The organism is Klebsiella sp. TF21-TM (genome assembly GCF_019753495.1).
Taxonomy (GTDB): domain Bacteria; phylum Pseudomonadota; class Gammaproteobacteria; order Enterobacterales; family Enterobacteriaceae; genus Klebsiella; species Klebsiella quasipneumoniae.
Genome location: NZ_JAIJYL010000021.1, coordinates 1 through 56,521, shown reverse-complemented (window position 1 = coordinate 56,521; position 56,521 = coordinate 1). Strand labels below are relative to the sequence as shown.

The window sequence follows — 56,521 nt, the reverse complement described above, 5'->3', positions numbered from 1 at the left end:
GGCGTCCATAATGCGCTGGCGATAGGCGATAGCCGCCGCGACGGTGGTGACAGGCGGCACCAGATTCGGCATCACGATCGCCCGGCCATAAAACTCACTGGTATAAGGCACGACGGTTTTCAGCATATCGTCATCACGCAGATGGATATGCCAGTCGTCTGGGCGGCGGATTTTCAATACCTGGGATTGTGCTGTCATGGAAGGCTCCGGCTAATAGGTTCAGTCATCAGGGCTGTTTTTTGCCGGGCACTAAGGATAAGCGTAAACGTTTTCCTTTGCACTCATTTCCGTAAAAAATTGAGGGCGCCGCGGCGCCCTGGAGATTAATTGGTAAAGGGGATGACAATCTCGCCCGGCTTCACCTCTATGCCTTTGGCGTATTTCTTCGCCAGCGCTTCACCGGTGCTGGCGTCCTCACGCAGGACATAGGCAGGCTGCTGGCTGAAGTAACTGCGCAGCGACTGATTCAGATAGGGGAGCAGGGCCTGAATGACCGACTGCAGTTTCTCGGGCGCCACTTTGGCATCCACCACCTCCATTTCCTGCAGGAAGATGGCGCCTTTCTCTCTGTCAAAGGTTGGCAGCGCTTTGAGCTTCAGATCGATCGTCGCTTTCTGCGTGCCGAACAGGGAGTTCAGGTCGACGTTAGCGATCCCGGTCAGCGTGACTTTGCCCGGCTCCTCGCGCCCGATGGCGCTGGTGAGGTTCTGCAGTTCGATATGGGCGTCGGCAACGCCTTTCAGACCAATATCTTTGGCAAAATGGTTTCGCTTCTGCAGGGCCTGGTTAATCTCCTGCTCGCTTACTGTGTATTGGGTCAGCTGATTACAGCCGCTCAGCAGGCCGCTGACAATCAGCGCGGCGGCGATCAAAATCTTTTTCATGGGGGTCCTCTGGCTCATATCTTCATTCATCCTGACACAAAGCATCATGACCTGTCAGCACCCTCGATACCAGCAGAATAGGCTGAAAGCAGGAGAAACCGCCGCCGCGCGCATCAGGTCCGCGGCTCCAGCATGCCGGAGGCAGAGCGTTTCGGACTAAACTGCCACCACAGCGCCAGGAAGGTGATAACCCCGATGGCCCCGAGCATCAGCCACGGCAGCTCGGGCTGGCCCGCGGCCTTACCGGCATCGAACAGCCAGCCGCCGCCCGCATATCCCAGCGCGCCGCCAAAGGCGAGCCCCAGGCGGCTGAAGCCCATATAGCTGCCGCGCGCCCGGGCGTCCGCCAGCGAGGCGCCCAGCGTCTCACGGGCGGGTTCGGCAATGATGGATCCGATGTAAAACAGGCAGATCAGGGTAAACAGCTGTTGCAAACTGCTGGTCATGCCGATGGGGAGCATGGCCAGAGTCATCACCAGCAGACCGGCCATCAGCCGGTGCTCAAGGCGAAAACGTTTTTCGCTCCAGCGGGCAATGGGATAGAGCAGGGTCAGCGAAATGGTGGCTTCGATGGCGTACATCCACTTCACGGCGGCCGGCGAGCCGGCGATGTCATTCACCATGATCGGCAGCATCAGCATCACCTGCACCGCCAGCATGTAATAGCCCGTCAGCGTCAGGACATAGGTGACGAAGCGCTTGTCCCGCAGCACCCGGCCCAGACCCTCGCGGATCGGCGTTTTCACCGTCGAGAGCTTCCATGCCGGCAGATACCAGGCGTTAAATGCCGCGCAGGCGATAAACAGCGCGGCGCCGGCGCTGCACACCAGGCGGAAATCATACTGCAGCAGCCAGCTGCCCAGCAGCGCGCCAATCACCGCGCCGGCGCTATCCTGCATCATCAGGATGGAGAAAAAGCGGCCGCGCTGATGCGGGCGCACCAGCTTAACCACCAGCGCCGCCCGCGGCGGATCGAACAGCGTGCCGCCGAGCCCGGAAAGTATGCACGAGAACCACAGCACCCACGGCTCATGGGCGACGGCCATCGCCGCGAAGCCGCCTGCGCGCATCAGCATACCGGTGACGATCATCGGTTTGGCGCCGAAGCGGTCGGCGATAGCGCCGCCAAAGATACCTAATCCCTGCTGCACCAACTGGCGCAGGCCGAGCGCGATGCCGACCATCAGCGCCGCCCAGCCCATCTGATCGACAAAGCGGATGGAAATCAGCGGGAAGACGACAAAAAAGCCCAACACGACCAGCATGTTATCGACTAACAGGAAATATTTACCCAGGCTCCTTGCCTGCGAGACGCGGGACATTTCCCCTCCAGGGAAAAATAGAGATAAGCGTGGATATTCTGCGGGCAATCTGCTGCTTTTCCCAGCGCCCTTGCGACAATATTTTTTTATCAAAATGCAAGTTCGATTGAGGCTATTCATCGAAAAGAGGAGATGGCGCAGAAAATGGTATGTTGCTGTTTTCACACCGTCGCGCAGGACAGGTATAGTGAAGGCAGCAAGAATGAAGTCAGGGGGACTGAAAAGGAAATGTTTGGCTATCGCAGTAACGTGCCGAAGGTGCGTTTGACGACGGACCGGCTGGTGGTGCGCCTGGTTCACGATCGTGACGCCTGGCGTCTGGCCGATTATTACGCCGAGAATAAGGCGTTCTTAAAACCCTGGGAGCCGGTTCGTGACGACAGCCACTGCTATCCTTCCGGATGGCAGGCGCGTCTGTCGATGATCGCCGAGTTTCATAAACAGGGGTCTGCTTTTTATTTCGCGCTGCTCGATCCGGAGGAAAAGGAGATCGTCGGCGTGGCGAACTTTTCCAACGTGGTGCGTGGATCATTCCATGCCTGCTATCTCGGCTACTCTATTGGCGAGAAGTGGCAGGGGCAGGGGCTGATGTTTGAAGCGCTGACGTCGGCGATTCGCTATATGCAGCGTACGCAGCATATTCATCGCATTATGGCCAACTATATGCCGCATAATCAGCGCAGCGGCGCGCTGCTGGCGCGGTTGGGGTTTGAAAAAGAGGGTTACGCCAAAGATTACCTGCTGATCGACGGGCAGTGGCGTGACCATGTATTGACGGCGCTAACGACGCCGGACTGGTCAGCGGGACGTTAAGGAGAGAGGATGAAATATCAGTTAACCGCGCATGAAGCGCGCGTCATTGGCTGTCTGCTGGAAAAGCAGGTCACCACGCCCGAGCAGTATCCGCTGTCGGTGAACGCCGTCGTGACCGCCTGCAATCAGAAAACCAACCGCGAGCCGGTGATGTCGCTGAGCGAAGGCGAGGTCCAGACGCTGCTGGATACCCTGGTGAAACGCCACTATCTGCGCACGGTCAGCGGATTCGGCAATCGGGTAACCAAGTATGAGCAGCGCTTTTGCAACTCCGAATTTGGCGATCTGAAGCTCAGCGCCGGCGAGGTGGCGGTGGTGACGACGCTGCTGCTGCGCGGCGCCCAGACGCCGGGTGAATTACGCAGCCGGGCGCAGCGGATGCATGAGTTCAGCGATATGGCGGAAGTGGAAAGCGTGCTGGAAGGGCTGGCGACCCGCGAAGATGGTCCCTTCGTCGCCCGTCTGCCCCGGGAGCCGGGAAAACGGGAAAGCCGCTATATGCATCTGTTTTGCGACGAGATGGACACGCTGATCACGACGGTGGAAGCACTCGCGCCGCTGGAAGAGGATGACGATCTGCGAGCCAGGGTTGAAGCGCTGGAAGGCGAGGTGGCGGAGCTGAAAGCGCGCCTCGATTCGCTGTTACACCATCTGGGGGACTAAAACGTGGGGACAAGATTGCGCATCGGAGTGGTTGGCTTAGGCGGCATTGCGCAGAAAGCGTGGCTGCCGGTGCTGGGGGCGGCGGAAAGCTGGACGCTGCAGGCGGCCTGGTCGCCGGGAAAAGAGAAGGCGCTGCGGGTCTGCGAAACCTGGCGGATCCCCTACGCTGAATCACTGGATGCTCTGGCGGCGCAGTGCGATGCGGTTTTTGTCCATACGTCGACGGCTTCACATTATGAAGTGGTGAATCATTTGCTGAATGCCGGGGTTCATGTTTGCGTGGACAAACCGCTGGCGGACAAGCTGAGTGAGGCGGAGATGCTGGTCGAGCTGGCGGCGCGGCGGCGTCTGACGCTGATGGTCGGTTTCAATCGACGCTTCGCACCGCTCTATCGGGAGCTGAAGGGACGGCTGGGCGAGGCGGCCTCGCTGCGGATGGATAAGCACCGCAGCGATAGCGTGGGCAACGATCTGCGCTTTACCCTGCTTGATGACTATCTGCACGTGGTGGATACCGCGCTATGGCTGGCCGACGGTCAGGCGCGTCTGCGCGGTGGCGCGCTACAGATCACTCCGCAGGGCGAGATGCTCTATGCCGAACACCAGTTCAGTTCGCCCCGACTGCAGGTCACCACCAGCATGCACCGCCGCGCAGGCAGCCAGCGCGAGTGGGTGCAGGCGGTGACGGATGGCGGGCTATATGCCGTCAGCGAGATGCGCGAATGGCAGGAGGAGTGCGGTCACGGCGTGGTCCAGCGCCCGGTCGCCGGCTGGCAAACCACCCTGGAGCAGCGCGGCTTTGTCGGCTGCGCGCGCCATTTTATCGAATGCGTGCAAAATCAGACCGTTCCTGAAACTGCAGGCGAACAGGCGCTGCTGGCTCAGCGGGTGGTCGACAAACTCTGGCGCGACGCCATCAGCGAATAATCCGTTGTAACAACTGACAGTAGTAATTCATGTTGAACCCGGTAGACTATCGCCACTTTCCAGCGCCCGCATTTGCGGGCGTTTTACTCCAGGGTTTGGAATAACAGCGTAATGAACCTTTTAAAATCACTGGCGGCCGTCAGTTCGATGACCATGTTTTCGCGCGTGCTGGGCTTTGCCCGCGATGCGATTGTGGCGCGCATTTTTGGCGCCGGGATGGCGACCGACGCCTTTTTCGTCGCCTTCAAACTGCCTAATCTGCTGCGGCGTATTTTTGCCGAAGGCGCCTTCTCGCAGGCGTTTGTGCCGATCCTTGCCGAATATAAAAGCAAGCAGGGCGAAGATGCCACCCGGGTGTTTGTCTCGTATGTCTCCGGATTGCTGACCCTGGCCCTGGCGATCGTCACCGTTATCGGGATGCTGGCGGCGCCGTGGGTGATCACCATCACCGCCCCCGGGTTTGCTGATACCGCCGATAAATTTGCGCTGACCACCCAATTGCTGCGCATTACCTTCCCCTATATTTTGCTGATCTCCCTGGCCTCGCTGGTGGGGGCGATCCTCAATACCTGGAACCGCTTCTCGGTGCCGGCCTTTGCGCCGACGTTCCTTAACGTCAGCATGATTGGCTTTGCGCTGTTTGCCGCGCCGTACTTCCATCCGCCGGTGCTGGCGCTGGCCTGGGCCGTCACGGTCGGCGGCGTGCTGCAGCTGGCCTACCAGCTGCCGCACCTGAAGAAGATTGGCATGCTGGTCCTGCCGCGCATCAATCTGAAAGATGCCGGCGCGATGCGGGTGGTGAAGCAGATGGGCCCGGCGATCCTCGGCGTGTCGGTAAGCCAGATCTCCCTTATCATCAATACCATCTTCGCTTCGTTTCTCGTGTCGGGATCGGTGTCGTGGATGTACTATGCCGACCGCCTGATGGAGTTTCCGTCCGGTGTCCTGGGGGTGGCGCTCGGCACTATCCTGCTGCCCTCGCTGTCAAAAAGCTTCGCCAGCGGTAATCATGACGAGTATTGCCGGCTGATGGACTGGGGGCTGCGTCTTTGCTTCCTGCTGGCGCTGCCGAGCGCGGTGGCGCTGGGGATCCTCGCTAAACCGCTGACCGTGGCCCTGTTCCAGTACGGCAAATTTAGCGCCTTTGATGCGGCGATGACCCAGCGCGCGCTGGTGGCTTATTCCGTGGGGCTCATGGGGCTTATCGTGGTGAAGGTGCTGGCGCCGGGTTTCTATTCCCGTCAGGACATCAAGACCCCGGTCAAGATTGCCATTGTCACCCTGATTATGACCCAGGTGATGAACCTGGCGTTTATCGGCCCGCTGAAGCATGCGGGTCTGTCGCTGTCCATCGGCCTGGCGGCCTGCCTGAACGCTGCGCTGCTTTACTGGCAGTTGCGTAAACAGAAAATTTTCACCCCCCAACCGGGCTGGCTGGCCTTCCTGCTGCGTCTGATTGCTGCGGTGCTGGTCATGGCCGCGGCGCTGCTGGGCGTCATGCATCTCATGCCGGAGTGGTCGCTGGGGACGATGCCGTTCCGTCTGATGCGTCTGCTGGTGGTGGTGATCGCCGGAGTGGTGGCTTATTTCGCCACGCTGCTGCTGCTGGGCTTCCGCGTGAAAGAGTTTGCCCGTCGTACAGCGTAAGCGCTTGAATGGGAATTGATGAACCCGCTTCGCCTCAGGCGAAGCGGGTTTTTTTTATGATGCGCGGCGTTCGGCTGCAACGATACGGGCATTCTCCAGCAAGCGGATCGCCAGGGCGATCGCCCCGCTGACCACCGCCAGGGTAACCACCCCGTTCCAGCCGGCCAGTACGTAAAGCTTGCTGCCCAGCACCGACCCCAGCGACATCCCAATGAAGACCACGGTAAACAGCAGAGCGTTCAGGCGGCCGCGGGCCTGTGGCTCAAGGCCATACACCAGGTTCTGATGCGCCACCAGGCTTGACTGCAGGCCAAGGTCGAAGCCAATCGCCGACAGGGCAATCAGCGCCAGCTGGCCATGCAGTGGCAGCAGCGGCAGTATAAACATCAGGGCGAAGGAGACGGTGACCAGCGCCGCCCCCATTTGCGTCACTTTACCGGCGCCAAATTTATCGGCCAGTCCGCCGGCCAGCGGCGCGGCCAGCGCCCCGGCGGCCCCGGCGATACCAAAGCCGCCCGCTACCGCGCTGCCCATGTGATAGTGTTCGGAGAGCATCACCGCCAGCGTCGACCAGAAGGCGCTGAAGGCGACAGAGAGCGCCCCCTGAGCCAGCGCAGCGCGGCGTAGCGCCGGGTAACGCTGCCACAGATGCGCCATCGAGGCCATCAGCTGCGGATAGCTCAGCGTCGAGTGAATGGCGAAGCGCGGCAGCACCCGCCACATCACCAGGCCAATCAGCGCCACGCTGACCGCCGCCGCCTGATACATCACCCGCCAGCCGAACACTGCGCCCACCACGCCGCTGACCGTCCGGGAAAGCAGGATCCCCAGCAGCAGCCCGGTCATCACCGTGCCCACCATTTTTCCCTGCTTGCCCGCCGGGGCGAGGATCGCCGCCGCCGGGACGATATCCTGCGCCATGGTCGCCGCCATACCGATCAGCAAACTGACCACCAGCAGTGAGCTGAGCTGGCCGGTGAGGCTGCACAGCAGCAGCAGGAGCGCCAGCAGCGCGCTTTTCACCAGGATCAGCCGGCGGCGATCGTGGCGGTCGCCGAGCGGAAGCAGGAACAGAATGCCGAGCGCATAACCCGCCTGCGTTAGGGTAGGGACCAGACCCATACCTTCTACCGTCAGGTGGAGATTGGCGCCCATCAACGGCAGCAGCGGCTGCGCGTAGTAGATAGAGGCGACGCTAAAGCCAGCGCCGAGCGCGAGAATGAAGATAATCCAGCCTGCGTCGCGGGCGGAAAGAGAAGTCGGTGTCATGTTCAGTGCCTCGTGTATGCGATGGGGCTATTTTTCCCTGAACGCGGCTGGCGCGGTAGCCGGGCTGGTGGTAAAACGGTTATACGTAGCACGTATAGGCAAAAGAAGAATGAAAAGACAGGAGCGTATAGACCGCATTGAGCTGATGCGCACTTATATCCGCATTGTGGAGACCGGATCGCTCTCCGCCGCGGCGGGGCAGATGGATACCACTCAGGCGACCGTCAGCCGCCGCCTGCAGTCCCTTGAAGGGCTGCTGGGGGTCAAGCTGATCCTGCGTACCACCCATGCGATGAAGCTCACTGACGATGGCGAACGCTGCTACCGTCACGCTCGCCAGCTGGTGGATGCCTGGCTGGCGCTGGAAGATGACCTGCGTATTGCCGACGATCGGCCGGTAGGGGTGCTGCGGGTGAGGGCACCGCACGCTTTTGGCCAGCAGCAGCTGCTGGGGCCGCTGGTCGCCTTTCTCCAGCGTCATCCGCAGCTGTCGGTGGAGTGGATGCTGAATGATAATACTGTCGACTTTCTCAGCGATAATATCGACTGCGCCATCCGCGTGGGGGCGGAGGTGGATCCGGCCACGGTCTCCGTGCTGCTGGCGGAAGTGCCGCGCTGCGTGGTGGCCTCTCCTGAACTGCTGGCGAAGTACCCGCCGTTAACCTCGCTGGAGGCATTATCCGGCCTGCCGTGGATCGCCATTAACACCTTTTATCAGCATGAGGTACGGCTCCGACATCAGGTAAGCGGGCAGATCGTCTCCACGGCGATTACCCCCTGTCTGAGCACCGACAGCCTGTACGTCGCGCGCAATACCGCGCTGGCGGGTCTGGGGGTGGCGATGGTGTCCAGCTGGACGGTGGCGGAGGATCTTGCCGCCGGAAGGTTGACAGAGCTGTTCCCGCAGTGGCGTCCCGCCTCGCTGCCGGTCCATCTGGTCTATCCCTGGGCGCGCTATTATCCGACGCGGCTGCGTAAGTTCCTCGACCTGATGCGGGAGATCATGCCGGACCTCGCCGGCATGCAGCCTCCGCAAAGCGCATAAAAAAAAACGGCCAGGAGGCCGGTTTTTTTTATTTAGCACGCTTACTCGACGGGCTGTGGGCGGGTCGGTTCAGCGGTGGCTTTATGGGTCGCGCTATGACCGCCGGCGGCGCCTTTACCTTCAAAGGCGAATGGCGGCCGCACCCAGGTGCTGTGGCGCGGTGCTTCCGGGACATAGTCCGGCGCTGGCGCACGGGTCATTGGCGCGGTGGCATGGCGATGACTCGCCACCACTACCGGCTTGCTCACCGGTGGCTCGGCCTTGACCGGCTCGACAGGCGCTGCTTCGACAACCGATGCTTCAACCGCGGTTTCCGCCGCCGGGGCGATGGTTTCCACTGGCGCTTCAACGACAGGCGCCGTTTCCACCACTTCAGGTTCTACCACCACCGGCTCGGCGTCGATCGTCACTGGCGCGATAGCCTGAGGCGCTTCGACAGCCGGCGCTTCGGTGACCAGCTCCTGCGGCGCAGGCTCGACGGCTGCTGGCGCGACAACTTCCGCAGCATCAACGACCACCGGCTCGGCGGCCGCGACCGGCTCGACGACCACAGGCTCAGCGGTAACCGGCTCCATGGTTGCCGGCTCGACGGTGACCGGCGCAGCGGTAACGGTTTCAACGACGGCAACCGGGGCCGCGACGGCCGCGACAGTTTCCACGACGTTGTCGTCCTGAACCTGAACCTCTTCCGGCTGCTGGTCCTGCGGACGAACTACCGGGTAGCGGATCCAGACTTTACCGGAAGCCATCTCCGGCGATGCGCAGGCCACGGTCAGCGGCATTGGCGACTGGGTCGGATAGCGTTCGTCACGATAGCGACGACGACGCTGACCGCTGACGCGCAGGTGACGCGGGGAACGACGTGAGCGACGCGGCATACCGTTCGCTTCACGGGATTCGCCATTTTCGTCCTGGTCCGCCACGCTCTCCACGACTGCTGGCAGCTCGGTTTTCACCGGCTCGCTGCGCGGAGCGATAACTTCCGCCACTACGGCTTCTGGCACGATCTCGGCAACCTGCTCAACGACAGCGGACTCGACGCGTACTTTCTGTGCCAGCTGGCGCGGTTTACGACGCGGCAGGGTCTGCACACGCTCTTCCTGCTCCGTCTCCTGCACTACCGGCTCTTCGCGTGTCTGCGCTTTGGCTTCCTGCTGCGCCTGACGTTTGTCGTCATTGCGGCGGCGGGTGCGTTCGCGGCGCGGCTGCTGCTCGTCACGAGATTTCGCTTTTTCCGCGTCGTCACCTGAGGTCTGGCGAACATCACGGGCTTCCACGTTCTGCGACGGCTTCTCGCGACGGTTGCGACGGTTCTCTTCACGCGATTCGCGCGGTTCACGGCCTTCGTTATTCTCGGCACGCGCGTCGCGGTTATCACGGTTGTCGCGATTATCACGATTGTCGCGATTGTCACGACGGTCGTTGCGATCGCGGCGGTTGTTGGCGCGCGGTTTACGGCGCTCCTGCTGACGCTCTGGTTTTTCTTCCGCTTTCTTCTCGACCTGAACTTCAGCCGGTTTGGCCTCTTCGGCGCCAGAGAAGATATTCTTCAGCGCGCTGAAGAAGCGCGAGAGCAGGCCAGGCTGCGCCGGTGCGGCGGCCGCGACCGGGGTCGCTGCGGCGACAGGCGCGGCGGCTGGCTCTTCGAGCATCGGGGCCGGCGGCGCGTCAGGCATGACAAAAGCGGCGAGGGCCGGTTGTTCCGGACGTTTCCGTTCTGCCGGCTCATCGTCGCCCGGCAGCGCCATCTCTTCTTCATGCAGCTTCGGCAGCAGGTAGCTCAGCGTTGAGGTCTCTTCACCTTTGCGCACGCGCAGGACGGAGTAGTGCGGCGTCTGCATTTCGTCGTTTGGCACGATGATCACGCGCACATCGCCCTGACGGGATTCAATAGCGCTCACCGCGGCACGTTTTTCGTTCAGCAGATAGGAGGCGATCGGTACCGGAACGATGGCATGAACTTCTTTGGTGTTCTCTTTCAGCGCTTCTTCTTCAATCAGACGCAGAATAGAGAGCGACAGCGATTCGTTATCACGCACGGTGCCGGTGCCGGAGCAGCGCGGGCAGACGTGGTGGCTGGATTCGCCCAGCGACGGACTCAGGCGCTGGCGGGACATCTCCAGCAGGCCGAAGCGCGAGATATGGCTGATCTGAATGCGCGCCCGGTCCTGACGGACGGCTTCGCGCAGACGGTTCTCCACGGCGCGCTGGTGGCGAACCGGAGTCATATCGATAAAGTCGATAACGATCAGGCCGCCGAGGTCGCGCAGACGCAGCTGGCGGGCAATCTCGTCAGCCGCTTCGAGGTTGGTGTTGAATGCCGTCTCTTCGATATCGCCGCCGCGGGTAGCGCGGGCGGAGTTGATATCGATAGCGGTCAGCGCTTCAGTGCTGTCGATGACGATAGAGCCACCGGACGGCAGACGGACTTCACGCTGGAAGGCGGACTCAATCTGGGATTCGATCTGGTAGTGGCTGAACAGCGGGATTTCACCGGTGTACAGTTTGATTTTGCTGCTGAAATCCGGACGACCCAGCGCGGCGATATGCTGGCGCGCCAGCTCAAGCACTTTCGGGTTATCGATCAGGATTTCGCCGATATCCTGGCGCAGGTAGTCACGGAAGGCGCGGACAATGACGTTGCTTTCCTGGTGGATCAGGAACGGCGCCGGACGGCTTTCCGCGGCTTTCTGAATCGCTTCCCAGTGTTTCAGACGGAAGCTCAGGTCCCACTGCAGGGCTTCGGCGGATTTGCCGACGCCAGCGGTGCGAACGATAAGGCCCATGCCGTCCGGAAGCTCCAGGCTCGCCAGCGCTTCTTTCAGTTCGGTACGGTCGTCGCCCTCGATACGGCGGGAAATTCCCCCCGCGCGCGGGTTGTTCGGCATCAGTACCAGATAGCTGCCCGCCAGGCTGATAAAGGTGGTGAGCGCAGCGCCTTTGTTGCCGCGTTCTTCTTTATCAATCTGCACGATAACTTCCTGACCTTCACACAGTACGTCTTTGATATTAGGACGACCATGCGCATTGTAGTTGGCGGGGAAGTATTCGCGGGCGATTTCTTTGAGGGGGAGGAAACCATGACGCTCGGCGCCGTAATCAACAAACGCGGCTTCAAGGCTGGGTTCAATGCGGGTGATTTTGCCTTTGTAGATGTTCGCTTTTTTCTGTTCGTGCCCGGGGCTTTCGATATCCAGGTCGTACAGGCGCTGCCCATCAACAAGGGCGACGCGCAACTCTTCCTGCTGAGTTGCGTTGATTAACATTCTTTTCATCGTAACTTACTCATTATTCTTACATTGACGACTAAGCTGCGGGCAGAGTAATGCCTTTCCGGGGGAAAACCGATGGCCTCGTGTCTGGTTCACGTCGCCAACCTCACGGTTGTCGCGCGCTTAAGAGGCGCAGAGTGTCGGTCGCCTGTGTTTCAAACGGAAACACAGCGCAATTATTCAGGGGAACAGCCTGGGATGTATCACCAGAGAATATTCCATTTATACTCGTCGTCTTTCGCGTTGCAGGCATGATGGCTTAACCTGCTCACCTCGATCGGCTGATCCAGATGAGCTCCCGGGAGTCCCGGAGTTGACGCCTTCCTGCGACTTGAAATCCATAGAGCCTGTACCGGTAAGGACTGCAACCCGCAGCCCGCTAACTGTCTGAAAGATCACAACGTCTTACGCCATTGCTGCGTGGGCGATCGGTCAGACAAAATTGGTCATTCCGCTAATGTCTTGTTCTAACAAGATGCAATACGGAAAACGGTCTCATTATTCCATTGCTAACCTTGTTATAGCAAGTTGACTTTCACCTTTTATCACCCGGTTACTCACAGTTTTATCACCTGCCCATACAGATTGTTCTAATAACAAACAATATGGCGGTCAGGCAAACCGTGAAAACAGGATAATGATAAATATAAGCATATAAAAATGAGTGGCGCTAATGCGTCCGGCTATTTAGAATCGCGCACCATGAAAACTGAGACCCCAACCGTAAAAATGGTTGCCATTGCTGCTGATGAAGCGGGGCAACGTATCGACAACTTTTTGCGTACGCAATTGAAAGGCGTACCGAAGAGCATGATTTATCGCATCCTGCGTAAAGGCGAGGTGCGGGTGAATAAAAAACGCGTGAAGCCGGAGTATAAGCTGGAAGCGGGCGATGAAGTCCGTATCCCGCCGGTGCGCGTGGCGGAGCGTGAAGAAGAGGCGGTATCGCCGCATCTACAGAAAGTCGCGGCGCTCTCTGAGGTGATCCTCTATGAAGACGATCATATTCTGGTCCTCAATAAGCCTTCCGGCACTGCGGTACATGGCGGCAGCGGCCTGAGCTTCGGGGTGATTGAAGGGTTGCGCGCCCTGCGCCCGGAGGCGCGCTTCCTTGAGCTGGTGCATCGACTCGACCGCGATACTTCAGGCGTGCTGCTGGTGGCGAAAAAGCGCTCGGCGCTGCGTTCGCTGCACGAGCAGCTGCGCGATAAAGGCATGCAGAAAGACTATCTGGCGCTGGTGCGCGGCCAGTGGCAGTCGCATACCAAAGTAGTGCAGGCCCCGCTATTGAAGAACATTCTGCAGAGCGGGGAGCGAATTGTCCGCGTGAGTCAGGAAGGCAAGCCGTCAGAGACGCGCTTTAAAGTGGAAGAGCGTTATGAATTCGCCACGCTGGTGCGCTGCAGTCCGGTCACCGGGCGCACCCATCAGATTCGCGTTCATACCCAGTATGCCGGCCATCCTATCGCCTTTGACGACCGCTATGGCGACCGCGAATTTGATAAGCAACTCTCAGGTACCGGCTTAAACCGCCTGTTCCTCCACGCTGCTGCGCTGAAGTTTACCCACCCGGGGAGCGGGGAGGTGATGCGCGTTGAGGCGCCGCTGGATAACCAGCTGAAGCACTGTTTACAGGTGCTACGGAAGAGCAAATAAGCGCAACGGCGGAATCAGTTCCGCCGTTTTTTTTTGCCTTAGCCTAACAGCGGGTTGTCGTTTTCGCGGCGCAGCATCTGACACAGCGCGATTAAGGGTAACCCGACCAGCGTATTCGGGTCGCGGCCTTCCAGCCGTTCGAACAGCGTAATGCCTAACCCCTCGCTCTTGAAACTCCCGGCGCACTGCAGCGGGTTCTCTTTGCGCACATAGCCTTCGATCTCTTTATCGCTGAGATGGCGGAAGTGGACGTCAAAGGGCTCGCATTCGGTTTGCAGATGACCGCTGGCGGAGTTATACAGCGCCAGGCCGGTATAAAAGGTGACGATTGACCCGCTGGCCTTTCTCAACTGCCTGCGAGCATTTTCCTCGGTGTGCGGTTTACCGGTGATCTCACCGTCCAGTACGCAAACCTGATCGGAGCCTATAATAAGGTGATTGGGGTAGCGCGAGGCCAGGCTCTGCGCTTTGGCCTGCGCCAGCCGGGTGACAAGCTGACGCGCGGATTCTTCAGGACGGGGCGTTTCGTCGACGTCAGGCGCCGCGCATTCAAACGGTAATCCCAGTTTTTCCAGCAGCATGCGCCGCCAGGGAGAGGTTGACGCCAGGATAAGTTCAGACATATTTTTTCATCCACATATAGCGCTTCGCAGAGCATCATCTTAAACTATGCGCCGCAATGTGTGCGAATAAATGGCAAAAGGCAACCTGAGGCTGCCTTTTTCTTTGACTCTATGACATTACAAAGTTAATATGCGCGCCCTATGCAAAAGGTAAAATTACCCCTGACTCTTGATCCGGTACGCACGGCTCAAAAACGCCTTGATTACGAAGGCATCTATGCCCGCGATCAGGTTGAACGTGTAGCCGATTCTGTAGTCAGCGTGGACAGCGATGTGGAATGCAGCATGTCGTTCGCTATCGATAACCAGCGTCTTGCCGTCATTACAGGCGATGCGAAGGTAACGGTAACCCTCGAATGCCAGCGTTGCGGGAAACCGTTCTCCCATCACGTCCACACCACGTATTGTTTTAGCCCCGTCAGAAATGACGAACAGGCCGAAGCACTACCGGAAGCGTATGAGCCGATTGAGGTTAACGAATTCGGTGAAATCGACCTGCAGGCAATGGTCGAGGATGAAATTATCCTCTCCCTGCCCGTAGTTCCGGTGCATGATTCTGAACACTGTGAAGTGTCCGACGCGGACATGGTCTTTGGCGAACTGCCTGAAGAGGCACAAAAACCAAACCCATTTGCCGTATTAGCCAGCTTAAAGCGTAAGTAATTGAGGAGTAAGGTCCATGGCCGTACAACAGAATAAACCAACCCGTTCCAAACGTGGCATGCGTCGTTCCCATGACGCGCTGACCGCAGTCACCAGCCTGTCTGTAGACAAAACTTCTGGTGAGAAACACCTGCGTCACCACATCACTGCCGACGGTTTCTACCGCGGTCGCAAGGTTATCGCTAAGTAATCACGCGATACTCGCAGGATTTCCCGTTGCAGGCCATGGCGGGCGTGTGCGTACCTGGACACTCGGTTAACCCGGTAACCAGAAGCGTCAATGCCCGGATTGTTGCGTCTGCAGCGTGAAAATTCGCGGGTGCCAGCGTGATGAAGCTTAGTGAGGACTCCCCGGGCAACTGGGGAATCACCGAACCGGGCAGCGACGATACCTTGACACGTCTAACCCTGGCGTTAGATGTCATGGGGGGCGATTTCGGCCCATCCGTGACAGTGCCTGCAGCACTGCAGGCACTGAACTCTAATTCGCAACTCACACTTCTTTTAGTCGGCGATCCCGACGCCATCACGCCATTACTCGCCAAAGCTGACTTCGAACAACGTTCGCGTCTGCAGATTATTCCTGCGCAGTCAGTTATTGCCAGTGATGCGCGACCCGCACAGGCTATCCGCAGCAGTCGCGGAAGCTCAATGCGCGTGGCGCTGGAGCTTGTGAAAGAAGGGCGGGCGGAAGCCTGCGTTAGCGCCGGCAACACCGGCGCGCTGATGGGCCTGGCGAAACTGCTGCTCAAACCGATTGAAGGTATTGAGCGGCCGGCGCTGGTGACGGTTCTGCCGCACCAGCAGAAGGGCAAAACCGTGGTGCTGGATCTCGGCGCCAACGTCGACTGCGACAGCACGATGCTGGTGCAGTTCGCGGTGATGGGCGCGGTACTGGCGGAAGAGGTGGTCGGCATTGCCAATCCACGCGTCGCCTTGCTGAACATCGGCGAAGAAGAGATGAAAGGCCTCAGCAGCATCCGCGATGCTGCCGCAGTGCTCAAAACGCTGCCTTCCCTCAACTACATCGGCTATCTTGAAGCCAATGAACTGTTGACCGGAAAAACCGATGTGCTGGTTTGTGACGGATTCACGGGCAACGTCACATTAAAAACCATGGAAGGTGTTGTCAGAATGTTCCTTTCACTGCTGAAATCTCAGGGAGAGGGCAAAAAACGGTCGTGGTGGCTGCTGTTACTAAAACGTTGGTTACAAAAAAGCCTGGCGAGGCGATTCAGTCACCTCAACCCCGACCAGTATAATGGCGCCTGTCTGTTAGGATTGCGCGGTTCCGTGATCAAGAGTCATGGTGCTGCCAATCAGCGCGCCTTTAGCGTCGCGATAGAGCAGGCAGTGCAGGCGGTGCAGCGGCAAATTCCTCAACGGATCGCCGCGCGCCTGGAATCTTTATACCCAGCTGGTTTCGAGCTGCCGGAAAGCGACAGTGACGTGAACGCCCGACAGCAAAGCGGGACGAATGGACACCACTGACGCCGCGGCGGTTGAACGAGGCGGGTATATTACCCAAGAGTGACTGAGCGTACATGTATACGAAGATTATTGGTACCGGCAGCTATCTGCCCGAGCAAGTGCGTACAAACGCCGACCTGGAAAAAATGGTAGAGACCTCTGACGAGTGGATTGTCACCCGCACAGGTATCCGTGAGCGTCGTATTGCCGCAGCGCATGAAACAGTTGCTACGATGGGCTTTGAAGCCGCAAAGCAGGCGCTGGCGATGGCGGGCGTGTCCGCGGAGCAAATTGGTCTGATCATCGTTGCGACCACCTCCGGCACGCACGCGTTTCCGAGTTCGGCTTGCCAGATTCAGTCTATGCTGGGCGTCAAAGGCTGCCCGGCGTTTGACGTCGCGGCCGCCTGCGCCGGTTTCACCTATGCGCTGAGCGTCGCCGATCAGTATGTGAAAAACGGCGCGGTGGATTATGCGCTGGTCGTTGGCGCTGATGTGCTGGCGCGCACCTGCGATCCGGCCGATCGCGGGACGATTATTATTTTCGGCGATGGCGCCGGCGCGGTGGTGCTGGGCGCCTCCGAAGAGCCTGGCATTATCTCGACGCATCTGCATGCTGACGGTAGCTATGGCGAACTGCTGACCCTGCCGAACGCCGATCGCGTCGATCCGGAAAATCCGATCTATCTGACGATGGCCGGTAATGAAGTCTTCAAAGTGGCGGTCACCGAGTTAGCGCATATCGTTGATGAGACGCTGGCCGCGAATAATCTTGAACGTTCAGCGCTGGACTGGCTGGTGCCGCATCAGGCAAACCTGCGGATCATCAGCGCGACGGCGAAGAAACTGGGCATGTCGATGGATAACGTCGTAGTGACCCTCGACCGCCATGGCAACACCTCCGCGGCGTCAGTCCCTTGCGCGCTGGATGAGGCCGTCCGCGATGGCCGCATTCAACGTGGGCAGCTGATTTTGCTGGAAGCCTTTGGTGGCGGTTTCACCTGGGGTTCCGCGCTGGTTCGTTTTTAGTATAAGGATTTAAACATGACGCAATTTGCTTTTGTGTTCCCGGGACAGGGCTCTCAGGCCGTAGGCATGCTGGCCGATATGGCGGCGACCTGGCCGGTCATTGAAGAGACCTTCGGTGAAGCTTCCGCAGCGTTGGGTTACGATCTGTGGGCGCTGACGCAACAGGGCCCGGCAGAAGAACTGAATAAGACCTGGCAGACCCAGCCGGCGCTGCTGACCGCCTCCGTGGCGCTGTACCGCGTCTGGCAGCAGCAGGGCGGCAAAGCGCCGGCGCTGTTGGCAGGCCACAGCCTTGGCGAATACTCCGCGCTGGTTTGCGCGGGCGTTATCGCTTTCGCTGACGCCGTTCGCCTGGTTGAACTGCGCGGCAAATTTATGCAGGAAGCCGTACCGGAAGGTACCGGCGCCATGTCAGCGATTATCGGTCTGGACGACGCGGCTATCGCCAAAGCCTGTGAAGAGTCGGCCGAAGGGCAGGTCGTCTCTCCGGTGAACTACAATTCCCCGGGACAGGTGGTTATCGCCGGTCACAAAGAGGCCGTCGAACGCGCAGGCGCCGCCTGTAAAGCCGCGGGCGCTAAACGCGCGCTGCCGCTGCCGGTGAGCGTGCCCTCCCACTGTGCGCTGATGAAGCCCGCTGCGGAAAAACTGGCGCTTGAGCTGCAGAACATCACCTTCAACGCGCCGACGATTCCGGTGGTAAATAACGTCGACGTGAAGTGCGAAACCGCGCCGGACGCCATTCGCGACGCGCTGGTACGCCAGCTGTATAGCCCGGTTCAGTGGACCAAAACCGTTGAGTTTATGGCTGCTCAGGGCGTCACGCATCTGTATGAGGTTGGCCCGGGTAAAGTCCTCACCGGCCTGACCAAACGTATTGTTGACACCCTGACCGCTTCCGCGCTTAACGAGCCGGCGGCGATGTCTGCGGCGCTTGAGCAATAAAAGAGGAAAACCATGAGTTTTGAAGGAAAAATCGCGCTGGTTACCGGTGCAAGCCGCGGTATTGGCCGCGCCATCGCTGAAACGCTCGTCGCCCGCGGCGCGAAAGTTATCGGTACTGCGACCAGCGAAAGCGGCGCGCAGGCGATCAGCGACTATTTAGGCGCCAACGGTAAAGGTCTGATGTTGAATGTGACCGACCCGGCATCTATTGAATCTGTTCTGGAAAATGTGCGCGCAGAGTTTGGCGAAGTGGATATCCTGGTGAATAATGCCGGGATCACTCGCGACAACCTGTTAATGCGCATGAAAGATGACGAGTGGAACGATATTATCGAAACCAACCTGTCATCGGTTTTCCGTCTGTCAAAAGCGGTAATGCGCGCTATGATGAAAAAGCGTCATGGACGTATTATCACTATCGGTTCTGTGGTTGGTACCATGGGAAATGCGGGTCAGGCCAACTACGCTGCGGCGAAAGCGGGTCTGATCGGCTTCAGTAAATCACTGGCGCGTGAAGTTGCGTCACGCGGTATTACTGTAAACGTTGTTGCTCCGGGCTTTATTGAAACGGACATGACGCGTGCGCTGACCGATGAGCAGCGTGCGGGTACGCTGGCGGCAGTTCCTGCGGGGCGCCTTGGCACCCCAAATGAAATCGCCAGCGCGGTGGCATTTTTAGCCTCTGACGAAGCAAGTTACATCACTGGTGAAACCCTGCACGTCAACGGCGGAATGTACATGGTCTGACCGAGATTTGTGCAAAACGTTCAGGAACCGCGCACTTCGCACGGTTCTGTGTGCGGTTTTGTGCGAAAAGATTTGCGTTCTTAGGGCAAACGGCCTCAAAATAGCGCAAAATCGTGGTAAGACCTGCCGGGATTTAGTTGCAAATTTTTCAACATTTTATACACTACGAAAACCATCGCGAAAGCGAGTTTTGATAGGAAATTTAAGAGTATGAGCACTATCGAAGAACGCGTTAAGAAAATTATCGGCGAGCAGCTGGGCGTTAAGCAGGAAGAAGTTACCAACAATGCTTCCTTCGTTGAAGACCTGGGCGCTGATTCTCTTGACACCGTTGAGCTGGTAATGGCTCTGGAAGAAGAGTTTGATACTGAGATTCCGGACGAAGAAGCTGAGAAAATCACCACCGTTCAGGCTGCCATTGATTACATCAACGGCCACCAGGCGTAAGTGAACATCTCCAGGCGGTCATTCGACCGCCTGAGTTTTATCTTTTTTTTGTCCCACAAGAATCTATTTTCCCTCCCTGGAGGACAAACGTGTCTAAGCGTCGTGTAGTTGTGACCGGACTGGGCATGTTGTCTCCTGTCGGCAATACCGTAGAGTCTACCTGGAAAGCTCTCCTTGCCGGTCAGAGTGGCATCAGCCTGATCGACCATTTCGATACTAGCGCCTATGCAACGAAATTTGCTGGCTTAGTAAAGGATTTTAACTGTGATGACATCATCTCGCGCAAAGAGCAGCGCAAGATGGATGCCTTCATTCAATATGGAATTGTCGCTGGCGTTCAGGCCATGCAGGATTCTGGCCTTGAAGTGACGGAAGAGAATGCTACCCGTATTGGCGCCGCGATCGGCTCCGGTATTGGCGGCCTCGGCTTGATCGAAGAAAACCACAGTTCGCTGGTCAACGGCGGACCGCGTAAGATCAGCCCATTCTTCGTTCCCTCCACAATTGTTAACATGGTGGCCGGGCATCTGACCATCATGTTTGGTCTGCGTGGACCAAGTATCTCCATCGCGACCGCCTGTACTTCAGGCGTGCACAACATCGGTCAGGCTGCGCGCATCATCGCCTATGGCGATGCCGATGCGATGGTGGCAGGCGGTGCGGAAAAAGCCAGTACCCCGCTTGGCGTGGGCGGCTTTGGCGCAGCGCGGGCGCTCTCCACGCGCAATGACAACCCGCAGGCGGCAAGCCGTCCGTGGGATAAAGATCGCGACGGCTTCGTGCTGGGCGACGGCGCGGGCATGGTGGTGCTGGAAGAGTACGAGCATGCGAAAAAACGCGGCGCGAAAATCTACGCCGAGATCGTCGGCTTCGGCATGAGCAGCGATGCTTACCACATGACGTCACCGCCGGAAGATGGCGCGGGCGCCGCGCTGGCGATGGTGAATGCCATTCGCGATGCGGGCATCGAACCGGGCCAGATCGGCTACGTCAATGCCCACGGCACCTCGACGCCGGCTGGCGATAAAGCGGAAGCGCAGGCGGTTAAGTCTGTCTTCGGCGATGCGGCGAGCCGCGTACTGGTGAGCTCCACCAAATCCATGACCGGGCATCTGCTGGGCGCGGCAGGGGCGGTAGAGTCGATTTACTCTATCCTGGCGCTGCGCGATCAGGCGGTTCCGCCGACGATCAACCTCGACAACCCGGATGAGGGCTGCGACCTCGACTTCGTTCCGCACGAAGCGCGTCAGGTTTCCGGTATGGAGTACACCCTGTGCAACTCCTTCGGCTTCGGCGGCACTAACGGTTCGCTGATCTTCAAAAAAGTGTGACAGGGCTTGCCCCGGTACTGCTTTAACAAAAGGCCCGTTCGTCGGGCCTTTTTTATTCGGCTTTCTCCGCTTGTCCTCTGCTCCGTGTCCTGAGACACTCACCGACCTGTGAAAAGGAGTCCTTTATGTTCTTGATAAATGGCGTTGAACAGGACACGCTGGCGGCGAACGATCGCGCCGTCCAGTTTGGCGACGGTTGTTTTACCACCGCCCGTATACAGCACGGGCAGGTTGCGTTACTGGACGCCCATCTGCAGCGTTTGCAGACGACCTGCGAAAAGTTACGCATCCCATTTGACGACTGGCTGACGTTGAGCGACGAGATGCAGCGTCTGGCTCGGCCGCACGCCCAGGGTGTGCTTAAGGTGGTCCTCACCCGCGGCGTCGGGGGGAGGGGATACAGCACGGCGGGCTGCGCGTCGCCCACCCGCATTCTGAGCGTCTCTTCGCTTCCGGCGCACTACGCGCGCTGGCGGGAGGAGGGCATTACCCTGACCCGGAGCCCGGTGACCCTGGGGCGCAACCCCTGGCTGGCCGGTCTGAAGCATCTTAACCGTCTGGAGCAGGTGCTGATCCGCTCTCATCTTGAACAGACGGACGCCGATGAGGCGCTGGTCCTTGACAGTGACGGGTGGCTTACGGAATGCTGTGCCGCGAATTTATTCTGGCGTCAGGGACGGGATGTCTTTACTCCGCGACTCGATTATGCCGGGGTCAACGGCATAATGCGGCAGCGTTGTATCGCGCAGCTGGCACCATCGACGTTTCGCGTTGTCGAAGTGACAGCGCGTCCCGAGACGTTGCGGGAGGCCGATGAAGTGCTGATCTGCAATGCGCTTATGCCGCTGGTGCCGGTTCGTCGCTGGGAGGAGACCGTCTGGTCCTCTCGCGAGCTTTACCATTTTTTAGCCCCTTTGTGTGAGCTGTCTGGTTAGTATGAAGAAAATGTTACGTTTTATCCTGTTGCTGGTCGTGCTGTTGGGCATCGCCGCGGCGGCAGGAATGTGGAAGGTACGCCAGCTGGCGGACAGCAAGCTGCTGATTAAAGAAGAGACCATCTTTACCCTCGAAGCCGGCACCGGCCGGCTGGCGCTGGGGCAGGATCTCTATCGCGAGAAGGTGATCAATCGTCCGCGCGTGTTCCAGTGGCTGCTGCGGATGGAGCCTGAGCTGTCTCACTTCAAGGCCGGGACCTATCGCTTCACGCCGCAAATGACGGTACGCGAAATGCTGCAGCTGCTGGCCAGCGGCAAAGAGGCGCAGTTTCCGCTGCGCTTTGTCGAAGGCATGCGCGTCAGCGACTACCTTCGTCAGCTGCGCGATGCCCCCTACGTGAAGCACACGCTTGAAGACGATAGCTACGCGACGGTGGCTAAGGCGTTAGGTCTTGACCACGCCGACTGGGTGGAAGGTTGGTTCTGGCCGGATACCTGGATGTACACCGCCAATACCAGCGACATCGCCATCCTCAAGCGCGCGCATCAGAAAATGGTCACCGAAGTGGCGAAGGTCTGGGAAGGACGGATGGATAATCTGCCCTATGACGATCAGAATCAGCTGTTGACCATGGCCTCGATTATTGAGAAAGAGACCGCGGTGGCGGAAGAGCGCGATCGCGTCGCGTCGGTGTTTATCAACCGCCTGCGCATCGGCATGCGTTTACAGACTGATCCAACGGTGATCTACGGGATGGGAGAAGGGTATAATGGTAAGTTAACGCGTAAGGATCTGGAGACGCCGACCGCGTACAATACCTATACCATCAGCGGCCTGCCGCCAGGCCCTATTGCGGTGCCGGGCGAAGCGTCGCTGAAGGCGGCCGCCCATCCGGCGAAAACGCCATACCTCTATTTTGTCGCCGACGGGAAAGGGGGCCATACGTTTACCACAAACCTGGTCAGCCATAACCGCGCGGTGCAGGACTATCTGAAAGTACTTAAGGAAAAAAATGCGCAGTAACTATATCGTCATCGAGGGGCTGGAGGGCGCCGGGAAGACCACCGCACGTCAACTGGTGGTGGAGACGCTGCAGTCGGCAGGTATTCACGATATGGTGTTTACCCGTGAGCCGGGGGGCACAATCCTTGCCGAAAAACTGCGTAGCCTGGTGCTGGATATCCAGTCCACGGGCGATGAAGTGATTAACGATAAAGCGGAAGTGCTGATGTTTTACGCGGCGCGCGTCCAGCTGGTGGAGACCGTGATTAAGCCTGCTCTGGCTCGCGGCCAGTGGGTGATCGGCGATCGTCACGATCTCTCCACTCAGGCCTATCAGGGCGGCGGCAGGGGGATTGACCGCACGATGCTGGCGACGCTGCGTGACGCCGTTCTCGGCGATTTTCGACCTAATTTGACGCTGTACCTCGACGTCACGCCGGAAGTGGGCCTGCGGCGCGCCCGCGCCCGCGGCGAACTGGATCGCATTGAGCAGGAGTCCATGAACTTCTTCAATCGTACCCGCGCGCGCTACCTTGAGCTGGCCGCGGCGGATCCTTCTATCCGCACGGTGGACGCGACGCAGCCGCTGGATGCCGTCGCGCGCGATATTCGCGCCACGATCGTCCAGTGGATGGCGGAGCAACCGGCATGAAATGGTATCCGTGGCTGCGCCCCTCGTTCGAGCAACTGGTCGGTAGCTATCAGGCCGGACGAGGCCACCACGCCTTACTGTTACAATCCCGGAGCGGGATGGGCGGCGAGGCGTTGATGTATGCGCTGTGCCGCTTCCTGATGTGCCGCCAGCCCGAAGGGCATAAAAGCTGCGGTCACTGCCACAGCTGCCAGCTGATGCAGGCCGGTACGCACCCCGATTACTACCCGCTGAGCCCCGAGAAAGGCAAGAGCGCGCTGGGTATTGACGCGGTGCGCGATGTCAACGACAAGCTCTATGAGCGCGCGCGCCTCGGTGGGGCGAAGGTGGTATGGATTAGCGATGCCGCCTTGCTGACCGATGCCGCCGCCAACGCGTTGCTGAAAACGCTGGAGGAGCCGCCGGAAAATACCTGGTTCTTCCTCGCCTGCGAGGAGCCGGCGCGTCTGCTGACTACTCTGCGCAGTCGCTGCCGCCTGCACCACCTGTCGCCGCCGACGGAATCTTATGCCCTGGCCTGGCTGGAGCGTGAGGTGAACCTGCCGCAGGAGGCGCTGCTGACCGCGTTACGTCTGTGCGCCAGCGCGCCGGCCGCCGCGCTTGAGCTGCTTAAGGAGCCGCAGTGGACGGCGCGACAGCAGCTGTGTCAGGCGCTGGCGACCACGCTGGCGAGCGGTGACTGGCTGGCGCTGCTGCCGATACTCAATCATGAACAGGCGGCGGTTCGCCTGCACTGGCTGGCATCGCTGCTGGTCGATGCGCAAAAACGACAGCAGGGAATTGCCCTGGTGAGTAATCCGGATGTCTGGCCGCTGCTGGAGCAGCTGGCGCATAGTCTGCCCGCCTCCCGGCTGCAGGCGATTGCCCATGACGTCTGTACCTGCCGCGAGCAATTGCTGAACGTCGTCGGCGTCAACCGCGAACTGCTGCTCACCGAGCGCCTGCTGCGCTGGGAACATTACCTGCAACCCGGGACGGTTTTACCCGTCTCCCACCTCTGAGTGAGACATTATGTTTTTAGTCGACTCCCATTGCCATCTTGATGGTCTGGATTATCAAACTCTGCACAAAAACGTCGATGACGTGCTGGCAAAAGCGGCCGCGCGCGATGTGAAATTTTGCCTGGCGGTCGCCACGACGCTGACTGGCTACCGCAGTATGCGCGAGCTGGTAGGGAGGCGTGACAATGTCGTTTTCTCCTGTGGCGTGCACCCGTTAAACCAGGACGAGCCCTACGAGGTGGAGACGCTGCGCACGCTGGCGGCGGAAGAGGGCGTCGTCGCGATGGGAGAGACCGGGCTGGACTATTTTTATACCCCGGAGACCAAAGCCCAGCAGCAAACCTCATTCCGTGACCATATCCGCATCGGCCGGGAGCTGAATAAGCCAGTGATCGTGCATACCCGTGACGCTCGCGCCGATACCCTGGCCATTTTACGTGAAGAAAAGGTGACGGATTGCGGAGGCGTACTACACTGTTTCACTGAGGACAGGGAGACGGCGGGTAAGCTGCTCGACATGGGGTTCTATATCTCGTTTTCCGGTATCGTCACTTTCCGTAACGCCGAGCAACTGCGCGATGCGGCGCGCTATGTTCCGCTGGATCGTCTGCTGGTGGAGACCGATTCGCCGTACCTGGCGCCGGTACCCCATCGCGGCAAAGAGAACCAGCCGGCGATGGTTCGTGACGTTGCTGAATACATGGCGGTACTGAAGGGTGTGTCGCTGGAGCAACTGGCTCAGCAGACCACCGACAATTTTGCCACGCTGTTCCACATTGACCCCGCCCGCTTGCAACCTGCTTGATCTGCTTATTATTTTAAGGCTCGTAATTAATAGCCAAAGCGAGTAAAGTTCACCGCCACAAAAGTGGCGGTGAAGGTTTTTTGGCAACATCTGGATACAACTTATGTAAGCTGATGTAAATTTTTACCGGAAGGCTGATTGAAACGTGATAGCCGTCAAACAATCATCCCGTTAATTATTTTACTCTGTGTAATAAATAAAGGGCGCTTAGATGTCCTGTCCACGGCGCGGTTCTCCCCCCGGGCCAATGCGTGAAAACGTAAAAAAGTACCAAATACTCAGGAGCACTCTCAATTATGTTTAAGAATGCATTTGCTAACCTGCAGAAGGTCGGTAAATCGCTGATGCTGCCGGTATCCGTACTGCCTATCGCAGGTATCCTGCTGGGCGTCGGTTCCGCAAACTTCAGCTGGCTGCCAGCCGTGGTCTCCCACGTTATGGCAGAAGCAGGCGGTTCTGTTTTCGCCAACATGCCGCTGATCTTCGCTATCGGTGTGGCCCTCGGCTTCACCAATAACGACGGTGTATCCGCACTGGCTGCAGTCGTAGCTTACGGCATCATGGTGAAAACCATGGCGGTGGTTGCGCCGCTGGTGCTGCATTTACCTGCTGACGAGATTGCGGCAAAACACCTGGCTGATACCGGCGTGCTTGGCGGTATTATCTCCGGTGCTATCGCCGCGTACATGTTCAACCGCTTCTATCGCATCAAGCTGCCAGAATATCTCGGCTTCTTTGCGGGCAAGCGCTTTGTACCGATTATCTCTGGTCTGGCCGCTATCTTCACCGGCGTGATCCTCTCCTTCATTTGGCCGCCGATCGGTTCCGCGATCCAGACCTTCTCCCAGTGGGCTGCTTATCAGAACCCGGTGGTGGCGTTTGGTATCTACGGTTTCATCGAGCGTTGCCTGGTGCCGTTTGGTCTGCACCACATCTGGAACGTTCCTTTCCAGATGCAGATCGGCGAATACACCAACGCGGCGGGTCAGGTATTCCACGGCGATATCCCGCGCTACATGGCAGGCGACCCGACTGCGGGCAAACTGTCTGGCGGCTTCCTGTTCAAAATGTACGGTCTGCCGGCAGCGGCTATCGCGATTTGGCACTCTGCTAAACCGGAAAACCGCGCCAAAGTGGGCGGTATCATGATCTCCGCCGCGCTGACCTCGTTCCTGACCGGTATCACCGAGCCGATCGAGTTCTCGTTCATGTTCGTGGCGCCGATCCTGTACGTTATCCATGCCATCCTGGCGGGTCTGGCGTTCCCGATCTGTATCCTGCTGGGTATGCGTGACGGTACCTCGTTCTCTCACGGCCTGATCGACTTTATCGTGCTGTCCGGTAACAGCAGCAAGCTGTGGCTGTTCCCGATCGTCGGTATCTGCTATGCGATCGTGTACTACGTCATTTTCCGCGTGCTGATTAAAGCCCTGGATCTGAAAACCCCGGGTCGTGAAGATACCACCGAAGAGAGCAAAGCTGGCGCAACCAGCGAGATGGCTCCGGCTCTGGTCGCCGCTTTCGGCGGTAAAGAGAACATCACCAACCTCGACGCATGTATTACTCGTCTGCGTGTTAGCGTGGCGGATGTAGCGAAAGTTGACCAGGCTGGCCTGAAAAAACTGGGCGCCGCTGGCGTGGTAGTGGCAGGTTCTGGCGTACAGGCCATCTTCGGTACCAAGTCCGATAACCTGAAAACTGAAATGGATGAGTACATCCGTAACAGTTAAGACGTAGTATCGGGGAGACTAAGGCAGCCAACTGGCTGCCTTTTTTACGTCACCAGATCGGCCTTCCAGAGGCGATAACCCCGCAAACTGTCCGCCAAATGCTTATTCCCTCAGCAGCTAAGTCTATAGTTGAATAAGAAAAAGAGCTTTCAGGTTGAAAGAGAGGGAGGATGTCGCTCATACTCTTACCGTAACCTGTGCGTCCGCGTTTATCTGCAGAAGCAGGCCAGCGTACGGGATAAAACTAATAAGGAATCAGTCATGGCAGAAGAAACGATTTTCAGCAAAATCATTCGCCGGGAGATCCCGTCGGATATGGTTTATCAGGATGAGCTTGTGACCGCTTTTCGCGACATCTCCCCGCAGGCGCCCACCCACATTCTGATTGTCCCGAACGTTCTGATTCCTACCGTAAATGACGTTACCACTGAACATGAACTGGCCCTGGGCCGGATGATGACCGTCGCGGCGAAGATTGCCCGCGATGAAGGCCTCGCCGACGATGGCTACCGGTTGATCGTCAACTGCAACCGTCACGGCGGCCAGGAAGTTTACCATATCCATATGCATCTGCTGGGCGGTCGTCCGCTGGGTCCGATGCTGGCGCACAAAGGCTAACGTCATGCTCAGGACCCTTTTGGGCGCGTGTCTGGCGGCGGGGCTGCTGGCCGGATGTAGTTCACATCCGGAGATCCCGGTTTCTGACCAGCAGGCGCTGGTGATGGAGTCGAGCGTGCTGGCCGCCGGGATCAGCGCCAGCGAGCCTGTCGTCGTGGCGACGGAGATCCAGGCCACCGCCTCCTCTACGCTGTATAACGAGCGCCAACAGCCGGTCACCGTGCATTATCGTTTTTTCTGGTATGACGCCCGAGGGCTGGAGATGCACCCTCTGGAGGCGCCGCGCACCATCGTGGTTCCGGCTCGCTCCTCGGTGACGTTGTATGGCAGCGCCAATATCCTGGGGGCGCATAAGGCCCGCCTTTATCTTTATCTGTAAGGGGTAATTATAATGATGAAAATGTGTCGCTATGCGTTAATCACAGCACTGGCGATATTCCTCGCAGGCTGTGCGGGGCTGCGTGAGCAGCCCGCGCCGGTAGAAGAGGCCAAACCGCAGCCGCAGCAGCCTGCGCAGCCGCAGCCCACGGTGCCGACGGTACCGGCGGTGCCATCCGTCCCGTCGCAGCCAGGACCGATTGAGCATCAGGATCAGCAGTCGGGTCAGCCGGCGCCGCGCGTGCGTCATTATGACTGGAACGGCGCGGTGCAGCCGATGGTGGGACAGATGCTGCAGGCGGGCGGGGTCAATGCCGGCAGTATTCTGCTGGTTGACAGCGTGAACAACCGCACCAACGGTTCGCTGAATGCCGGAGAAGCTACCACCGCGTTACGCAACGCGCTGGCGGGCAACGGCAAATTTACCCTTGTTTCACCGCAGCAGCTGGCGGTCGCCAAGCAGCAGTTGGGCCTGTCGCCGCAGGACAGCCTCGGCAGCCGCAGCAAAGCCATGGGCATCGCCCGCAATGTGGGCGCGCAGTATGTGCTTTACTCCAATGCCACCGGCAACGTCAACGCGCCTGAGCTGAAGATGCAGTTGATGCTGGTGCAAACCGGCGAGATTATCTGGTCAGGTAAAGGTGCTGTTCAGCAACAATAAGCTAACGCGCGACGAGCTCTTGTCGCGCTTCTTTCCCCACTATCATCCTGTCGCCTCGCTGAGCCAGACCGGCCTCAGCGGCGGCAGTGTGATTATCAGCGACGGCGACCGGGGACGAGTGCTGCGTCAGCCGCACGACCCGTCTGCCGCTGCCTGTTATTTTCGCCGTCAGTATCGCGCGCTGCGCCGGCTGCCTGCCAGGCTGGCGCCCAACCCCCTGTTTTACTCGCCCTGCTGGATGGTGGTGGAGTATTGCGCGGGTGAGGTGAAAAGCGAGTTACCTGACTGCCCGCAGCTGTCTGGCTTATTGTATGATTTGCATCAGCAACCGCGGTTCGGCTGGCGTGTGAGTCTCGGGCCGCTGCTGGTGCAGTACTGGCAGAGGAGCGATCCGGCCCGGCGTACGCCGCGCTGGCTACGCTGGCACCAGCGGCTGTGCCGCCGGGGCGAGCCTCGTCCTCTGCGCCTGGCGCCGCTGCATATGGACGTCCATGCCGGCAATATTATCCACAGCGACGCCGGTCTGAAGCTGATCGACTGGGAATATGCCGGCGATGGCGATATCGCGCTGGAGCTGGCCGCCGTATGGATCGCCCCGGGCGAGCGCCGCCAGCTGGTGACGGCGTATGCCCGGCGGGCGGCCATCGACCCGCAGCAGCTATGGCGGCAGGTGGCGCGCTGGCGTCCGTGGGTACTGCTGCTGATGGCGGGCTGGTATGAAATGCGCTGGCGGCAGAGCGGGGATCGGCAATTTATCACGCTGGCAGATGAAACATGGTGTCAGTTAGACAACGAACGCAAAGGATAAGAGAGGTCAGTGTGGGCCCAGTGATGTTGGATGTTGAAGGGTATGAACTGGATGCGGAAGAGCGAGAGATTCTGGCGCATCCGCTGGTGGGAGGGTTGATCCTCTTCACCCGAAATTATCACGATCCGGCGCAGCTGCGGGAGCTGGTGCGCCAGATCCGCGAAGCCTCCCGTAACCATCTGGTGGTGGCGGTCGATCAGGAAGGGGGACGCGTTCAGCGTTTCCGCGAAGGCTTTACCCGTTTACCGGCGGCCCAGTCTTTCGCCGCGCTGCTGGGGATGGAAGAGGGGGGCAAACTGGCCGCCGAGGCCGGCTGGCTGATGGCCAGCGAAATGATCGCCATGGACATCGATATTAGCTTTGCGCCGGTGCTGGACGTCGGCCATATCAGCGCCGCGATCGGCGAACGTTCTTATCATGAAGATCCGCAGAAAGCGCTGACGATGGCGCGTCACTTCATTGACGGCATGCACGCTGCGGGCATGAAAACCACCGGCAAACACTTCCCGGGACACGGGGCGGTGACTGCCGATTCGCATAAAGAAACCCCGTTCGATCCGCGTCCGGCATCGGTTATCCGCGACCACGATATGGCGATATTCAAAAGCCTTATCGCCGAGCAGCGTCTGGATGCCATTATGCCGGCGCATGTGATTTATCCGGAGCTCGATCCGCGCCCGGCCAGCGGTTCAGCGTACTGGCTGAAGACGGTGTTGCGCGGCGAGCTGGGCTTCGACGGGGTGATTTTCTCCGACGATCTGTCGATGGAAGGGGCGGCGATCATGGGCAGCTATGCCGAACGCGGCCAGGCATCGCTCGACGCCGGTTGCGATATGATACTGGTCTGCAATAATCGTAAGGGCGCGGTCAGTGTGCTGGATAACCTGTCGCCGATCAAAGCAGAGCGTGTTACGAAATTGTATCATAAAGGTTCCTTTTCCCGTCAGGAGTTAAGGGATTCAGCCCGTTGGAAAACGGTGAGTGCCCAGCTGGAGCAGCTTCATGCGCGCTGGCAAGAGGCGAAGTCCGCGTAACGCTCTGCGGGGCGTTGTTGTCTGGTGAGGATGCGATGATTATCTATTTACACGGTTTTGACTCGAACAGCCCCGGTAACCACGAGAAGGTGATGCAGTTGCAGTTTATTGACCCTGACGTGCGGTTGATAAGCTACAGCACGCGCCACCCCAAGCACGACATGCAGCATTTGCTGAAAGAGGTCGATAAAATGCTGCAGCTTACCGCCGATGACCGGCCGCTGATCTGCGGCGTTGGGCTCGGCGGTTACTGGGCTGAGCGGATTGGTTTCCTGTGCGATATTCGTCAGGCGGTGTTCAATCCGAACCTGTTTCCGCATGAGAATATGGAAGGCAAAATCGACCGACCGGAAGAGTATGCTGACATCGCCACCAAGTGCGTGACCAACTTTCGCGAGAAGAACCGCGATCGCTGCCTGGTGGTGCTTTCCCGGCAGGACGAAGCGCTGGACAGCCAGCGTTCCGCCGACCTTTTGCACCACTATTATGAAATTATCTGGGATGAAGAGCAGACCCATAAGTTTAAAAACATCTCGCCGCACCTGCAGCGGCTGAAAGCGTTTAAAACCCTCGGTTAAGCCTTTTTCCCCTGTCTCCAAACCCGCGCCGGGTTCACCGCGCGGGTTTTTTCATGTCTACACTTATTGGTTTCGCTGAAAAAATACGCGACAAAACTTGATGCACATCAATTTTGGTATGACCAATGCACCGTTCATGGTATTCTCGACAGTGCTGAATGGTTTCATTGACGTAACTTGTTGTTAAATAAAGGCTATTTTAATAACTTTTATTTAACAATTGGTTAATAATTTTAGGGGTACACATGACTACGCCATTGAAAAAAATCGTAATTGTGGGTGGCGGCGCAGGCGGACTGGAACTGGCAACTCAGCTGGGGAAAAAGTTAGGGCGCCATAAGAAAGCGAAAATCACCCTGGTGGACCGTAACCACAGCCATCTGTGGAAGCCGCTGCTGCACGAAGTGGCCACCGGTTCTCTGGATGAAGGCGTTGATGCGCTGAGCTATCTGGCCCATGCCCGCAACCACGGCTTCCAGTTCCAGCTGGGGTCGGTGGTCGATATCAATCGCGAAGGGAAGACCATCACCCTCGGCGAGCTGCGCAATGAAAAAGGCGAGCTGCTGGTGGCTGAGCGTAAACTGCCGTACGACACGCTGGTAATGGCGCTGGGCAGTACCTCGAATGACTTTAACACCCCTGGGGTGAAAGAGAACTGCATTTTCCTCGACAACCCGCATCAGGCGCGTCGTTTCCATCAGGAGATGCTCAACCTGTTCCTTAAGTACTCCGCGAACCTTGGCGCTAACGGTAAAGTGAACATTGCCATCGTCGGCGGCGGCGCCACCGGCGTGGAACTCTCCGCTGAGTTGCATAATGCCGTGAAACAGCTGCACAGCTACGGTTACAAAGGGCTGACCAACGAAGCGCTGAACGTCACGCTGGTCGAAGCGGGCGAACGCATTCTGCCTGCGCTGCCGCCGCGCATTTCCGGCGCGGCGCACAATGAGCTGACCAAGCTGGGCGTACGGGTGCTGACGCAGACCATGGTCACCAGCGCCGATGCGGGCGGCCTGCACACCAAAGATGGCGAATATATTGAAGCGGATCTGATGGTCTGGGCGGCCGGGATCAAAGCGCCAGATTTCATGAAAGAGATCGGCGGCCTGGAAACCAACCGTATCAATCAGCTGGTGGTTGAGCCGACGCTGCAGACCACCCGCGACGCGGATATTTTCGCCATCGGCGATTGCGCCTCCTGCGCCCGTCCGGAAGGCGGGTTTGTGCCACCGCGTGCTCAGGCGGCGCACCAGATGGCCACCTGCGCGCTGAATAACATCCTCGCGCAGATGAAAGGCAAACCGCTGAAGGCGTATACCTATAAAGATCATGGCTCGCTGGTGTCGCTGTCCAATTACTCCACCGTCGGCAGCCTGATGGGCAACCTGATGCGCGGCTCGATGATGGTGGAAGGGCGCATTGCGCGCTTCGTGTACATCTCCCTGTACCGTATGCACCAGATCGCCCTGCACGGCTATTTCAAAACCGGCCTGATGATGCTGGTTGGTCGCATCAACCGCATCATTCGCCCGCGTCTCAAGCTGCACTAATCGCTATCGCGACCCGGAGCGCGCCCTGGCGGCGCCTCCGGGCTCTTCTGCTGAACCGGCGGGGATCCCGCTCGGAATCCTCTGAATCCCTTTGATTTGCAGCGAATTCTCGCACTTTTCATCCGCTATCTGATTTGCGCCTTCCCGGGTCCGGTTGCAAAATTGTATCAACAGCAACAAAGGAGGATCTCCCGTGAATAAATCTATGTTGGCGGGTATAGGGATAGGCGTGGCTGCCGCGCTGGGCGTTGCAGCTGTCGCTGGTCTCAACGTGTTAGATCGCGGCCCGCAGTATGCGCAAGTGGTCTCCAGTACACCGATTAAAGAAACCGTGAAAACGCCGCGCCAGGAATGCCGTAATGTCACCGTGACCCATCGTCGTCCGGTACAGGATGAAAACCGCATCGCCGGTTCCGTGCTGGGCGCGGTGGCGGGCGGAGTGATTGGCCACCAGTTCGGCGGCGGTCACGGACGCAGCGTGGCGACGGTGGTGGGCGCGCTGGGCGGCGGCTATGCCGGTAACCAGATCCAGGGCGCGATGCAGGATAACGACACCTACACCACCACGCAGCAGCGCTGCAAAACGGTGTATGACAAATCCGACAAAATGCTGGGCTACGATGTGACCTATAAGATAGGCGATCAGCAGGGGAAAATCCGTATGGATCACGATCCTGGCAGCCAGATCCCGCTGGACAACAACGGCCAGCTGGTCCTGAACAACAAAATCTAAAAACAGATTTGTGTAATGATTAGCCCCTCAATCGCTCAGGCTGAGGGGCTTTTTTTGTCAGAAAGTTAACGCGTAATTCAGACCGAAGGTACGGCCACGGCCTTTATATTCATACAGCGACGAGCTGCCGTAGGTTGGGCTGTAGAGCAGCGGCGCGCGCTGGCCCCAGATGGTGACATAATCTTCGTTAAGCAGGTTTTCGATACTGAAGGTCAGTTTCCCCACCGGCAGCGCGTAACTGCCGATAAAATCGACGGTATTATAGCCTTCCAGCTTGTTGCCGGCGGCGTCGCTGAGGTCAAACACCTGCTGGCTCTGCACGCGCAGGCTCCACGGATCCGGCGCCCAGCCTACCCAGGCGGTGGCTTTGGACGGCGAGGCGAGGGTGACGTCCCATTTTTGCCAGCGGCCATCGGTCTGCACCTGTGATTTCAGCACGTTGAAGTTGCCGCCGACGCTCCAGTCGCTGTCCGGAATAAAGTAATCGACCGCTCCCTCAACGCCGTAAATACGCCGCTTGTCGGACTGAACATCGATGGTCATGTCGGTACGGTTGACCACGATGGTCTTATCCGAAGTCGAGTAATACGCCGCCAGCTGGGTGCGCAGGTTATCGCCGGTGTAGCGCCAGCCCAGCTCATACGAGTTAACTTTGATCCCCTGCAGCGGCGAGTCATCGACGTTGACGCTGGAGAGCAGCGGCAGATGACCATTGACCGCGGCGCCGTATTTCCCGATGCCATAGTATTTACCCGGATCCGGCAGCTCAACGCCCTGCGAGAAGTTAAACCAGGTCTGTTGACGCTCGGTCAGATGGGCGACGATCCCGGCGTTAAACAGGAAGTTGTCATAATCGGTTTTGCCGCCTTTGATGGCGTCGGCGGAGCGCGCTTTGCCGTTGGCGATATCCTGTTGCTGGGCGTAGCCGACAAAGTCGTCAACCCGGTTTTCGGTCCACTGGTAGCGAACCCCGCCGCTGATGGTAAAGATATCGTTCAGATCGTAGCTTGACTGCAGGAACGGCGCGACGTTGGAGATGCTGTATCCCGGGTAGCGGCCGGTGGTATAGATCGATTCGTTGTGCAGCCCACCGGAAGCCAGCGATTGTTGCAGATCGAAGAACATCTGATTGGCATTGAAGGTCTCATGATCGGCGTCGAGACCCCAGGTGAGATCCCAGCCCGCCAGCGGCTGACTGTTCAGGGTCAGCTTTGCCCCATACTGATCGGTATCCTGCTGCGACGAGGAGAAACTGCTGACCTGGCCTTTGCTGAGCGTCGGGAACGGATAGAAGGTGAGGGATTCATCGCGATAGTACACCTGGCTCACCAGATTCTGACCGAAGAAGTCGGCATCGGAGTACTGGAGGCTGATCAGATGGCGCTCGGTGCCGGGGATACGATCGGAATTGAGCCCATCGGTGGTGTACGCTTTGCCGCCGCTGGTCACCGCGGACATATTCTTTCCGAGCCACAGGCCATAGTCATCATCGCCCTGGCTTTTATAATACTGGGTGACCAGCTGCAGCTGGCGGTTGTCGTCGATCTCGATCGTCCCCGTTCCCATGACGTCCAGACGGTCAGAGTGCTGGAGCCCCGTTTGGGTGTTATCGAGGAGCAGCGCATCGTTGTTGCCATCGTACCAGCCGCCGAAACGCTGATAGGCTACCGATAAACGCCCGGACGCGTGGTCTGTCCCGCCGCTGACGGCCGCTGCGACGCGCTCATCATGATCGTTGCTGTTCGCAAACCCGCTCTTGCTGCCCACCTCAAGATCGACCTGCCGATCCTGCTGCCCTTTTTTGGTGACGATGTTGATAAGTCCGCCGGTACTGCCGCCGCCGTACAGTGAGGTCGCCCCGGAGATCACTTCGATATGTTCGATGTTGAACGGATCGATGGCGTCGAGCTGGCGACTGTCGGTGCGTGAGGAGTTGAGCCGGACGCCGTCAATCAGCACGACGATGGCGCGCCCGCGCATGTTCATCCCGTAATTGGTGCGCCCCTGGCTGCTGACATCGATGCCCGGGATCAGCTGAGCCAGCACGTCTTTGAACTCTTTCCCGCCCTGGACCTGCTGCTCAATCTCCTGGCCCTCAATGACCCAGGTGGTTTGGGCCATCTCGGCCACGGTGCGGTGGGTGCGGTTCGCGCTAACGATGATGCTGTCTTCATCAGATTGAGCCGCCAGCGCAGGCAGCGCGCTGGCCAGCAGCAGAGGGTGGAGCACCCAGAGGCGCTTTTTCATATCCATTCCTTTTATGAGCAAGTTGCTTTGTCGTTGTTATGGGCCGGCGTCGGCCGGTATTCGTTACAATGCGAAACATCTGGAAAAACTCAAAAAAGGATTTTGCACATAATGAATATCGCAATCAATATCATTTGCGTTTATCTTGCGCGAGAAAAGGTAATAAAAATCAATCTATTTTGTGGGGGTAAAGCGAAACGGCGGGCGGTTCCGGCGGCAGAATACCGCCGGAAGCGGGGCGCATCAGGACTCGAGGACCAGCGGCCAGAGACGGAGAGTGGTGTCAGTGATTTGCATCAGTTTGTCGAAATCGGCGCCTTCCCGTGCGCTGATGGACATCCCCTGCAGGACACAGTTGAGAAACTGCGCGAGCTGCGCCACGTCGCGGCCCGCAGGCAGTTCGCCCTGCGCTTGCCGCTGCTGCAGAAACTGGGTTAGCGCCTGCTCCTGCATCGCATGGCGGGATTTGATGGTGTTGGCGATATCCGTCGAGGAGGCGGCCAGCGCGGCGGAGGTATTGATGATAAAGCAGCCGGCCGGCGTCTCTTTGCTGGTAAAGCAGGTGGCGACCGCGGTGAAATAGTCGCGCAACGCCCGATCGACGGTTTTTCCCTCAGCAAACAGCACGGCTTCGTGCTTCGCGGCAAAGCGCGAAATGTAACGATCCAATACTGCGCGGAACAGTCCTTCTTTATTCACAAATTCCGCATACAGGGTGGGGGCTTTTGCTCCTGTCGCCTCGACCAGATCGGCGAGCGAGGTCGCCTCATAGCCGTGCTGCCAGAAGAGTGTCATGGCTTTGTCCAGCGCCGCATCCCTGTCGAACACCTTCGGTCGGCCACGGCTTTTTTTGGCGCAACTTTGAACGTCAGTTGTCATGATGCCGTTGTACCTATGTTGGTTTGGTGAATGGCCATTATAAAAATAAACGATCGCCGGGGCCAGCGCTGTTGGTTCAAAAATAAATAATTCATATGCGTATGAAAATTAAGCATTTTATAAATAGTTAAACGATCGTTATAAAAATGCGTTGACGTGTGACTTAGATCACATTATTATTTACCTATCGATCGTTAAGTTAATGCTTACGACCCTACTATAAAATTCATCTGCATAGGTATAATAATCATGAAAACCGTTAATACTCTGGCTATTGCCGCCGTGCTTAGCTCCCTCTCTTTCGCCAGCTTTGCCGCTGTTGAGGTGCAGTCCACCCCAGCCGGCCAGCATAAAGTGGGCACCATCTCTGCGTCCGCAGGGACTAATCTGGGGTCGCTGGAAGACCAGCTGGCGCAGAAAGCGGATGAAATGGGCGCCACCTCATACCGTATTACTTCGGTAACTGGTCCGAATACTCTTCACGGTACCGCGGTTATCTACAAGTAAACCCGATGCGTCGCTGCCCGGCCCCCTTCACCGGTCAGCGATGAGTAAGACCCTGTTGTACCCCTGTTTGACCCTTGCCAACAAAAAACCCGCCGTCAGGCGGGTTTTTTGTTTTCTGCAGCGTGAGGTTACAGCGACTGCGGACCAGGGTCGGCATGACGGGTAACGTCAATGGGCATGCCCGAGCGGTAATTCATCGCGCGCTCCATTACCGTACCGTCGGTCTGCGGCGCCTGTTTGAACGCCTTCATGGCCGCGTTAAGCGTAATAGGCAGCGTCTGCGGGTCGTCATCGATATGCTCAGACAGCGGCTGGTGGATTTCGACCAGACGGCGGCCGTCCGGCTCCACCGACGCCTTAATCGGCGTGTTGATAATATTCACCTTCGTGCCCGGCGAGATCGTGTTGTACAGCGCCTTGATATCGTTGTCGCGCAGACGAATACAGCCGGAGCTGACGCGCATGCCGATGCCGAAATCGGCATTGGTGCCGTGCAGGAGATAGACTCCGCCATAGGCGGCAAGGCGGATAGCGTGATGGCCCATCGGGTTGTCAGGACCGGCAGGCACCACTGTCGGCAGCTCAATCCCCATCGCTTTGTAGCGCGCGCGAATGTTAGCGGTTGGCGTCCAGGTCGGATTAGCCCGCTTGTCGGACACGGTGGTGACCATCGTCGGTGTGATGGTGGTTCCGCCCAGTTGGCCGATGCCGATCGGGTAGACAGTCACTTCATTCTTGCCCGGCGGGTAATAGTAGAGGCGCAGTTCGGCAAGGTTGATCACCAGCCCTTCGCGCGGCGCATCGGGCAGCAGCGTCTGCAGGGGGATAGTCAGCACGCTGCCGGCGCGCGGAACATAGGGGTCTACCCCGGGATTGGCCTGCAGCAGGGCCAGAAAGCCGACATTGTACTTTTTGGCAATCGCCTCCAGCGAACCGCCGTTATCCTGCACCACATGGAACTGATTCTGCCCCACCAGCCGGCTGCCCGGCGGGGGAAGGGGCCAGGTGTTAGCGTGCGCAGGCAGCGCCAGCGCGGCAACCAGCGCGACCAGCGCCAGCGCCAGCGCCAGGGGGAAACGGTTTCTCATTACCATAACTCCAAAATATATAACTGGTTATTTTTATATGAAAAAGGAGATGAGATTATGGCGTGAGTCTGTGTGGGGAAATCCAGGCGGATTGCAAAATGTTTGTAAAGATTGCCAGATATGTGAAAAGGGAGATACGGCGTACCGGCCGTATCTCCCTGCGATCAGGCGACGGCGTTCTCTTCCAACTGGCGCATGAACTGGCGAACCCAATCCATCCGCGTCTTACGCTCCTCGAGATCCTGCATGAACTTCAGGCGCGTCGGCCCGTCCAGGCGGAAGTGCTGCGGCTGCTTCTGCAGCAGGCCGATCAACCACACCGGATTGACGTTGTTTTTCTCGTTAAATTCGATCACGCCGCCTTTTTCATTGCTCTCCAGCTTACGGATCCCCAGCTTCTGCGCCTGCTGACGCAGACGGGCGATATCCAGCAGATTGCGCGCGGCGTCGGGCAGGCGGCCAAAACGATCGATCAGCTCGACTTTGATCTCCTCCAGATCCTGTTCGTTTTTGGCGCTGGCAATGCGCTTATAGAACGACAGACGGGTATTGACGTCGGGGATGAAATCATCAGGCAGCAGGGAAGGCATGCGCAGTTCGACTTCCGTCTGCTGGCTGGTGAGATCTTCCAGCGACGGCTCGCGCCCGGCTTTCAGGGCATCTACCGCATTCTCCAGCAGCTCCATATACAGGGAGAAGCCGATGGTCTCCATCTGACCGCTCTGATCTTCGCCCAGCAGCTCCCCGGCGCCGCGGATCTCTAGATCGTGGGTCGCCAGCGCAAAGCCGGCGCCAAGATCTTCCAGCGAGGCAATGGCTTCGAGGCGCTTTTGCGCATCGGTGGTCATCGCCTTCGGATGCGGCGTCAGCAGCCAGGCATAGGCCTGGTGATGGGAGCGGCCAACGCGGCCGCGCAGCTGGTGCAGTTGGGCGAGGCCAAAGTGGTCGGCGCGTTCGATAATGATGGTGTTGGCGGTGGGAATGTCGATCCCGGTTTCGATGATGGTGGTGCACACCAGCACATTGAAGCGCTGGTGATGGAAGTCATTCATCACCCGCTCCAGCTCGCGCTCCCGCATCTGACCGTGGCCGATGGCGATCCGCGCCTCAGGCACCAGCTCCGCCAGCTTGTCGGCGGCTTTCTGGATGTTCTCGACGTCATTAAACAGATAGTAAACCTGACCGCCGCGCAGCGTTTCACGCAGGATCGCCTCGCGCACGACCAGCGCATCGTATTCGCGAACGAAGGTCTTTACCGCCAGGCGGCGCGCCGGCGGCGTGGCGATGATCGACAGATCCCGCATCCCGCTCATCGCCATGTTCAGCGTTCGCGGGATCGGCGTGGCGGTGAGGGTCAGGATATCGACATCGGCGCGCATCGCTTTGATGCGCTCTTTATGCCGCACGCCAAACCGGTGCTCTTCGTCGACGATCAGCAGCCCCAGATCACGCAGCTTCACCTCGCTCTGCAGTAGCTTATGGGTGCCGATCAAGATATCGATTTTGCCTTCCGCGGCCTGCTCGAGGATCTGCGCCTGCTCTTTAGCGCTGCGGAAGCGGGAGAGCATTTCGATGCGTACCGGCCAGTTGGCGAAACGATCGCGGAAGTTGTCATAGTGCTGCTGAGCCAGCAGGGTGGTCGGCACCAGTACCGCCACCTGTTTGTGGTTCTCCACGGCGAGGAAGGCGGCGCGCATGGCCACTTCGGTCTTGCCGAAGCCCACATCGCCACACACCAGGCGGTCCATGGCCAGCGGCTGGCACATATCGCTGAGGACGGCGTTGATCGCCTGCGCCTGATCCGGCGTGGTTTCAAACGGGAAACCGTCGCAGAACAGCTGATACTGTTCGCGGTCGTGTTTAAAGGCAAACCCGGCTTTCGCCGCGCGCTGGGCGTAGATATCCAGCAGTTCGGCCGCTACGTCGCGTACCTTCTCGGCCGCTTTTTGCCGCGCCCGGGTCCAGGCATCGCCGCCCAGCTTGTGCAGGGGCGCGTTCTCTTCCGCTCCGCCGGCGTAGCGACTGATAAGATGCAGCGAGGAGACCGGAACGTATAATTTGGCATCGTTGGCGTAGGTCAGCATCAGGTATTCGCCGGTGATGCCGCCCGCCTCCAGGGTGGTCATCCCCGCATAGCGGCCCACACCGTGTTCCAGGTGAACGACCGGCTGGCCGATATGCAGTTCGGCAAGGTTGCGAATTAGCGTGTCAGGGTTAATGGTGCGACGGGAATCCTGACGACGGCGCGCTACGCGCTCGCCGAGCAGGTCGCTCTCGCAAATCAGCGCCAGGCCGCGCTGGCTGTCGATAAACCCGTGCTCGGCGGCGCCAATCATCAGATAGCGCCCGTTGCCGGTGGCTTCCTCCAGGCGCAGCAGGTGTTTCGGCGCAATTTTGATCCGCGCCAGCATTTCGCTCAGCGCTTCCCGGCGACCCTCGCTTTCAACGGAGAAGATCACCGGACCGGCAAACGCGTCGAGGAAGCGGCGCAGATTATCCAGCGGCGCTTTGTTTTGCGCCTGGACGGCGAGGTCCGGCAGCGTCTGGTAGCCCAGGTTGGTATTCGCTGCTTTTTCGGCCAGGCGCTCGGTTTTCAGCTGAACGCGCGGCCACTTTTTCAGTTCGCTGAACAGCTCATCGCTGCGCAGCCACAGCAGTTCCGGCGGCAGGAGCGGGCGCATCGGATCGACGCCGCGGTTTTCAAAGCGGGCGCGGGCTTCATTCTGGAAACGCTCCGCGCTGGCCTCGAGATCGCCGGTGTTGACGATCAGCGTGCTGGCCGGGAAATAGCTAAATAACGGCGGCAGCGGCTCGCTGAAGAACAGCGGCTGCCAGTATTCGATACCGGCAGGCAGCGTCCCTTTACTGACCTGCTGATAGATATGCTCGGCGTCGCGCTTCACCTCAAAGCGGTCGCGCCACTGACTGCGGAACAGCTCGATGGCGGTCTGGTCGGTGGGGAATTCGTGCGCCGGCAGCAGGTTAATGGCCGCCACTTCCTCCAGCGTGCGCTGGCTGTCGACGTCGAACAGGCGCAGGCTGTCGATTTCATCGTCAAAAAAATCGAGGCGGTAGGGCTGGTCGCTGCCCATCGGGAACAGGTCGAGCAGCGCGCCGCGGGTGGCGTATTCGCCATGCTCCATCACCTGATCGACATGGCGGTAGCCGGCCCCCTCGAGCTGGTCGCGCAGCGCATCGCGCGACAGGCGCTGACCCTTTTTCATCACCAGCGCGTGGCCGTGAAGGAAGCTGTGCGGACAGACGCGCTGCATCAGCGTGCTGACCGGGACGATCAGCACGCCGCGCTGCATAGTGGGTAACTGGTAAAGAGTGGCAAGACGGGAGGAGATGATGTCCTGATGCGGCGAGAAGCTGTCGTAAGGGAGCGTTTCCCAGTCCGCCAGCCCCATCACCAGGCTGTCGGTGAACTGCCTGATCTCGTCGTTCAGACGCAGCGCGTTTTGCATGTCAGGCGCCACCAGCACCACCGGGCCCTTGTGGCGTTCGGCCATCTCCGCCACCAGGGTGGCGCAGGCTGCGCCGGTCAACTCGCCAAGCTGGCGCTGGTCACCGGCTTTCACCGGCAATGAGTATCGATATTGTTCAGGCATAGACGGTTTCATGGTCTCTTAGGGATTCGCTCTGCCGATATGGAGGGCAACTCGCTGATATTCAATAGTGAGATTATCCGCGATTGGTCTGGATTCGCCAACCCGAATTGCCATCGCGTGTTGAGTGAAGAAAGGTCAGCGCTGTCGATAAGCGTAAAGATTAATAAGTAAGTACTTATCTATCCGTTTGTATTTGCTTGATTTTTAGGATTATTGCTAATAAAGTCGTCAGGTATCAGTCATTTACGCTGCCCCTAATCGCTTATATACTCGGGAATCGGCTATCAGCAACCAGATGGATGACATGTACCAACCTGCCGCACTCTTTATCGGCCTGCGCTATATGCGCGGGCGCGCAGCCGACCGCTTCGGTCGTTTCGTCTCTTGGCTTTCCACCATCGGTATTACCCTCGGCGTCATGGCGCTGGTGACGGTCCTGTCGGTGATGAACGGCTTTGAACGCGAACTGCAAAACAACATCCTGGGGCTGATGCCCCAGGCCATTCTTAGCGCCAAACAGGGTTCGGTGAATCCCCAACAGCTGCCGGAGCGCGAGGCGAAACTCCAGGGCGTCACCCGCGTGGCGCCGATCACCACCGGCGACGTGGTGCTGCAGAGCGCGCGCAGCGTGGCGGTCGGCGTGATGCTGGGCATCGACCCGGCGCAGAACGATCCCCTGACACCGTACCTGGTGAACGTCAAACAGAGCGATCTGCAGGCGGGCAAATATAACGTGATTCTCGGCGAGCAGCTGGCGGGCCAGCTGGGGGTGAATCGCGGCGATAAAATTCGCGTGATGGTCCCCTCCGCCAGCCAGTTTACGCCGATGGGGCGCGTGCCGAGCCAGCGTCTGTTTACAGTCATCGGCACCTTCGCCGCCAACAGCGAAGTCGATGGTTATCAGATGCTGACCAACATCGACGATGCTTCCCGTTTGATGCGCTATCCGCTGGGGAATATCACCGGCTGGCGCCTGTGGCTGGATAAACCGCTGCAAGTGGATACCCTCAGCCAGCAGACGCTGCCGTCGGGCACCCAGTGGCAGGACTGGCGCGAGCGCAAGGGCGAACTGTTCCAGGCGGTGCGTATGGAGAAAAATATGATGGGCCTGCTGCTCAGCCTGATCGTCGCCGTCGCGGCCTTCAACATTATTACCTCGCTGGGGATGATGGTGATGGAGAAGCAGGGCGAAGTGGCGATCCTGCAGACCCAGGGGCTGACGCCGCGACAGATTATGGCCGTCTTTATGGTGCAGGGCGCCAGCGCCGGGATCGTCGGCGCGCTGCTGGGAGCCGTGCTTGGCGCGCTGCTGGCCAGCCAGTTGAATAATTTAATGCCGATCATCGGCGCCTTCCTTGACGGCGCGGCGCTGCCGGTGGCGATTGAGCCGCTGCAGGTCGTCGTGATCGCCCTGGTGGCGATGGCGCTGGCATTGTTGTCTACGTTGTACCCTTCCTGGCGCGCTGCCGCCACTCAACCCGCTGAGGCTTTACGTTATGAATAAGATCCTGCTGCAATGCGACAACCTGTGCAAACGCTATCAGGAAGGCAATGTGCAAACCGATGTCCTGCACAATGTCAGCTTCAGCATTGATGAAGGCGAGATGATGGCCATCGTCGGCACCTCCGGCTCCGGCAAAAGTACCCTGCTGCATCTGCTCGGCGGCCTGGATACGCCGACCTCTGGCGACGTGATTTTCTCCGGTCAGCCGATGAGTAAGCTTTCCACCGCCGCGCGCGCCGACCTGCGCAACCGCGAGCTGGGCTTTATCTATCAGTTCCACCATCTGCTGCCGGACTTTAGCGCGCTGGAAAACGTGGCGATGCCGCTGCTGATTGGTAAAAAGAAGCCGGCGGACATTGAACGCCAGGCGAAAGCAATGCTGCAGGCGGTCGGGCTTGAACACCGCAGCCAACACCGTCCGTCGGAGCTCTCCGGCGGCGAACGCCAGCGGGTGGCGATTGCCCGCGCGCTGGTGAACAAACCGCGGCTGGTATTGGCGGATGAGCCGACCGGGAACCTCGACGCCCGCAACGCGGACAGCATCTTCCAGCTGCTGGGCGAACTGAACCTCGCGCAGCGCACCGCGTTTCTGGTGGTGACCCACGACCTGCTGCTGGCGAAGCGGATGAGCCGCCAGCTGGAGATGCGCGATGGCCGCCTGACCGCCGACCTGACCCTGATGGGGGCCGAGTAATGGCCTCTCCGTTATCGTTATTAATTGCATTGCGTTTCAGCCGCGGCCGGCGGCGCGGCGGCATGGTGTCGCTGATCTCGGTGATCTCCACCATCGGCATTGCGCTGGGGGTGGCGGTGCTGATCGTCGGTCTCAGCGCGATGAACGGCTTTGAGCGCGAGCTGAACCACCGCGTGCTGGCGGTGGTGCCGCACGGTGAAATCGAACCCGTGAACCAGCCGTGGAATAACTGGCAGGAGGCGCTGGCGAAGGTGCAGAAGGTGAAGGGGATTGTCGCGGCGGCGCCCTATATTAACTTCACCGGCCTGGTGGAGAGCGGCAGCAATATGCGCGCCATCCAGGTGAAAGGGGTCGACCCGCAGCAGGAAACCCGGCTCAGCGCGCTGCCCACCTTTGTGCAGAATAACGCGTGGGCCGGCTTCAAGGCCGGCGAACAGCAGGTGATTCTGGGTAAAGGCGTCGCCGATGCCCTGCACGTGAAGCAGGGGGACTGGGTGTCGATCATGATCCCTAACGCCGACGCCGACCATCAACTGCTGCAGCCGAAACGCGTCAGGCTGCATGTGACCGGTATTTTACAGCTGAGCGGCCAGCTCGATCATAGTTTTGCCATGATCCCGATGCAGGATGCGCAGCAGTACCTGGAGATGGGCGGCAGCGTGACCGGCATTGCCATCAAGGTCACCGACGTTTTCCATGCTAACAAGCTGGTGCGCGACGCCGGCGAGGTGACCAACAGCTACGTCTACATCAAGAGCTGGATTGGCACCTACGGCTATATGTATCGCGATATCCAGATGATCCGCGCCATTATGTACCTGGCGATGGTGCTGGTGATCGGCGTGGCCTGCTTCAACATCGTCTCGACGCTGGTGATGGCGGTCAAAGACAAAAGCGGCGATATTGCGGTGCTGCGCACGCTTGGCGCAAAAGACGGCTTAATTCGCGCGATTTTCGTGTGGTATGGTTTATTAGCCGGATCGGTAGGCAGCCTGTTCGGGGTGGTGATCGGCGTGATCTGCGCGTTGAATCTGACGTCAATCATCAACGGCATCGAATACCTGATTGGGCATAAATTCCTCTCCGGCGACATCTATTTTATTGACTTCCTGCCGTCTGAACTGCACTGGCTGGACGTCTTTTATGTGCTGGTGACAGCACTGTTGCTGAGTTTGCTGGCCAGCTGGTATCCCGCCCGCCGCGCCAGCCGTATCGACCCGGCGAGGGTGCTGAGTGGCCAGTAATTTATCGTCATCGTCGGCCTGGCTGACGACACAAGAGGAATTGCTGAAATGTACTATGGATTTGACATTGGCGGCAGCAAGATAGCGCTGGGCGTATTTAATCAGGAGCGGCGGCTGCAGTGGGAAAAACGCGTCGCCACGCCGAAAAGCAGTTATGAGGATTTTCTCCAGGCGGTGGAGGCGCTGGTCCGCGAGGCCGATGCGCGCTTCGACCGGCAGGGGACGGTTGGGATCGGTATCCCGGGGATGCCGGAAACGGCGGACGGCACGCTGTATGCCGCTAACGTGCCTGCCGCCAGCGGCCGGCCGCTGCGCGCCGACCTCAGCGCGCGGCTGGGGCGCGATGTGCGCCTCGATAATGACGCCAATTGCTTCGCGCTGTCGGAAGCGTGGGACGATGAGTTTACGCAATACCCGCTGGTGATGGGGCTGATCCTCGGCACCGGCGTGGGCGGCGGCCTGGTGTTGAACGGTAAATCGATTACCGGACATAGCTATATCACCGGCGAGTTTGGTCATATTCGTCTGCCGGTGGATGCCCTGGAGGTGGTCGGGCGTGATTTTCCGCTGCTTCGCTGCGGCTGCGGCCAGCTGGGCTGCATTGAAAATTATCTCTCCGGCCGCGGTTTCGCCTGGCTGTATGAACATTTTTATCAGCAACCGCTTACCTCGCCGGAGATTGTGGCGCAGTGGCAGCAGCACGATCCGCGCGCCCAGGCGCATGTAGAGCGCTATCTCGATCTGCTGGCGGTGTGTCTGGGAAATATACTGACCATTGTCGACCCGGATTTGCTGGTGCTCGGCGGTGGATTATCTAACTTTACGGCCATTAGCGAAGGGCTGGCGCAGCGATTGCCGCGCCATCTTCTGCCGGTCGCCAGGGTACCGCGCATTGAGCGCGCGCGCCACGGCGATGCCGGGGGAATGCGCGGTGCGGCCTTCCTTCATCTGAGCCATTAACCACAGAGGTAGCTATGCAGTCGCGCCGTTTACATCGATTGAGCCGTTTTCGTCGCAATAAACGTCAGTTGCGTGACCGTCTGCGTCAGCGGATTTTCTTTAGGGAGGACAGGATGAAGCCTGAAGCGATGGCCAAACCGAGAGTGGTGGTGTTAACCGGCGCGGGCATATCGGCGGAGTCGGGGATCAAAACTTTCCGCGCGGCCGATGGCCTGTGGGAAGAGCATCGGGTGGAAGATGTGGCGACGCCGGAAGGCTTCGCCCGCGACCCGGCGCTGGTGCAGGCGTTCTACAACGCCCGCCGTCGTCAGCTGCAGAGTCCGGAGATCGCGCCGAACGCGGCGCATCTGGCGCTGGCGCGTCTGGAGGATCTGCTGGGCGACCATTTTCTGCTGGTCACCCAGAATATCGATAATCTGCATGAACGCGCCGGCAACCGCCGGGTGATCCATATGCACGGCGAGCTGCTGAAGGTGCGCTGTTCGTGGAGCGGCCAGGTGCTGGAGTGGACCGGGGACGTCACCGCAGAGGACAAATGCCACTGCTGTCAGTTCCCGGCGGCGCTGCGTCCGCACGTGGTCTGGTTTGGCGAAATGCCGCTGGGGATGGACGAGATCTACAGCGCGCTGGCCGAAGCGGATATTTTTATCGCCATCGGCACCTCCGGCCACGTCTATCCGGCGGCCGGCTTTGTGCACGAGGCGCGACTGCACGGCGCCCATACCGTTGAACTGAACCTCGAGCCCAGCCAGGTGGGCAGCGAGTTTGCCGAAAAGCACTACGGGCTGGCAAGCGAAGTGGTACCCGCCTTTATCGATAAGCTGCTGCAGGAAAACGCGCTGTAAACTGAATCAGCCTGCCGGGGGTCAGGGCGACGCCCACCGCTTCCGGCAGCGCTGTTGACAAGGATGTCACGTCATGACAGGAGTCAGACCATGCATCATCCCCTGGTCATTGCATCGATCGCCTTGATCGCGTCCATTATCGTCGGCATCTGGAGCCAGCGTGCGCTACCTGAATACGCCGATAGCCGACCGATCCTCTTCCTGCTGTGCCTGTTGATCGGCACCGGCAGCGCGTTGTGCCTGCTGCTGGATGGCTTAGCCCTGCTGTTTACCGGTCAGGTCGCGACGGGCGGTGTGCGGGTATACGGCCCCATGCTGCTGCTGGTGGTGCTGTGGAAACCCCTCAACGGGCTCTTCGGCATCATTGAAGATTTTGTGCAACGGCGAGCCGAAAAAGGGAAGGACAAAGGCCAGCCTGACGATGGGCGACGTTGATCCGCTTTCCTCTGAGGCGCGCATCACGTACTCCAGGCTATCGTCAGTCCCCCGGCGGTCGCTCTGGCGATATCGCCCGGACCGGCGCCGGGCAATGCCCTTCGTCATATCATTCTCGGCTTCTCCTTTCTGAGCGATTACCCGCGATAATTTTGTGCGTGACCGCTGATTTCCGTGCGTTTTTTTGTGCAGACCGGCAAATGTAGACCAGATTCAATAGGCGTCCGCACGTTCGCGCCGCGACCCTGTTCCCCCGCCCGGAAGTCTGTAAAGGAGACCCCGCCATGCCGTCACCGATGATTTATCAGGATCTCACTACCACCGCGCTGCTCAGCCATGCGGCGCAATACCACAGCGAGACGGAGATCGTCTCGGTGGGGGCCGGCGGGGAGAAGGAGCGCAGCAGCTGGGGGGAAGTGGCCAGCCGCGCTCAGCGGCTGGCATCGGCGCTGGCGTCGCTGGGGCTGCCGCCGGGCGCCCGCTGCGCCACCCTCGCATGGAACAATCGCCGCCACCTGGAGATCTATTTTGCCGTCGCCTCCGGCGGCTGGGTGACGCACACCGTCAATCCGCGGCTGTCGGTTGACCATCTGCGGTATATCCTCAACGACGCTGCCGACGAGGTGCTGTTCTTTGACCAGACCTTTTTGCCGCTGGTGGCGCAGCTCCTGCCGCAGCTGCCGACGGTGAAACACGTCGTGCTGATGGCGCCCTGCAGCGAAGCGGCGCTCAGCCAGCTGCCCTCATTGCTGTTTTTTGACGAACTGTTGCAGCAGGGGATGGCAGACTATCGCTGGCCGCCGCTCAATGAACTGACGCCGGCCTCGCTCTGCTACACCTCGGGGACCACCGGCCGACCGAAAGGGGTGTTGAATACCCATCGTTCGCTGGTCCTGCATGCCCTGAGCGGCAATCAGCCGGACGCCGCCGGGATCTCGGCCAGGGATAGCCTGTTGCCGGTGGTGCCGATGTTCCATGTCAACGCGTGGGGGACGCCGTTTATCGCCGCCATGGTCGGCGCGCGGCTGGTGCTACCGGGGCCGCACCTCGATGGCGACAGCCTGCTGCAGCTGCTGGCCGCCGAGAAGGTGACGGTGGCGTTCGGCGTGCCGGTGATCTGGGCCGGTCTGTTGGCGGCGATGCGGCGGTCGGACATGCGGCTGCCTGATTTTAAACGTGCGTTTGTCGGGGGCTCCGCGCTGCCACCGTCGATGATGGAGGCCTTTCAGCACGATTACGGCATTACGCTGATCCACGCCTGGGGAATGACCGAAACATCGCCCATCGGCACCATTAACACGCTGTTGAGCAAACATGACGCACTCCCGGCGCCGGAGCAGCAAAAACAGCGTACCGGTCAGGGGCGGCCTATTTTTGGCATCGAGCTACAGGTGGTGGATGTCGAGGGCGACCCACTGCCGATGGACGGTCAAAGTCAGGGATATCTGCAGGTCAGAGGGCACTGGGTGGTGGAGCAGTACTATGGTCAGGACGAAAGCGCCCTGACCGCGGCAGGCTGGTTTGATACCGGCGATATCGGTACGCTCGACGCCAATGGTTATCTGGTGATCAGCGATCGGGCAAAGGATATCATCAAGTCCGGCGGCGAGTGGATCTCCACCGTTGAGCTGGAGAATATCGCCATCGCGCATCAGGCGGTGCGCAGCGCGGCGGCCATCGCCGCCCGTCACCCGCGCTGGGACGAGCGGCCGGTGCTGCTGTGCGTTCGCGTGGAAGGGGGCGAAGTGGAAGAGAGCGATCTGCTGGCCTGGTTTGAGAAACGGGTGCCCAAATGGCAGATCCCGGACCGGGTGATATTTGTCGATGCGCTACCGGTCAGCGCCACGGGCAAGGTGCTCAAGAATCAGCTGCGCCAGGCCTATGGAGAGATTTTAATGAGTGAGGGAAAATGAGCCACGCGCGACCCGGTCTGACGACCTGCTCTCAGTATGACGCAGCGCTGCACGCCTTGTCGGCGGCGCGCCAGCGCTGGGCGGAGACCTCAGTGAATCGTCGTCTGGCGCTCCTGCGCCAGATCAAGGATGCCCTGGCTTCAATTGCTCCTGCGTGGGTGGAGGCGGCGGCGAGGGCCAAAGGACTACCGCCAGGCGATCCGCTGACGGGCGAAGAGTGGCTGGCAGGCCCCTGCGCGCTGATGGTCGGCTGCAACGGGCTTATCGCCACCCTGGAGCAGCTGGAGGAGAAAACCTTTCTCCGGCGGATCCCGCTGCGGACGCTGGCGGACGGCCGCCTGGCGCTGCGGGTGGTGCCCGGCACGCTCTGGGATCGACTGTTGCTGTCTGGTGTTCGCGCTGAAATTTGGATGCAGCCGGGGGTCACCCGGGCCAATCTCGATCGCTGCGCGGCGGCCGCATACGATATCCCGCCGGCCGCGCGGCATGGCAAGCTGGCGCTGGTGCTCGGCGCCGGGAATGTGGCCTCTATCGCGCCGCTGGACGTATTACACAAACTGTTTATTGAAAATCAGGTCTGCCTGCTGAAGCTCAACCCGGTGAATGATTATCTGCACGATCTGCTGGCTCAGGCTCTGGCGCCGCTGATCGCCATGGATGCGCTCCGCATCGTCACCGGCGACGCCCAGGCGGGGGCGTGGCTGACCACCCATCCCGCTGTCGATGAGATCCATATCACCGGCTCGCGGGAGAGCCATGACGCTATCGTCTGGGGCGATGGTGAGGCGGCTCGCCAGCGTCGGGCCGCCGGGACGCCGCTGAACCCGCGTCGGGTGACCTCGGAGCTGGGCGGCGTCAGCCCTACCATTATCGTCCCCGGTCCGTGGAGCGAGGCGGATATCGCTTTTCAGGCGCAGCAGCTGGCGACGCAGAAGATGAACAATGGCGGGTTTAACTGCGTGGCCAGCCAGGTGCTGATCCTGCAGCAGGGCTGGGAGCCGGCGTCGGCCCTGCTTAGTCAGCTGTACCGGCTGATCGCCGCCAATACCCGTCCGGACTATTACCCCGGCGCGGAAAACCGGCTGACTGACTTTCGCCTGCGCGCCCGTCAGCCGCTGGAGATAGCCCGCGGCGACGCGCTGCCGTTGATTGTGGCGAACACCGAGGATGATCCGGACTTCTGCCAGCAGGAGGTCTTTGGCCCGGGGCTGTCGATCACCCGCCTTGAGGCCGACAGCGCGGAAAGCTTTTTGCGCCAGGCGATCGGCTATGCCAATCAGCGGCTGCAGGGCACGCTGGGGGCCAATATTGTGATCCACCCGCGCACCCGCAAGGCGATTGGGCGTAAGCGTTTTAACGCGCTAATCGCCGAGCTGCGCTATGGCACGGTGGCGATCAACTGCTGGAGCGGGGTGGCCTTTCTGTTAGCTCCCTGCCCGTGGGGGGCGTTTCCCGGCCACAGGCTCGACGATATTCAGAGCGGGCGGGGCAAGGTGCATAACAGCTTTATGCTGGAGAAAACCGAGCGCACGGTGATTGAGGCGCCGTTTCGGCCGTTTCCGCGCAGTCTGTGGCATGGCGAACTGACGCTGATGCCCCTGCCGCCCTGGTTTATTACTCACCGGGGGCAGGAAGCGGTGGCGCAGCGGCTGGTGGATTTTTACCATCGGCCGCGCTGGCGCAAGCTGCCGGCGATCCTCTGGCGCGCGCTGAGGGGCTAAAGTGAGAGCAAAAAAAGGGCGGAACCGCGGTTCCGCCCGGCGGGATTAGCGGCCCGCTTTCAGCTTCTGGTAATACTCTTCATAAATAGCGCTGGCGCTGCCGACGTCATTTTGCCATTCGCCTTTCTCGATGGTGGCGGCGTCCGGATAGAGCGATTTATCGTTGGCCACGGCCGGGCTGAGCATTTTGCGCGCCGCCAGGTTTGGCGTGGGGTAGCCGATGGTTTCCGCGACCTGCTTGGCGACATCCGGGCGTAGCAGGAAGTTAATCAACTTCAGCGCGCCGTCGACGTTTTTCGCATTTGCCGGGATCGACAGGCTGTCCATCCAGAAGATGCCGCCTTCTTTCGGCCAGATCACTTCCAGCGGCGTACCGGCCTGGCGGGCGACGTAAGCCGAACCGTTCCATACCATGCCGAGGTTCACTTCGCCTTCCATATACGGGTTCGCCGGGTTATCGGAGTTAAACGCCGCGACGTTGGGCATCAGTTTTTTCAGCTCGTTATAGGCGGCTTCAATCTCTTTCGGGTCGGTCGTGTTGCCGGAATAGCCCAGCTTACGCAGCGCTATCTGGAACACTTCGCGCGCGTCGTCGGTCAGCAGCAGGCTGCTTTTGTATTCCGGCTTCCACAGGTCGGCCCAGCTGGTGACGGTTTTCGGATCGATAGTGTCGCTGTTGACGCCGATGGCCGTCGCCCCCCAGATGTAGGGGATGGAGTAGTCGTTATTCGGGTCGAACGGTTTGTTCAGCATCTGCGGATCGAGGTTGCTGAAGTTAGTCAGCTTGCTCTTATCGATCTTCTGCAGCATGCCTTCTTTACGCATCTTGTCGACGAAGTAGGTCGACGGGACGACCAGGTCGTACGCCCCGTCTTTATAGGTCTTGAGCTTGGCGTACATGGTTTCGTTCGACTCGTAGGTCGAGTAGATAACCTTGATGCCGGTCTCTTTGGTGAACTGCTCCAGCAGGCCCGGCGGCACATATTCGGTCCAGTTGTAGAAGTAGAGCGTTTTGCTGTCGTCCGCGTGGGCGGCGCTCATGCCGATTGCCAGAGCGCCCGCCGCGAGCAGGTGGCGTGACCATTTTTTCATTTTAACGTCCCCTGAGTTTTATCACGTGCAATTAACTGACTGGCGATGACCATCACCAGCGACAGAACCAACAGTATCGTTGCCAGAGCGTTCACCTCTGGCGAAACGCCGACCTTGACCATCGAATAGATCTTCAGCGGCAGGATTTCATACCCCGGACCGGTGACGAACGATGAGACCACCACGTCATCCATCGACAGCGTGAAGCTCAGCAGCCACCCGGCCGCCACCGCCGGCAGGGCCAGCGGCAGGATGATTTTGCGCAGGATGGTCATCTCGCTGGCGCCCAGATCTTTCGCCGCCTCCAGCATCCGCACATCAAAGCCTTTCAGCCGGGAGTAAACGGTGACCACCACAAACGGCAGGCAAAAGGTGATATGCGAAAACAGCAGCGACCAGAAGCCAAGCTGGACGCCAATCAGCATAAACAGCACCAGCAGGGAGATGGCCATGACAATATCGGGCGACATCATCACCACAAACAGCATGCCGCTAACGAACGGTTTGCCGCGAAAACGGTAGCGATACAGCGCCACGGCGGTTAGCGAGCCGATAAGGGTGGCGAAGGTCGCCGACAGCACCGCCATGGTCAGCGAGTGCTGGGCGGCCTGCAGGAGGCTATCGTTGTTCATCAGCAGACTATACCAGTCGGTGGTGAACCCCTGCCAGTTGATGCCGAAGCGCGACCGGTTAAACGAGTTAACGATCAGAATAATAATAGGGATGTAGAGATACGCGTAGATGGCGGTCATAAAGCCGCCGCGCAGCAGTCGACCGATCATTCCAGCTCCACCTTTTTATTCAGCAGGCGCGCCGCGCGCCAGTAAATCAACAGCATCAGGCCCATCACCAGGGTTAAGGTAATGCTGGTTGCCGCGCCGAACGGCCAGTCGCGAATATTGAGGAACTGGCTCTTGATCACATTGCCGATCAGCAGGTTCTTGGCGCCGCCCATCAGGTCGGAAACGTAGAACAGCCCCATCGCCGGCAACATGACCAGCAGGCAGCCGGCGATGATCCCCGGCATGGTCAGCGGAATGATGATGCGGATAAACGTCTGCAGCTTGCTGGCGCCGAGATCTTTCGCCGCTTCCAGCAGCGGCCGATCCAGTTTCTCAATGCTGGAGTAGAGCGGCATCACCATAAACGGCAGCAGGATATACACCAGGCCGATAATCACCGCCGACGGGGTGAACATAATGCGTATCGGCGTGTCGATCACTCCCAGCCACAGGAGAAACTCGTTCAGGTAGCCTTTGGTGCTGAGGAAAATCTTCAGCCCGTAGATGCGGATCAACGAGTTGGTCCAGAAGGGAACGATCAGCAGGAACAGCAGCAGGGGCCGCACCTTCTGCGGCAGCCGGGCAAGGAACCACGCAAACGGGTAGCCCAGCGCCAGGCAGGCGAGGGTCGCCAGCAGCGCCATGTTCAGCGAATGCAGCAGCACGTCGTAATAGAGCGGATCCAGCAGCCGCGAGTAGTTGTCCAGCGTGAAGACCAGCTTGACGAAGTTAGCGTCGTCGCGGGTCAGGAAGCTGGTGGCGATGATCATCAGGTTGGGCAGAAAGACAAACAGCACCAGCCAACCGACGATGGTGGCGATCACCACATTCTGGAATTTACTGGTGTTCTTCATCGGCCAGCACCACCTCCCAGCTCTCCACCCAATTGATAGACATTTTCTGGTCAAGAGAGTGGTCGAAATCCGGGTCGTCTTCGTTAAAGAATTCGCTGACCATCACCATTTTGCCGTTTTCCAGCTCCACCACCGACTCGAGGGTCATGCCCTTATAGTTGCGCTCGCGCACATAGCCGATCAGGCCGTCGGCGTCGCTGTTGTGGTGGATCTCATCGACGCGCAGATCTTCCGGGCGCAGCAGGACATGCAGACGCTGGCCGGCCTCCACCGCAAAATTGACGGTGATGTTGCATTCACGCCCTTCCACGCTGGCCCGCACGCGCTGTTCGTCGAGGCGTTCAATGACCATGGCGTCGAAGATATTGATCTCGCCGATAAAGCTGGCGACGAACAGGTTTTTTGGCTCTTCGTAGATCTCGCGCGGGGTGCCGTCCTGTTCGATTTTGCCATCACGCATCACCACGATGCGATCGGACATGGTCAGGGCCTCTTCCTGGTCGTGCGTGACGAAGACGAAGGTGATGCCGAGCTTACGCTGCAGCGCTTTCAGTTCGTTCTGCATCTGCTTACGCAGCTTGTAATCCAGCGCCGAAAGGGACTCATCGAGCAGCAGCAGGCGCGGTTTGTTGACCACCGCGCGGGCGATGGCCACGCGCTGCTGCTGGCCGCCGGAGAGCTGGTGCGGTTTGCGCTGGGCAAACGCCTCCAGCTGCACCATCTTTAAGGCATCCATCACCCGCGGAGTGATTTCCGCCGCCGGGGTTTTCTGCATCCGCAGGCCGAAGGCGACGTTCTCGAACACCGTCATATGCGGAAACAGGGCGTAGCTTTGGAATACGGTATTAACGTGGCGGTTTTCCGCCGGAACATGAGTGATATCGTGATCTTCGAGATGGATCCGTCCGCTGTCGACGTTTTCCAGGCCGGCGATAAGGCGCAGAACGGTGGTTTTACCGCAGCCAGAGGGGCCAAGCAGGGTGAGAAACTCACCATTGTTGATGGTCAGGTTAAGGTTATCGATGACCGTTTTACCATCAAAGCTTTTGCGAATTCCCGCCAGTTGCACCAGCGGCGAACGCGAACGCGGTTGTATATTCAATTTTTGACTCTGTCCCATGTAGACGCAACGGAAACTTCCGACCGCTGCGGGGTTTGTGATTAACCACCTTTGGGGTTGCACGTTTTTAATAAGGGCCAGCATTCTACGGCAAACGAGGGTAATCGCCAATCCTTGATACCCCTGCATAGTCTACCTTTACACCATAACGTCGGTTCCGTTATTAAATTTCGCTTTACGGGCTAAGAATGACCTGACGCAATATTTGTCTTTTCTGGCTTATCAATAATGTTGTCACAAAAGAAGAGGGTGGCTACATGGATAAATTGCTTGAGCGTTTTTTGCAGTACGTTTCTTTGGACACGCAGTCGAAGCCTGGCGTTCGTCAGGTCCCCAGCACGGAAGGGCAGTGGAAGCTGTTACGCCTGTTGCAGGCGCAGCTGGAAGAAATGGGACTGGTCAAGGTAACGCTGAGTGAAAAAGGGACGGTAATGGGAACCCTGCCCGCCAACGTCGAGGGCGATATCCCGGCCATCGGCTTTATCTCTCACGTCGACACCTCCCCGGATTTCAGCGGCAAAAACGTTAACCCGCAGATTGTCGAAAACTATCGCGGCGGCGATATTGCGCTGGGTATCGGCGATGAGGTGCTCTCCCCGGTAATGTTCCCGGTTCTTCATCAGCTTTTGGGGCAGACGCTGATCACCACCGACGGGAAAACGCTGCTGGGGGCGGACGATAAGGCCGGCATCGCCGAGATCATGACCGCGCTGGCGACCCTGCAGGCGAAAAATATCCCCCACGGCGATATCCGCGTGGCCTTCACCCCCGATGAAGAGGTCGGAAAAGGGGCGAAACATTTCGACGTCGAGGCCTTTGACGCCCGCTGGGCCTATACCGTTGACGGCGGCGGGGTCGGCGAACTTGAGTTTGAAAACTTCAATGCCGCCTCGGTGACTATTAAGATCGTCGGCAACAACGTGCACCCCGGCACCGCGAAAGGGGTGATGGTCAACGCGCTGTCGCTGGCCGCGCGGATTCATGCCGAAGTGCCGGCCGACGAGGCGCCGGAGACCACCGAAGGCTATGAAGGCTTTTATCATCTCACCAGCATCAAAGGCAGCGTCGATCGGGCCGAGATGCACTACATCATCCGCGATTTTGACCGTAAGCACTTCGAGGCGCGCAAGCGCAAGATGATGGAGATCGCCAAAAAGGTGGGCAAGGGGCTGCACCCGGACTGCTATATCGAGCTGGTGATCGAGGACAGTTATTACAACATGCATGAGCAGGTGATCGCCCATCCGCACGTGGTCGATATTGCCCGCCAGGCCATGGTGGACTGCGATATCGAACCGCAGATGAAGCCGATCCGCGGCGGTACCGACGGGGCGCAGCTCTCGTTTATGGGACTGCCATGCCCGAACCTGTTTACCGGCGGCTACAACTATCACGGCAAACATGAGTTTGTCACCCTGGAAGGGATGGAGAAAGCGGTGCAGGTGATCGTGCGTATCGCCGAGCTGACGGCGGCACGAAAAGGGCATTAATCTTCTCAGGCAGCCCGGTAGGGCCGCGAGTCGGACAAGACGCCGGATGGCGGCTGCGCCTTATCCGGCCTACAGTCCAACCGGTGACTGCGGAACCCGTAGGCCCGGCAAGCGCAGCGCCGCCGGGCGGTCAACAGCAGAGCGGGTACTTGTCTTCGTGCCGGATGGCGGGTAACGCCTTATCCGGCCTACAGTCCAACCGGTGACCGCAGAAACCGTAGGCCCGGCAAGCGCAACGCCGCCCCGCGGGTAACAGCAGAGGGGGGAACTTTGTTTGGGGCGCGTTGGGGGCGCGCC

At 59.2% G+C, this 56,521-nt stretch carries 55 protein-coding genes (1 of these 55 cut by a window edge); 40 read left to right on the top strand and 15 right to left on the bottom strand.

The window, feature by feature from the left end; genetic code table 11:
* The 3 genes from pyrC to mdtH form a co-directional block, all read right to left on the bottom strand.
* On the bottom strand, positions 1–198 hold the 5' portion of the coding sequence (gene pyrC, locus K5R89_RS18885) for a dihydroorotase (protein ID WP_023289126.1). The gene continues 849 nt to the left of window position 1, outside the view; 198 of the gene's 1,047 nt are visible here — the first part of the coding sequence; it begins with the start codon at positions 196–198; the stop codon falls past the left edge of the window.
* Between the two features lie 125 nt (positions 199–323).
* Entirely contained in the window at positions 324–884 is a 561-nt protein-coding gene (locus tag K5R89_RS18880; RefSeq protein WP_004204546.1) for a lipoprotein, read from the bottom strand.
* Positions 885–997: 113 nt separating this feature from the next.
* Complete coding sequence (gene mdtH, locus K5R89_RS18875) at positions 998–2,206, bottom strand: multidrug efflux MFS transporter MdtH (protein ID WP_023289127.1); 1,209 nt, start codon at positions 2,204–2,206, stop codon at positions 998–1,000.
* Between the two features lie 228 nt (positions 2,207–2,434).
* Between mdtH and rimJ the strand changes: the two genes are divergently transcribed.
* From rimJ to murJ, 4 genes are all read left to right on the top strand, one after another.
* Positions 2,435–3,019, top strand: coding sequence for a ribosomal protein S5-alanine N-acetyltransferase (rimJ, locus tag K5R89_RS18870; RefSeq protein ID WP_017900738.1), 585 nt, complete (start codon positions 2,435–2,437; stop codon positions 3,017–3,019).
* 9 nt (positions 3,020–3,028) lie between these two features.
* Entirely contained in the window at positions 3,029–3,682 is a 654-nt protein-coding gene (locus tag K5R89_RS18865) for a YceH family protein (RefSeq protein WP_023289129.1), read from the top strand.
* 15 nt (positions 3,683–3,697) lie between these two features.
* Positions 3,698–4,609 (top strand): Gfo/Idh/MocA family protein, encoded by a 912-nt coding sequence (locus tag K5R89_RS18860; RefSeq protein ID WP_072096704.1) that lies wholly within the window; start codon positions 3,698–3,700, stop codon positions 4,607–4,609.
* Positions 4,610–4,720: 111 nt separating this feature from the next.
* A complete protein-coding gene (murJ, locus tag K5R89_RS18855; protein WP_023289131.1) occupies positions 4,721–6,256 on the top strand; it encodes a murein biosynthesis integral membrane protein MurJ in 1,536 nt (511 codons plus the stop codon).
* A gap of 54 nt (positions 6,257–6,310) precedes the next feature.
* Here murJ and K5R89_RS18850 read toward each other — a convergent pair whose 3' ends face one another.
* Positions 6,311–7,525, bottom strand: a complete 1,215-nt coding sequence (locus tag K5R89_RS18850; RefSeq protein WP_023289132.1) for an MFS transporter — start codon at positions 7,523–7,525, stop codon at positions 6,311–6,313.
* Between the two features lie 16 nt (positions 7,526–7,541).
* Between K5R89_RS18850 and K5R89_RS18845 the strand changes: the two genes are divergently transcribed.
* Complete coding sequence (locus K5R89_RS18845) at positions 7,542–8,570, top strand: LysR family transcriptional regulator (RefSeq protein ID WP_072096710.1); 1,029 nt, start codon at positions 7,542–7,544, stop codon at positions 8,568–8,570.
* A 41-nt stretch (positions 8,571–8,611) separates the two neighbouring features.
* Here the strand turns inward: K5R89_RS18845 and rne are convergent, their stop codons facing one another.
* Positions 8,612–11,845, bottom strand: a complete 3,234-nt coding sequence (gene rne / locus K5R89_RS18835) for a ribonuclease E (RefSeq protein ID WP_254242758.1) — start codon at positions 11,843–11,845, stop codon at positions 8,612–8,614.
* Between the two features lie 699 nt (positions 11,846–12,544).
* Between rne and rluC the strand changes: the two genes are divergently transcribed.
* Positions 12,545–13,498, top strand: coding sequence for a 23S rRNA pseudouridine(955/2504/2580) synthase RluC (gene rluC / locus K5R89_RS18830; protein ID WP_012542245.1), 954 nt, complete (start codon positions 12,545–12,547; stop codon positions 13,496–13,498).
* A 38-nt stretch (positions 13,499–13,536) separates the two neighbouring features.
* On the opposite strand, the gene K5R89_RS18825 is transcribed toward rluC, so the two are convergent.
* Positions 13,537–14,121 (bottom strand): nucleoside triphosphate pyrophosphatase, encoded by a 585-nt coding sequence (locus tag K5R89_RS18825; RefSeq protein ID WP_023289135.1) that lies wholly within the window; start codon positions 14,119–14,121, stop codon positions 13,537–13,539.
* Positions 14,122–14,262: 141 nt separating this feature from the next.
* Between K5R89_RS18825 and yceD the strand changes: the two genes are divergently transcribed.
* The 22 genes from yceD to K5R89_RS18715 all read left to right on the top strand — a co-directional run bounded on the left by yceD (position 14,263) and on the right by K5R89_RS18715 (position 33,238).
* Positions 14,263–14,784 carry a 23S rRNA accumulation protein YceD gene (gene yceD, locus K5R89_RS18820; RefSeq protein ID WP_017900733.1) on the top strand — a complete coding sequence of 174 codons (522 nt, stop codon included), beginning with the start codon at positions 14,263–14,265 and terminating at the stop codon, positions 14,782–14,784.
* A gap of 16 nt (positions 14,785–14,800) precedes the next feature.
* Positions 14,801–14,974, top strand: coding sequence for a 50S ribosomal protein L32 (gene rpmF, locus K5R89_RS18815; protein ID WP_000290724.1), 174 nt, complete (start codon positions 14,801–14,803; stop codon positions 14,972–14,974).
* Positions 14,975–15,177: 203 nt separating this feature from the next.
* Positions 15,178–16,275: a phosphate acyltransferase PlsX gene (gene plsX / locus K5R89_RS18810; protein WP_201785712.1), complete on the top strand. Its 1,098-nt coding sequence runs from the start codon at positions 15,178–15,180 to the stop codon at positions 16,273–16,275.
* A gap of 53 nt (positions 16,276–16,328) precedes the next feature.
* Positions 16,329–17,282 (top strand): beta-ketoacyl-ACP synthase III, encoded by a 954-nt coding sequence (locus K5R89_RS18805; protein ID WP_002899288.1) that lies wholly within the window; start codon positions 16,329–16,331, stop codon positions 17,280–17,282.
* A 15-nt stretch (positions 17,283–17,297) separates the two neighbouring features.
* Positions 17,298–18,227 (top strand): ACP S-malonyltransferase, encoded by a 930-nt coding sequence (fabD, locus tag K5R89_RS18800; protein WP_217259090.1) that lies wholly within the window; start codon positions 17,298–17,300, stop codon positions 18,225–18,227.
* 12 nt (positions 18,228–18,239) lie between these two features.
* Positions 18,240–18,974 carry a 3-oxoacyl-ACP reductase FabG gene (fabG, locus tag K5R89_RS18795; protein WP_002899294.1) on the top strand — a complete coding sequence of 245 codons (735 nt, stop codon included), beginning with the start codon at positions 18,240–18,242 and terminating at the stop codon, positions 18,972–18,974.
* Between the two features lie 210 nt (positions 18,975–19,184).
* On the top strand, positions 19,185–19,421 hold the full coding sequence (acpP, locus tag K5R89_RS18790) for an acyl carrier protein (RefSeq protein WP_000103754.1): 237 nt from the start codon (positions 19,185–19,187) through the stop codon (positions 19,419–19,421).
* An 89-nt stretch (positions 19,422–19,510) separates the two neighbouring features.
* Positions 19,511–20,752: a beta-ketoacyl-ACP synthase II gene (gene fabF, locus K5R89_RS18785; protein WP_002900666.1), complete on the top strand. Its 1,242-nt coding sequence runs from the start codon at positions 19,511–19,513 to the stop codon at positions 20,750–20,752.
* 125 nt (positions 20,753–20,877) lie between these two features.
* Positions 20,878–21,687, top strand: a complete 810-nt coding sequence (pabC, locus tag K5R89_RS18780; RefSeq protein WP_023289139.1) for an aminodeoxychorismate lyase — start codon at positions 20,878–20,880, stop codon at positions 21,685–21,687.
* 1 nt (position 21,688) lies between these two features.
* Positions 21,689–22,711, top strand: a complete 1,023-nt coding sequence (gene yceG, locus K5R89_RS18775; protein WP_023289140.1) for a cell division protein YceG — start codon at positions 21,689–21,691, stop codon at positions 22,709–22,711.
* A complete protein-coding gene (tmk, locus tag K5R89_RS18770) occupies positions 22,701–23,342 on the top strand; it encodes a dTMP kinase (RefSeq protein ID WP_023289141.1) in 642 nt (213 codons plus the stop codon). Before yceG ends, tmk begins: the two co-directional genes overlap by 11 nt.
* Complete coding sequence (holB, locus tag K5R89_RS18765) at positions 23,339–24,343, top strand: DNA polymerase III subunit delta' (protein WP_087827180.1); 1,005 nt, start codon at positions 23,339–23,341, stop codon at positions 24,341–24,343. The genes tmk and holB overlap by 4 nt, the downstream gene beginning before the upstream one ends.
* A gap of 10 nt (positions 24,344–24,353) precedes the next feature.
* Entirely contained in the window at positions 24,354–25,148 is a 795-nt protein-coding gene (locus K5R89_RS18760) for a metal-dependent hydrolase (RefSeq protein WP_087827181.1), read from the top strand.
* A 296-nt stretch (positions 25,149–25,444) separates the two neighbouring features.
* A complete protein-coding gene (gene ptsG, locus K5R89_RS18755; protein WP_002900680.1) occupies positions 25,445–26,878 on the top strand; it encodes a PTS glucose transporter subunit IIBC in 1,434 nt (477 codons plus the stop codon).
* Positions 26,879–27,139: 261 nt separating this feature from the next.
* Positions 27,140–27,496 (top strand): purine nucleoside phosphoramidase, encoded by a 357-nt coding sequence (gene hinT / locus K5R89_RS18750; protein ID WP_032452442.1) that lies wholly within the window; start codon positions 27,140–27,142, stop codon positions 27,494–27,496.
* A gap of 4 nt (positions 27,497–27,500) precedes the next feature.
* Complete coding sequence (locus K5R89_RS18745; RefSeq protein ID WP_004204572.1) at positions 27,501–27,875, top strand: YcfL family protein; 375 nt, start codon at positions 27,501–27,503, stop codon at positions 27,873–27,875.
* 21 nt (positions 27,876–27,896) lie between these two features.
* A complete protein-coding gene (gene lpoB / locus K5R89_RS18740; protein WP_072096711.1) occupies positions 27,897–28,535 on the top strand; it encodes a penicillin-binding protein activator LpoB in 639 nt (212 codons plus the stop codon).
* Positions 28,516–29,343 carry a thiamine kinase gene (gene thiK / locus K5R89_RS18735; protein ID WP_217259091.1) on the top strand — a complete coding sequence of 276 codons (828 nt, stop codon included), beginning with the start codon at positions 28,516–28,518 and terminating at the stop codon, positions 29,341–29,343. Before lpoB ends, thiK begins: the two co-directional genes overlap by 20 nt.
* 23 nt (positions 29,344–29,366) lie before the next feature.
* On the top strand, positions 29,367–30,377 hold the full coding sequence (gene nagZ / locus K5R89_RS18730) for a beta-N-acetylhexosaminidase (RefSeq protein WP_072199202.1): 1,011 nt from the start codon (positions 29,367–29,369) through the stop codon (positions 30,375–30,377).
* 35 nt (positions 30,378–30,412) lie between these two features.
* Positions 30,413–30,955, top strand: a complete 543-nt coding sequence (ycfP, locus tag K5R89_RS18725; RefSeq protein ID WP_002900775.1) for an alpha/beta hydrolase YcfP — start codon at positions 30,413–30,415, stop codon at positions 30,953–30,955.
* A gap of 245 nt (positions 30,956–31,200) precedes the next feature.
* Entirely contained in the window at positions 31,201–32,505 is a 1,305-nt protein-coding gene (locus tag K5R89_RS18720; RefSeq protein WP_008805997.1) for an NAD(P)/FAD-dependent oxidoreductase, read from the top strand.
* A gap of 193 nt (positions 32,506–32,698) precedes the next feature.
* Positions 32,699–33,238: a glycine zipper 2TM domain-containing protein gene (locus K5R89_RS18715; RefSeq protein WP_002900781.1), complete on the top strand. Its 540-nt coding sequence runs from the start codon at positions 32,699–32,701 to the stop codon at positions 33,236–33,238.
* A gap of 57 nt (positions 33,239–33,295) precedes the next feature.
* Here the strand turns inward: K5R89_RS18715 and K5R89_RS18710 are convergent, their stop codons facing one another.
* A complete protein-coding gene (locus K5R89_RS18710; RefSeq protein ID WP_048297236.1) occupies positions 33,296–35,485 on the bottom strand; it encodes a TonB-dependent siderophore receptor in 2,190 nt (729 codons plus the stop codon).
* Between the two features lie 68 nt (positions 35,486–35,553).
* On the opposite strand from K5R89_RS18710, the gene K5R89_RS18705 reads away from it, so the two are divergent.
* The gene (locus tag K5R89_RS18705) at positions 35,554–35,676 is read left to right on the top strand and encodes a hypothetical protein (RefSeq protein ID WP_004140642.1); all 123 of its coding nucleotides are present in this window, start codon (positions 35,554–35,556) and stop codon (positions 35,674–35,676) included.
* A gap of 52 nt (positions 35,677–35,728) precedes the next feature.
* On the opposite strand, the gene K5R89_RS18700 is transcribed toward K5R89_RS18705, so the two are convergent.
* Entirely contained in the window at positions 35,729–36,364 is a 636-nt protein-coding gene (locus tag K5R89_RS18700; protein ID WP_023289148.1) for a TetR/AcrR family transcriptional regulator, read from the bottom strand.
* Positions 36,361–36,480: a hypothetical protein gene (locus tag K5R89_RS18695; protein ID WP_044522093.1), complete on the bottom strand. Its 120-nt coding sequence runs from the start codon at positions 36,478–36,480 to the stop codon at positions 36,361–36,363. The genes K5R89_RS18700 and K5R89_RS18695 overlap by 4 nt, the downstream gene beginning before the upstream one ends.
* Before the next feature lie 133 nt (positions 36,481–36,613).
* Between K5R89_RS18695 and bhsA the strand changes: the two genes are divergently transcribed.
* On the top strand, positions 36,614–36,871 hold the full coding sequence (gene bhsA, locus K5R89_RS18690) for a multiple stress resistance protein BhsA (protein ID WP_002900788.1): 258 nt from the start codon (positions 36,614–36,616) through the stop codon (positions 36,869–36,871).
* 128 nt (positions 36,872–36,999) lie between these two features.
* Here bhsA and K5R89_RS18685 read toward each other — a convergent pair whose 3' ends face one another.
* Both K5R89_RS18685 and mfd read right to left on the bottom strand, forming a co-directional pair.
* The gene (locus K5R89_RS18685; protein ID WP_101989516.1) at positions 37,000–37,959 is read right to left on the bottom strand and encodes a L,D-transpeptidase family protein; all 960 of its coding nucleotides are present in this window, start codon (positions 37,957–37,959) and stop codon (positions 37,000–37,002) included.
* Positions 37,960–38,123: 164 nt separating this feature from the next.
* On the bottom strand, positions 38,124–41,570 hold the full coding sequence (mfd, locus tag K5R89_RS18680) for a transcription-repair coupling factor (protein ID WP_032452446.1): 3,447 nt from the start codon (positions 41,568–41,570) through the stop codon (positions 38,124–38,126).
* A 39-nt stretch (positions 41,571–41,609) separates the two neighbouring features.
* Between mfd and K5R89_RS18675 the strand changes: the two genes are divergently transcribed.
* The 9 genes from K5R89_RS18675 to K5R89_RS18635 all read left to right on the top strand — a co-directional run bounded on the left by K5R89_RS18675 (position 41,610) and on the right by K5R89_RS18635 (position 50,886).
* Positions 41,610–41,741, top strand: a complete 132-nt coding sequence (locus K5R89_RS18675) for a hypothetical protein (protein ID WP_032428740.1) — start codon at positions 41,610–41,612, stop codon at positions 41,739–41,741.
* 133 nt (positions 41,742–41,874) lie between these two features.
* Complete coding sequence (gene lolC, locus K5R89_RS18670) at positions 41,875–43,074, top strand: lipoprotein-releasing ABC transporter permease subunit LolC (RefSeq protein ID WP_023289151.1); 1,200 nt, start codon at positions 41,875–41,877, stop codon at positions 43,072–43,074.
* Positions 43,067–43,768: a lipoprotein-releasing ABC transporter ATP-binding protein LolD gene (gene lolD / locus K5R89_RS18665; protein ID WP_044522094.1), complete on the top strand. Its 702-nt coding sequence runs from the start codon at positions 43,067–43,069 to the stop codon at positions 43,766–43,768. Before lolC ends, lolD begins: the two co-directional genes overlap by 8 nt.
* Positions 43,768–45,012: a lipoprotein-releasing ABC transporter permease subunit LolE gene (gene lolE, locus K5R89_RS18660; protein WP_023289152.1), complete on the top strand. Its 1,245-nt coding sequence runs from the start codon at positions 43,768–43,770 to the stop codon at positions 45,010–45,012. Before lolD ends, lolE begins: the two co-directional genes overlap by 1 nt.
* A 48-nt stretch (positions 45,013–45,060) precedes the next feature.
* Positions 45,061–45,972, top strand: coding sequence for an N-acetylglucosamine kinase (nagK, locus tag K5R89_RS18655; RefSeq protein WP_044522096.1), 912 nt, complete (start codon positions 45,061–45,063; stop codon positions 45,970–45,972).
* Positions 45,973–45,986: 14 nt separating this feature from the next.
* Complete coding sequence (cobB, locus tag K5R89_RS18650) at positions 45,987–46,817, top strand: Sir2 family NAD+-dependent deacetylase (protein ID WP_017898959.1); 831 nt, start codon at positions 45,987–45,989, stop codon at positions 46,815–46,817.
* Positions 46,818–46,907: 90 nt separating this feature from the next.
* Positions 46,908–47,252: a hypothetical protein gene (locus K5R89_RS18645; protein WP_050534260.1), complete on the top strand. Its 345-nt coding sequence runs from the start codon at positions 46,908–46,910 to the stop codon at positions 47,250–47,252.
* 284 nt (positions 47,253–47,536) lie between these two features.
* Positions 47,537–49,165: a long-chain fatty acid--CoA ligase gene (locus K5R89_RS18640; RefSeq protein WP_048334699.1), complete on the top strand. Its 1,629-nt coding sequence runs from the start codon at positions 47,537–47,539 to the stop codon at positions 49,163–49,165.
* Positions 49,162–50,886, top strand: coding sequence for an aldehyde dehydrogenase family protein (locus K5R89_RS18635; protein ID WP_217259092.1), 1,725 nt, complete (start codon positions 49,162–49,164; stop codon positions 50,884–50,886). Before K5R89_RS18640 ends, K5R89_RS18635 begins: the two co-directional genes overlap by 4 nt.
* 45 nt (positions 50,887–50,931) lie before the next feature.
* Here the strand turns inward: K5R89_RS18635 and potD are convergent, their stop codons facing one another.
* The 4 genes from potD to potA are packed head-to-tail and all read right to left on the bottom strand — an operon-like array spanning position 50,932 to position 54,734.
* Positions 50,932–51,978 carry a spermidine/putrescine ABC transporter substrate-binding protein PotD gene (gene potD / locus K5R89_RS18630; RefSeq protein ID WP_217259093.1) on the bottom strand — a complete coding sequence of 349 codons (1,047 nt, stop codon included), beginning with the start codon at positions 51,976–51,978 and terminating at the stop codon, positions 50,932–50,934.
* Positions 51,975–52,760 carry a spermidine/putrescine ABC transporter permease PotC gene (gene potC / locus K5R89_RS18625; RefSeq protein ID WP_004150813.1) on the bottom strand — a complete coding sequence of 262 codons (786 nt, stop codon included), beginning with the start codon at positions 52,758–52,760 and terminating at the stop codon, positions 51,975–51,977. The genes potD and potC overlap by 4 nt, the downstream gene beginning before the upstream one ends.
* On the bottom strand, positions 52,757–53,614 hold the full coding sequence (gene potB / locus K5R89_RS18620) for a spermidine/putrescine ABC transporter permease PotB (RefSeq protein WP_004150812.1): 858 nt from the start codon (positions 53,612–53,614) through the stop codon (positions 52,757–52,759). The genes potC and potB overlap by 4 nt, the downstream gene beginning before the upstream one ends.
* Positions 53,598–54,734, bottom strand: a complete 1,137-nt coding sequence (gene potA, locus K5R89_RS18615; protein ID WP_087827188.1) for a spermidine/putrescine ABC transporter ATP-binding protein PotA — start codon at positions 54,732–54,734, stop codon at positions 53,598–53,600. The genes potB and potA overlap by 17 nt, the downstream gene beginning before the upstream one ends.
* A gap of 257 nt (positions 54,735–54,991) precedes the next feature.
* Between potA and pepT the strand changes: the two genes are divergently transcribed.
* A complete protein-coding gene (gene pepT, locus K5R89_RS18610; protein ID WP_023289160.1) occupies positions 54,992–56,224 on the top strand; it encodes a peptidase T in 1,233 nt (410 codons plus the stop codon).
* The last annotated feature ends 297 nt before the right edge of the window (positions 56,225–56,521 follow it).

Bases quoted from the DNA above. Each gene is read 5' to 3' on its own strand.
- K5R89_RS18880 (WP_004204546.1), bottom strand. From the start codon at position 884: ATGAAAAAGATTTTGATCGCCGCCGCGCTGATTGTCAGCGGCCTGCTG.
- mdtH (WP_023289127.1), bottom strand. From the start codon at position 2,206: ATGTCCCGCGTCTCGCAGGCAAGGAGCCTGGGTAAATATTTCCTGTTA.
- rimJ (WP_017900738.1), top strand. From the start codon at position 2,435: ATGTTTGGCTATCGCAGTAACGTGCCGAAGGTGCGTTTGACGACGGAC.
- K5R89_RS18865 (WP_023289129.1), top strand. From the start codon at position 3,029: ATGAAATATCAGTTAACCGCGCATGAAGCGCGCGTCATTGGCTGTCTG.
- murJ (WP_023289131.1), top strand. From the start codon at position 4,721: ATGAACCTTTTAAAATCACTGGCGGCCGTCAGTTCGATGACCATGTTT.
- K5R89_RS18850 (WP_023289132.1), bottom strand. From the start codon at position 7,525: ATGACACCGACTTCTCTTTCCGCCCGCGACGCAGGCTGGATTATCTTC.
- K5R89_RS18845 (WP_072096710.1), top strand. From the start codon at position 7,542: ATGCGATGGGGCTATTTTTCCCTGAACGCGGCTGGCGCGGTAGCCGGG.
- rne (WP_254242758.1), bottom strand. From the start codon at position 11,845: ATGAAAAGAATGTTAATCAACGCAACTCAGCAGGAAGAGTTGCGCGTC.
- rluC (WP_012542245.1), top strand. From the start codon at position 12,545: ATGAAAACTGAGACCCCAACCGTAAAAATGGTTGCCATTGCTGCTGAT.
- K5R89_RS18825 (WP_023289135.1), bottom strand. From the start codon at position 14,121: ATGTCTGAACTTATCCTGGCGTCAACCTCTCCCTGGCGGCGCATGCTG.
- yceD (WP_017900733.1), top strand. From the start codon at position 14,263: ATGCAAAAGGTAAAATTACCCCTGACTCTTGATCCGGTACGCACGGCT.
- rpmF (WP_000290724.1), top strand. From the start codon at position 14,801: ATGGCCGTACAACAGAATAAACCAACCCGTTCCAAACGTGGCATGCGT.
- K5R89_RS18805 (WP_002899288.1), top strand. From the start codon at position 16,329: ATGTATACGAAGATTATTGGTACCGGCAGCTATCTGCCCGAGCAAGTG.
- fabD (WP_217259090.1), top strand. From the start codon at position 17,298: ATGACGCAATTTGCTTTTGTGTTCCCGGGACAGGGCTCTCAGGCCGTA.
- fabG (WP_002899294.1), top strand. From the start codon at position 18,240: ATGAGTTTTGAAGGAAAAATCGCGCTGGTTACCGGTGCAAGCCGCGGT.
- acpP (WP_000103754.1), top strand. From the start codon at position 19,185: ATGAGCACTATCGAAGAACGCGTTAAGAAAATTATCGGCGAGCAGCTG.
- pabC (WP_023289139.1), top strand. From the start codon at position 20,878: ATGTTCTTGATAAATGGCGTTGAACAGGACACGCTGGCGGCGAACGAT.
- yceG (WP_023289140.1), top strand. From the start codon at position 21,689: ATGAAGAAAATGTTACGTTTTATCCTGTTGCTGGTCGTGCTGTTGGGC.
- tmk (WP_023289141.1), top strand. From the start codon at position 22,701: ATGCGCAGTAACTATATCGTCATCGAGGGGCTGGAGGGCGCCGGGAAG.
- holB (WP_087827180.1), top strand. From the start codon at position 23,339: ATGAAATGGTATCCGTGGCTGCGCCCCTCGTTCGAGCAACTGGTCGGT.
- K5R89_RS18760 (WP_087827181.1), top strand. From the start codon at position 24,354: ATGTTTTTAGTCGACTCCCATTGCCATCTTGATGGTCTGGATTATCAA.
- ptsG (WP_002900680.1), top strand. From the start codon at position 25,445: ATGTTTAAGAATGCATTTGCTAACCTGCAGAAGGTCGGTAAATCGCTG.
- hinT (WP_032452442.1), top strand. From the start codon at position 27,140: ATGGCAGAAGAAACGATTTTCAGCAAAATCATTCGCCGGGAGATCCCG.
- K5R89_RS18745 (WP_004204572.1), top strand. From the start codon at position 27,501: ATGCTCAGGACCCTTTTGGGCGCGTGTCTGGCGGCGGGGCTGCTGGCC.
- lpoB (WP_072096711.1), top strand. From the start codon at position 27,897: ATGTGTCGCTATGCGTTAATCACAGCACTGGCGATATTCCTCGCAGGC.
- nagZ (WP_072199202.1), top strand. From the start codon at position 29,367: ATGTTGGATGTTGAAGGGTATGAACTGGATGCGGAAGAGCGAGAGATT.
- ycfP (WP_002900775.1), top strand. From the start codon at position 30,413: ATGATTATCTATTTACACGGTTTTGACTCGAACAGCCCCGGTAACCAC.
- K5R89_RS18720 (WP_008805997.1), top strand. From the start codon at position 31,201: ATGACTACGCCATTGAAAAAAATCGTAATTGTGGGTGGCGGCGCAGGC.
- K5R89_RS18710 (WP_048297236.1), bottom strand. From the start codon at position 35,485: ATGAAAAAGCGCCTCTGGGTGCTCCACCCTCTGCTGCTGGCCAGCGCG.
- K5R89_RS18705 (WP_004140642.1), top strand. From the start codon at position 35,554: ATGCGAAACATCTGGAAAAACTCAAAAAAGGATTTTGCACATAATGAA.
- K5R89_RS18700 (WP_023289148.1), bottom strand. From the start codon at position 36,364: ATGACAACTGACGTTCAAAGTTGCGCCAAAAAAAGCCGTGGCCGACCG.
- K5R89_RS18695 (WP_044522093.1), bottom strand. From the start codon at position 36,480: ATGCTTAATTTTCATACGCATATGAATTATTTATTTTTGAACCAACAG.
- bhsA (WP_002900788.1), top strand. From the start codon at position 36,614: ATGAAAACCGTTAATACTCTGGCTATTGCCGCCGTGCTTAGCTCCCTC.
- K5R89_RS18685 (WP_101989516.1), bottom strand. From the start codon at position 37,959: ATGAGAAACCGTTTCCCCCTGGCGCTGGCGCTGGCGCTGGTCGCGCTG.
- mfd (WP_032452446.1), bottom strand. From the start codon at position 41,570: ATGCCTGAACAATATCGATACTCATTGCCGGTGAAAGCCGGTGACCAG.
- K5R89_RS18675 (WP_032428740.1), top strand. From the start codon at position 41,610: ATGGAGGGCAACTCGCTGATATTCAATAGTGAGATTATCCGCGATTGG.
- lolC (WP_023289151.1), top strand. From the start codon at position 41,875: ATGTACCAACCTGCCGCACTCTTTATCGGCCTGCGCTATATGCGCGGG.
- lolD (WP_044522094.1), top strand. From the start codon at position 43,067: ATGAATAAGATCCTGCTGCAATGCGACAACCTGTGCAAACGCTATCAG.
- lolE (WP_023289152.1), top strand. From the start codon at position 43,768: ATGGCCTCTCCGTTATCGTTATTAATTGCATTGCGTTTCAGCCGCGGC.
- nagK (WP_044522096.1), top strand. From the start codon at position 45,061: ATGTACTATGGATTTGACATTGGCGGCAGCAAGATAGCGCTGGGCGTA.
- cobB (WP_017898959.1), top strand. From the start codon at position 45,987: ATGCAGTCGCGCCGTTTACATCGATTGAGCCGTTTTCGTCGCAATAAA.
- K5R89_RS18645 (WP_050534260.1), top strand. From the start codon at position 46,908: ATGCATCATCCCCTGGTCATTGCATCGATCGCCTTGATCGCGTCCATT.
- K5R89_RS18640 (WP_048334699.1), top strand. From the start codon at position 47,537: ATGCCGTCACCGATGATTTATCAGGATCTCACTACCACCGCGCTGCTC.
- K5R89_RS18635 (WP_217259092.1), top strand. From the start codon at position 49,162: ATGAGCCACGCGCGACCCGGTCTGACGACCTGCTCTCAGTATGACGCA.
- potD (WP_217259093.1), bottom strand. From the start codon at position 51,978: ATGAAAAAATGGTCACGCCACCTGCTCGCGGCGGGCGCTCTGGCAATC.
- potC (WP_004150813.1), bottom strand. From the start codon at position 52,760: ATGATCGGTCGACTGCTGCGCGGCGGCTTTATGACCGCCATCTACGCG.
- potB (WP_004150812.1), bottom strand. From the start codon at position 53,614: ATGAAGAACACCAGTAAATTCCAGAATGTGGTGATCGCCACCATCGTC.
- potA (WP_087827188.1), bottom strand. From the start codon at position 54,734: ATGGGACAGAGTCAAAAATTGAATATACAACCGCGTTCGCGTTCGCCG.
- pepT (WP_023289160.1), top strand. From the start codon at position 54,992: ATGGATAAATTGCTTGAGCGTTTTTTGCAGTACGTTTCTTTGGACACG.